Below are 57671 nucleotides of genomic sequence, written 5' to 3' on the forward strand. Positions count from 1 at the left end.
CTATAGATGTAAAGGCAGTAATGTCAAAGTCGAGTAGTACTAATAGCCCGTAAGCTTATGTGAATCTCCCTCTCTTAATAGAGAGGGAGGGCAACTTTCTAAATTAAAAGTAAGTATTTGTTGCGTTATAATATACAATATTAGTTATAGGATCCTTATGGAATTTATAACAACCGCTTTAGGGTGGTTATTGCGGCGGGGCTCACCTCTTCCCATTTCGAACAGAGAAGTTAAGCCCGCTAGCGCAGATGGTACTGCCGTAAGGTGGGAGAGTATGTCGTCGCCCTTCTTTTGAAAAGCCTGATTACGCAAGTAGTCAGGCTTTTTTGTTTTATGTTATTTTGGTTTTTTGTTCGTTGTTCGTTGAGAGGCTTTTCGATTAAAGATAGTTTTCCTTTTTTAAGGATATTTACTTTTTGCTCGTTGCTCGTTGTTGGTTTGTTGAGAGGATTGTCGATTAAAGAAGGTCTGCCTTTTCTAAGAATATTCAAACACCTTACGACAAACAACAAACAACAAACAACATACAACAAACAACAAACAACAAACAACAAACAACAAACAACAAACAACAAACAACATACAACATACAACTCACCCTCTCACCATCAATCACGGATAATTAATCATCAAAATAATGTAACGTTTTTGTAATTTGCATACTAACTATAGCAATATGCATTAACACATTACTTATGAAACGTTTATTACTGATTATCTTTTTTTTAATCTTCTTTTTTAGTCCGGTTTGGGCGCAAGAAAATCTTGAAAAATCCCTCCTTTGGGAAATTAAAGGGAAGGGTTTAAAGACACCTTCTTATTTATTGGGAACTTTTCACATGGTTTGTGTTGAGGATTTGAGGTTAACAGATAAGGTTGTGAATGCCATAGAAGTAGTTGATCAAATAGCTTTGGAAGTAAATCTTACAGATCCCCAAGAGATGAGTGATTTACAGCAATTGATGTTTGCAACTACTTCATTATCTTCTCAATTAAATAAAGAGGAACAAAAGGAACTTCGTGAATTATTGAAAAAACAGTATAACCTGGATTTAGCTACAGTGGATTACTTAGCTCCTATTGGTTTATTAGGATTGATGGCGATGAAGGCCATTCCATGTGAGGTTAAAGGGTATGACATGGAGGTTATGGAAGAAGGATTGCGCAAAAATAGATCGATTATAGGATTAGAACAGTTTAAAGATCAGATTGAAATTACTTCAGCTTTTTATACTGCAAAAGAGATTTTAGCTCAGTTGAAGGTAGAAGATGATTTTGAGGCGAACTATAAATTAATGGCTCGTGCTTTTCAGGAGGAAGATCTAGTTTCGTTGTATGAATCGGCAACGGATCCGCAATTTTTATCTGCTGAGGGCAAATTGAAATTACTAGACGAACGCAATATACAATGGGTCGCAAAAATGGAAGTGTTGATGTCTAAACAACCCACATTATTTGCAGTAGGAGCAGGACATTTAGCAGGTAATCAAGGAGTTATTCAATTGTTGAGAAACCTTGGATTTACGGTAACAGCAGTTTTAAACTAAGTAGTGTGCGAGTCAATTTAGAAAGAGAGTTTTTAGAACGGATTAACGACCATAAAGGTATCTTGTTTAAGGTAGCTAAATTGTATATGGATACTAAGGATGACCAGGAAGACTTGTATCAAGAAATGGTTTGTCAATTGTGGAAGTCCTATGCAAGTTTTAAAGGCAATAGTCAATTTTCTACCTGGATGTACCGCGTTTCTTTAAATACGGCAATTACCTATTTTAAAAAAGATAGTAAAATATCCAAAGTAACCAATTCTCTTGGTGTTGTAGCGTATCAATTACACAGTGAAGAATGCGATTGGGAAATAGAACGTCAAGTAGATTATCTCTATAAAGCTATTCACGAATTAAATGATGTAGAAAAAGCTTTAATTTTTCTTTATTTAGAAGGATTTTCTCATAGTGAAATTGGGGATAATCTCGGTATTTCAGAAGGTAATGCACGAGTAAAATTAAATCGAACAAAAAGTAAATTACAAGAAATTATAAAAGTAAACGGCTATGAATTTTGATGATATAAAAAAATCTTGGGACACTCAAGAAGTGAGTACGCCTAAATTAACAGAAGCATCATTGGTTTCATCTATTGATCGCTTACCATTAGATCGCATCAGAAAAAATGCATTGAAAGATATTCTTCTACAAACAGTTAGTATTATTGGAATTGCTTTTTTTCCTCAGTTATATGCTATGCCAGAAGAAAATAAGCTCATCTTTTATGTAGTTTACTTGTTGTTTGCCTTTGTCTCATTTTACTACATTATTAAAATGGCTTTATTCTACCGTACGTCTAGTACATTTGATATGAATTCCAGAGATAGTTTGTATGAGGTTTATTTTCACGCGCGTATGTATGTGCAATTGTATGAAAATTTCTGTTGTTCTATTGCCCCTTTTGTTATCTTTTTCATTCCGTTTTTTATGGGATTTACTTTAGATAAAATAGGACGTCTTTTTACAAATGGAATTTTTGTAGCATATTTTATTAGTTTATGTGTATTTACTTTTTGGGTTGCTAGATTTTGGATTAAACGTTTATATGGACGTTATCTCAAGCAATTAAAAGAAACCTTAGATCAATTTAAAGCAGTGACAGAAGAATAAACAAGTAGTTAAAACAGCTAAAATTGGAGCCTGTTTATGAAAATACAACAAGAGATGATGAATAAAAAAGATCGTATTCGTTTTGCATATAAACTATTTATTGCAGGACTGCTTATAGGAGCTTACATGGCTTATAAACAATAGTAATAAAAAAAAACGTCCTAATATTTAGGACGTTTTATGTTTATATAAATTTCATTTTCTGTATTCTTACTGCATTTAATATGGCAAGTAGGGCAACCCCTACATCTGCAAAAACAGCTTCCCACATAGTGGCAATACCTCCGGCGCCTAAGATGAGTACAATTATTTTTACCACTAAAGCTAAGGTAATGTTTTGAATAACAATCTTGCGCGTTTCTTTACCAATATGAATGGCCGTTGCAATTTTTGAAGGTTGATCAGTTTGAATTACAACATCCGCAGTTTCAATGGCAGCATCACTCCCTAAGCCACCCATCGCAATTCCTACATCACTTAACGCCAATACAGGAGCATCGTTAATTCCATCTCCTACAAAGGCAATGGAACTCGTTGGATTGTCTTTTTTTAATTGCTCTACTTGTTCTACTTTCCCTTCAGGTAATAAACCTCCCATAGCAAAATCAATACCCGTTTCTTTAGCTACCTTTTGGGTGATGGTATCTTTATCCCCACTCAACATAATTGTTTTTTTAACCCCTATGGATTTCATCAATTGAATAGCATCTTTAGCATCGATTTTAATCTGATCAGCAATGGTAATATAGCCCGCATATTGACCATCAATGGCAACCACAACGATACTCTCTACAATTTCATTGACTTCTGTTGGATAGTTGATCGTATGTTGTGTTAATAGAGCGGTATTACCCACAAGTATTTCTTGGTTGTTAATGGTTCCTACCAATCCTTTTCCAGATATTTCTCTTACATTTTCTGCAACAATAGTAGTGGGATAAGCTTCAACAATAGCTTTGGCAATAGGGTGGGTGGATTGTTTTTCGATTGCAGCTACTACTTGTACGAATTGCTCTTGAGGCCAAGTCGTTTCTACTTTTTGAACTTTAAACACTCCTTCAGTTAGTGTTCCTGTTTTATCCATGACAACTATATCAAGTGTAGCCATTAACTCCAAAAAGTTTGATCCTTTAAATAAAATTCCGTTGCGTGAGGCTGCACCGATTCCTCCAAAATAACCCAAAGGAACGGAAATTACTAAGGCACAAGGACACGAGATTACTAAGAATACTAACGCTCTTTCTAACCATTGGGTGAAGACATAACCATCTCCTAAAAATAAGTAAGGAACAAAGGTCAATAATACGGCTAACAAGAAAACAATTGGCGTATAGACTTTAGCAAATTTGCGAATGTACAATTCAGTTGGTGCTTTTCTTGTACTAGCTTCTTGAACCATTTCTAAGATTTTAGCTAGGGAACTGTCTTGATACAATTTTGTCGTGCGAATTTCAATAACTTGATCTAAATTTATCATCCCCGTTAATACGGTTTCGTCTTTTTTATAGGTAGAAGGTTTACTTTCTCCTGTTAGTGCAGAAGTGTTGAAACTTCCTTTATCTGAAAGTAATATTCCATCCAAAGGAATTTTCTCCCCAACTTTCACCTGAATGCGTTCACCTATTTGAACCTCTTCGGGATTGATTACACTAAAGGCATTATTTCGGAATACATTTGCTTCATTTGGACGAATGTCTAATAAAGCTTTGATATTGCCTTTAGCCTTATTTACTGCTGATTCTTGAAACATTTCTCCAATGGTATAGAATAACATTACTGCTACAGCTTCGGGATATTCACCAATAGCAAAAGCACCTAATGTGGCAATTCCCATTAAGGAGAACTCATTGAAAAAATCTTTTTTCAGTGAAAGCGAAAAGGCTTCTTTAAGTACAGGAAATCCCACTGGAACATAAGCAGCCAAATACCATAAAACACGTAGTGTAGGATTTCCTAAGAACCATTCAGCTTTAAGTATATTGGCAAAGAGTACGCCCAAAAAGAACATCACAATACTAAAACCAATCGCGTATTTACTATTCATCTCCCCGTGGTTGTGATCGTGGTCGTCGTGACTGTGATCATGGCCTTCGTGATTGTGATTGGAGGTTGGTTTTTTGTTGAATTCAAGTTTTGAATTGCAGCAACTGTCTTTATCTTGATGTATCATATCTATTTATATTTATTCTACATACAAAGTTAAGTACTTCGTTACAATATAAATAGAGGGGCATCAAGTTTGCAACACTGCTACATTATTGGAAAGAGGAGAGGAGAAAGAAGAAAGAGGAAGTAGGAGCAAATGGCAATTTGCCTATTATCTTGAATAAGGTTTACAGTGTGTCCTTTATCTTTCTCTGTAAACTGTCAGCTGTAAACCGTTAACTTTTTTCTACGTATTTCTTCTTAAAAATATACATCAAAGGGAAACTTCTACAGCACATCCATACCGCAAAGGCGATCCACACACTATATAATTGAAAATTAAAATAATCGAGGAGGAGGAGTGTCGGTAAGAAGCCACAAAAGGTAGCGAATATCAAATTGTTTCTCAGGAATTTAGCATCCCCCATTCCCTTAAAAATTCCGTCGTAAATATAAGCGAGGGAATTGATGGGTTGTACCAATAGAATAATCCAAAACACAGAAGTGAATACGCGAATTACATCTGGATCTTGATTAAATAATAAACCAATTTGTTCGTAGAAAGTAAAGCAAATAGCAATTAAAATAAGAGAGATCATGATGGCATATCGACTAATAGCTTTACTCATTTGCCACATAACAGTATAGTTCTTTTCACCTAATAGTTTTCCAGCCATGGCATTGCCTGCTGTAGCATATCCATCAATAAAAAAGGAGAAGAACAACCAAATGTTCATTAAAATACTTTGAGCAGCGATAAAGCTTTTCCCATAACCAGTTGCATAAGCATTAGCTAAATAGATTGCGACGTTTAAAGTTGCCGTACGAATAATAAAATTAAAGCTCATGATGATAAAGGGCTTTAATGTAGGATTAATATTTTTGCTAAAGCGCATCGTAAAAGGTGTATACTTAAAGTAGTAGTAAAAAGCCATTCCAAGCATAACTATTTGAGCCACTACACTAGCATAGGCAGCACCTTTGATATGATAAGCAGGAATGAATCCCTCTATTCCATAAACGAGAATATAAGTGAGAACAACATTGAGTGCAGCTCCAGTTAGGCTACATTTCATGGCCCAAATCGTATTTTGTAAGCCTCTAAAAACTCCATATAAGGCAAAGGTGATTAAGGTCAGTGGAAAACCCCAAGCGCGAATTAAATAGTATTCTTTAGCGTAGGTAAGTAGTAATCCCTCAGCATTATAGGCGGTAAAAATTTCGTGTACAAAAAAGGTGGTTGTCAGGAATAAAAAAAGACTCAATGCAAAGTTGAAAAGGATAGCCTGTGGGATTAAGGTTTTGATTACCGTTAATCGATTCGATCCATAATGTTGTGATACTGTAGCAGATATAGATGTTTTGGTTTGAGCTACAACCCAGATAATAGCAGATAAGAATGAACCGACTAATCCTACAGCTCCTAAGGCCTCCACACTATTTTCTTTGATATTTCCTACAATGGCAATATCGGTTAAAGTAATAATTGATTCGGATATTCCTGAAAATATGGCTGGTATAGCGAGTTTATTTATTCCTTTAAAGGTAATGGATGGGTTCATGTAATTGTCTTCCTTAAACTAATCCCAACAAAGGTCGACAAAAACAAAGAGCAAAAAAAATGTTCCTAATCACTACTGACTAGGAACATTTTATTAAAAAAAATTAATTGAATGATTAAAAACGCATCCCTACACCAAAACCAATCAACATAGGGTCAATTTTTACTTTTGCAGGAATATCTAATTGTGTTCCAGCAGGATTTAGATTTGTAGCATCTACTGTAACGTCTGTTTTCAAGAATAATTTTTTGAAGTCAACGTTGATAAAGAATTTATCTGTGATGTCAATATCAAATCCGAATTGGTATCCCCAACCAAATTTATTATCATAGGAGATACTTTTAGCAGCACCTGATTTTTCGTTGTAGAAGATGGTGTAGTTTACCCCAACCCCAACATACGGTTTGAAGTTATTGGTTACTGGGTAGTGGTATTGTACCATTAACGTAGGAGGTAATAACCAAACACTACCTAAATCCACATTAGCACTTGAAGGACCATCAACAGCAGTTAAGTCAGAACCTAAAGTTCCCACTGTATGTCTTGAAGTACCTAAGATTAACTCAGCAGCAATGTTTTCTGTAAAGAAATACGTAAAGTCAAGCTCTGGAATAAAGTTGTTATTCACATCTATTTGTCCTCCAATAGTGCTAATATCAGCTCTGTTGTGAGGAATTACTCCTACACCTCTTAAGCGTACTTGCCATTTGTACGATTCTTTCTCGTTTGTCGGTGTTTCTTGAGCAGTTGCTGTATTACCCATTAATAAAACAGCTCCTAATAAGGATAGAAATAGCTTTTTCATAGTTTTCTGTATTACAATTATACTTTAACAAAAGTACCGGTTGTTTTAGTAGAAAAACATGATTTTTATCATAGCGTTGTATTTTTGTTTAGACAAACTTCTAACTTATTGGGAATTTTTTTTATTTAAGATAATTTATTAATTTTAAATATAATACTATATAAAATGAAAAAAACAATTGTATTAGGTGCTTCTTTAAAAGAAGAGCGTTATTCAAATCAAGCGATTCGAATGTTGCGCGAATATGGTCATCCTGTCGTAGCTCATGGTTTGAGAGCAGGACAAGTAGGGGATGTGGAGATTCAAACGGATTTGAAGATGTATTCCGATATAGACACGGTTTCTTTGTATCTCAATCCGCAAAGACAAGAAGAGTTTTACGAGTATATTATTCAATTGAAACCCAATCGTGTAATTTTTAATCCAGGAACAGAAAATCCTGATTTATACAAGCGATTAATTCGTCATAATATTGGATACGAAGAAGCGTGTACACTAGTTCTCTTGCGTACGAATCAGTTTTGATTTAGAGCTAATACCCACTAATAATATAAAGGTAATGAGTGCGTTGATTACAATTAATTCATTGTCAAAAACATAACCATTCAGTAAATCAGTTGCATTGTTGCTAAACCACCAGGTGGCAAAAGGGGAAATCAAACAGATATAGGGTACAAGTTTATCTTTGACTTGTCTATTTTTAAGAAAAATAGCAAAGCTGAATAAGCCCAATAGTGGACCGTATGTATAAGAAGCAATCTTAAAGATCATACTGACTACAGAAGCATCATTGATAGCATTGAATAAGATAATGACCAAAAACATCAGAATAGAGAATCCAAAGTGAACTAATTTTCTTCTCCAGACGTTAGAGGGATTGTCTTTGTTTTTGTCCATGTGTAAGAAATCAATGCAAAAGGAGGTTGTTAAGGCCGTTAAGGCTGAATCTGTTGTAGCAAAAGTAGCAGCCGTTAATCCTAATAAAAATACCAAAGCCGGGATAAGAGCTAAATGGTTGAATGCTATTTCAGGGAATAGTAAATCCGTACGAGGTTTTTGGGTGATCGTATCCAAAGGAACCTCAATGCCTTGATTGTTGGCATAAATGTAGAGTAAAGCCCCAATGCCCAAGAATAAAAGGTTAACAATGACGAAAATACCCGTAAAAGAATACATATTCTTTTGTGCTTCTTTGATGTTTTTACAACTTAGATTCTTTTGCATTAAATCCTGATCTAAACCAACCATGGCAATTGTAACGAATACACCACCCAAGAATTGTTTGAAAAAGTGATAACGACTACCCATGAAATCTTCAAAGAAGAAAATTTTGGAATAGTTGCTGTTTTTAACTGCTTCAAAGGCTTGAATCGCTGATAAATCCAATTGATGACAAATAAAAATAATCGTCAAGATAACAGAAGAAACCAAGAAAAATGTCTGAAGAGAGTCCGTGATAATAATCGTTTTTAAGCCACCTTTATAGGTATAAGCGTAGATTAACAAAAGTGCAATTAATACCGTTGCAAAGAAGGGAACACCGAAGTAATCAAACACATAACGCTGTAAAACAATAACTACGAGATAGAGACGAAAGGCAGAGCCTATGGTTCTGCTGAGTAAGAAAATAGAAGCTGCACTTTTATAGCTATAAAATCCCAATTTCTTTTCGATATAGGTATAAATAGATACTAAATTATACTTGTAATACAAGGGGAGTAGAACAGAGGCTGTGATGATAAAACCAACAGCATTTCCCAGAATGAATTGAAAATACTTAAACTGTTCCCCATTGGGCGACCCTACTTCACCTGGAACTGAGATAAAAGTAACTCCAGATAAGGCGGTTCCAATCATTCCAAAAGCTACCAAATACCATTTTGCATTTTTATTGGCACTAAAAAAAGCCTCATTGCTACTGTCTTTTTTACTTGTTAATTGGGAAATTCCAATGAGCAATCCAAAGTAAATAGCGATAATGATGATGATAGTAATTGGCGTCATGGTTAATGTATTATTTGTATTTCATGAAAATCAAAAGTAAGTAAATTTTGTGTATTCACTCTTACTTGTTTAACATTAAATAAGAGACTGAAAAAAGCTTGTAAAATCAAAAGACGAGCAAGCGTATAAGTAGATTGGTCAGTATAAAAACGTTGAAAATACTTGTATATTTTATATCTTTGCCTTCATGGATTTCCCTTCAAAATTATTAGAGAAAGCAGTAGAAGAAATTTCTCAACTGCCTGGAATTGGCAAGCGTACCGCTTTGCGATTGGCTTTACATCTATTAAAACAACCCGAAGAACAAACCTCGCGTTTGGTTCAAGCATTGGATAAGATGCGTCGTGAAATTAGTTATTGCGCGAGTTGTCACAATATATCAGATGCAGAAATCTGTGAAATCTGTTCTAATCCTTCCCGAGACCATCAAGTCATCTGTGTAGTGGAAGATGTACGCGATGTGATGGCTTTGGAAAACACCCAGTTGTTTAAGGGGATTTACCATGTATTGGGAGGAAAAATATCTCCTATTGATGGGGTTGGACCGAGTCAACTGAATATCCAATCTTTGGTAGAAAAAGTAAAGAGTGGAGCGGTAAAAGAATTAATTTTTGCTTTGAGTTCAACCATGGACGGGGATACCACTAACTTTTATATCTATAAACAAATCAAAGACTATGATGTGATTACCTCTACCATTGCGAGAGGAATTGCCGTTGGAGATGAGTTGGAATATGCAGATGAAGTTACTTTAGGACGCAGTTTAGTTCATCGTGTTCCCTTTGAAAACGCTTTTAAGGCCATTTAAATACCCTTTTTTACTTTTTTGATTGTTCTATATGACGAATAAAATGAGGATGATAGACTCCGTGTGTGCTTTCGTTCAGGGATTTTATGTTTTTTTATTTTTATAAATTATAAATTACGCTAAAATTATTGTTAGGCTTGTCTAATTTTGTAATTTTGTATATCTAAACAAAAAGAGAAGAATGAATTTATCGGATTTAAAAGTAGGAAGTAAAGGCACGATTAAGGGAATTGCAAAAGATTGCCCTAAAGAAGTACACCAGCGATTTCTCGATTTAGGATTTGTCGCTGGAGCAACTATTGCTGTGCATAGTATTAGTCCACTAAAAGATCCGATAGCCTATTCTATTTATAATACGATTATTTCTTTGCGCAAAGAGGATGCACAAATGGTAGTGTTGGATGCAGAGGATTAATTTAGAAGAAAGGAAAGCATATGATGACACATTCAGCCTGTGACTTATGTGATTTAAATAAAGCTGCTGATTTAAAAAAATTGGGAAACCTATCAGGTAAATACGATTATGCGATTGCTTTGGCAGGAAATCCCAATACGGGAAAAAGCACTTTATTTAATGCACTTACAGGACTTAAACAACATACAGGGAACTGGCCTGGAAAAACAGTAACTCGAGCAGAAGGAAGTTTTTCTTATGGAGATCAAACGTATCGATTAGTTGATTTACCTGGAACTTATTCTTTGATGTCCACATCTGAGGATGAGGAAGTAGCTCGTGATTATATTCTATTTGGTGAACCCGATGTGACAGTGGTGGTGGTAGATGCTGGAAGATTGGAACGTCATTTGAGTTTGGTAGTTCAAATTCAGGAGATTACATCTAAAGTAGTCGTCTGTTTGAACTTAATGGATGAAGCGAAACGCCATGGAGTTGATATTGATGTCCGTGGATTATCCCGTGATTTAGGTGTACCTGTAATTCCAACCTCAGCGAGAAATAAAGAGGGAATCACCGATCTTTTACATGCTATTGACCAAGTCGCTACAGGAAAATTTGTTGCTGAGCAAAAGAATATAACAGGGATTACGGGTGAATCGAGAAAAGCAGTTCAGGATATTGGAGCGGATTTAAAAACCTTAGATCCTAATTTACCTAGTATATCGTGGATTGCTATGCGTTTGATTCAACAAGATACTAGTATTCAAACAGCCTTAGCTAGTGGAACCTTATCTCCGAATATAACGGAAAAACAAGTAGAACCTCTTGTTGCAAAGGCAAAAAAATACAATGAAACGCTGGGATTAGATTATTCTGACAACGTAGCTAGTGCTATTTTTTCGCAAGTGTCTAAGATCGTGAAAGGTCGTGTTCAGGTAGATGAAAATCAACGCGCATTTCGAATAGATCGTATGATTGATCGCGTAGTAACAAGTAAGAGCTTAGGTTTTCCACTGATGCTTCTATTGCTTGGCGGAGTACTTTGGCTGACGATTGTCGGGTCGAATTACCCTTCGGAAGCCTTGTCTTATTTGCTGCTGGATCAGTTGTATCCTTTCTTGAAAGAGGGGGCGATAAGTTTGAGTTTTCCTTGGTGGTTAACAGGTTTCTTGATTGATGGGGTATATTTAGCAACAGCTTGGGTGATTGCCGTGATGTTACCCCCAATGGCTATCTTTTTTCCCCTTTTTACTTTATTGGAGGATTTTGGATATCTGCCTCGTGTAGCTTTTAATCTCGATCGAATTTTTAAGGGAGCAGGAGCTCATGGTAAACAAGCACTGACAATGAGTATGGGATTTGGTTGTAATGCTGCTGGTGTTGTAGCCACGCGAATTATCAATAGTCCACGTGAAAAATTAATAGCAATTATTACCAATAATTTCTCCTTGTGTAATGGACGTTGGCCTACGCAAATTTTGATGGCAACCATTTTCATTGGAGCATTAGTACCCAAATACATGGCTCCAACTATTTCTACTTTGGCTGTAGTTGGGATTGTGGTTTTGGGAATAGCCTTTACATTTTTCACGTCTTGGATGTTGTCCAAAACCATGCTCAAAGGAGAATCTTCTTTTTTTACATTAGAATTACCGCCGTATCGCCCTCCAAGAGTATGGCAAACGGTTTATACTTCTTTGATTGATCGTACGTTAATCGTTCTTTGGAGAGCTGTTGTGTTCGCTGCTCCTGCAGGAGCCATCATTTGGTTGGTTTGCAATATCGATATTGCAGATAAAAGCGTAGCGCTTTGGATGATTGAAGGAATGAATCCTTTTGCGGTACTCATCGGATTGAATGGCGTAATCTTATTGGCTTATATTGTTGCAATTCCAGCCAATGAAATTGTAATTCCTACAATCTTAATGCTTACTGCCATGGTGTTAGGTGATGCAACACTAGGAGAGGGAGCAGGAGTTATGTTTGAGGTGTCAGATGGAGAAATTGCGACAATGCTACAAATGGCTGGTTGGACAACTTTAACGGGAGTGAACCTTATGCTGTTTAGCTTATTGCACAATCCATGTAGTACAACTATTTATACCATTTACAAAGAAACGCATAGCGTAAAATGGACAACTGTAGCTTCAATTTTACCGATTGTATTTGGCTTGATTGTCTGTTTTACAGTAACCCAAATTTGGCAGTTATTCACCTAAAAAATAAATAGAAAAGTCGAGTAATTTACTCGACTTTTTCTTGTTTTAGTCCTTCTCCTATAAGAATTTGTGGACCTAAATATTTTGGTTTTTTATCAATCAATTGATCGAGTAATACTTTTACTCTCGCAAATTTTTCGCGTAACAGGGTTTTAAAACCATACTTACGCGTAACGTCTTGGGCATTAAATCCTACAGTTTTTAAGCCTAAATGATTGGCAATGTAAACTGCTCTTTCATTGTGAAATGGCTGTGAAATAATAGTAAAAGTGTCTTCATTAAAAATTGCCTGCATGCGATAGACCGAATCCAACGTTCTAAAACCAGCATAATCCAAATAAATTCGATCTTTGGGAACCCCGCGCTCAATCAGAGCTTCTTCCATATCTTTAGGTTCGTTATAACCTGAGCGACTATTATCTCCACTAACGACAATAAAATCAATTTTTCCCGCGTGATACAATTGAGCTGCCGCCTCCATGCGATAGGTAAAATAGTAATTGAGTTGCCCACCAGAAAGATGTTTTGAAGTTCCTAAAACCATTCCCACTTTATGATGTGGGATGCTGTTTATTTTGTCAAAAATCTGATCTTTTGTACTGGATGTTACCTGTGTATTCGCCCACCAAATGAAGGCAAATAGGAAAATTCCCAATAAGAATATGCCCAGAATTAGTCTTTTCATGGTTTAAGATTACTACAAGATTAATACCAACGTTTTTTATTTTTCTTTGAATTCTCTGATTTACGAGAATTGGCGTTTTTATTTTTATTGCGATAGTCTTTTTTAGGGGCAGCTTCTCCTTTTTTGGGATCTTCTTTCCAAGGGAAAGGATGATCCGTAACCGTTTTAGGTTGAGTACGCGTAAATTTTACGATATCTTCCCAATATTTTTTTTCTGATTTATCACAAAAAGAAATGGCTAATCCTTCATTACCCGCTCGTCCTGTTCGCCCAATACGGTGCACAAAAGTTTCTGGAATATTCGGTAAATCGTAATTGATAACAATAGGCAAGGAATCAATGTCAATTCCCCTTGCTGCGATATCTGTAGCCACTAATACTTTTGTTTCTTTTTTCTTAAAACTATCTAGGGCTTCTTGTCTTAAATTTTGCGATTTATCTCCGTGAAATGCAGCTGCGTTTACGCCGTTTTTTTCCAAGGCTTCTACTACAGCATCAGCTCCGTGTTTGGTACGAGTAAAAACCAAAACATCACTTAATTTTTGATTGCGAATAAGGTGATATAATAATTTTTTCTTTTCTCCTTTTTCTACAAAGTACACTTGTTGTTTGACTGTTTTGGCACTAGATGAAATAGCATCAACAGCTACGTATTCTGGTTTTTTCAAGAAGTTGTGTGCTAATTCTCGTATAGGTAGGGGCATAGTAGCCGAAAACAAGAGTGTTTGTCTGGTGTCTGGTGTTACTTGGATGAGTTTTTTTACATCGTCAATGAACCCCATATCCAGCATTAAATCTGCTTCGTCTAAGACCAAACAGTGCACATGATCTAAATTGAGGTGTTTTTGTTTGTATAAATCCAACAAACGCCCTGGAGTACCAATGATAATATCGGCTCCTTTGTTTAATTGTTCAATTTGAGGTTTACTCGATACACCTCCATAAATGGTCATGAGCGTTGCATTGGTGTATTTGGCGTAAAGTGTAAAGTTATCTGCAATTTGCTGTGCTAATTCTCGGGTAGGAGTAACTACTAATACACGAGCATTTTTTGTGCGTTTGGTATTGCCTAAGCGATGAAGATAATGTAAAATAGGCATGGCAAAAGCGGCGGTTTTTCCCGTTCCTGTTTGGGCACAACCAATAACGTCCTTTTCTTGTAGGACTAAGGGAATTACCTTTTCTTGAATAGGAGTAGGGGATTGATAGTCCAGTTCCTCAATGGCGCGTAGAATATTTTTATTTAACTGTAAATCTTCAAATGTCATAATCGCTATTTATTATATCCTGCAAAGGTACGCGATTTGAAGAGAACTAGCGAAATACCGTCTTAAAAAGGTAGAACTAATAGGATTAAATTATTGTTTGTTAGTTTATTAACTAGGATTGGAGAGTAAGGCGAGTTGAATTTCTTCCACGGTTGCTCTTTCCTTCACGGCTTCAATCGTTAAAGTTAATAAATTACTGCTCGGATTTGCAACTGCTTCCGTCAAACGAGTTAAAGTTTCCTCTACTTTTTGCGTATTGCGTTGTGCTTTTGTAATTGCTAAGCGTTTTATTTGTTCTTCATCAACAGCAAGTGCTGTTGTCTGGGTATTTTGTTTTTGAATGTCCTGCTCTTCTTGAGGTGTAATATCTTCCATAGAGGTAATATCTTCTAGTATATTCCAAGCTTTCTCGGCAAGTGCTAGTGTTGTGTGTTCTACATAGTAACTTCCTGCCCAAGGGTCTACAGTCTTGGTTGCTTTCATTTCGCTTTGGATAAATTGATGTAATTGTAAAGCAGTATGTTCACCATAAGCTGGGTGATCAAAAGCGATAGCAAGTGCTTGTGTTCCTCCAAAAATGGCTGCAGTTGAGGCTGTCGTAACCCGTGTTAAATCGTTGTTTATCTCCTTTCCCCAAAGTTCCGTTTGGGTCTGAATTTTCAAGGCTAGGGATTGTTCATTCTTTGGATGAAAAGATTGAATCAACCTAGACCAAACCAAACGAGTCGCTCTCATCTTGGCTATTTCCATGAAGTAATTGACACCTGCATACCAAGAAAATGTAAATTGTGAAGCAATATAGTCTATGGGAATTTGGTTATTTATTCCCGTTTGAATATAAGTTAGCCCTTGAGCTAGACTATACGCAATTTCTTGATCTGCCGTAAAATTCCCCTTTTTTAAGTGTTGATTCGAAAGAGATAATACTTTAAAATGAGGCATATATCGATAGGTGTAATTTAAACTATCAAGAATAGCTTTTTGTAAAGAAGGTGTTGACTCAACGGTAAAATCGAGTGCATCGTACTGTAAGTTTCCGCGTAAAAGCTTTGTTTCTATGCCTTGTTCTTGTGCAGCAACAATATACATAGCCAATAGTGGTAACAAGGCTTCATTGGTGCGAATCGTTGCGCATATCTCCGGTAAAGGAAGTTGATCGAAGAGTATTTTTACATCTTCAACAGTGTAAATAGTAAGTCCACCTGCAGAAGTAGAAGACGATAAATCAAAAAGAAGATTTTTTTGACCGAGTGCTATCTGTTTGCGATAAGAACTATTGGCAGTTTCTACTTGGTTTGTAGCAGGAATCAGTTGAATTTGCCATGGTTGTAGTACATACATCAAAGGAGATATTCCTCTGACATAAGGAGCAAAACCAGCAGCAAAATCCATAGCTTCTAAAGCTTCAACATCTACTTCTGTGTATTTTTTTTGGATGACCATGCCATCTATGGTCGTGGTCGAAGAGGAAGTTGATGCTGTACTCAGTGAAACAGAATCCAAGTTTAAATGTTGTAAATCCTTTCTTTTCATACGTGTGACACTTATTTAGTTTCCTCTGTTAATCTTTTCTGTTCTATGTTTTCAGCTAAGCGTTTTTCAATTAGTGGTACAATCAGCGTTTTACGAGGGTTTTGCTTGACAAAAGGATATAATTCTATTTGAGTATGAAGCTGTTCTTTAGCACTTGCTAAGACATTAATTCCAACTAATACCTCTTGATTAATTTGAAAGAGTTCTTGTTCCTTTGTTGCTGATTCATTGATTTTACGCTGAATCGTTCCTTGGTGCAAAGAGGTGATAAAACCTTCCGCTTTTTCAATTTGTTTGAAAATGTCCAATGCTTTTTCTGCCATTTGCTTTGTGAGATAATCCAGGTAATATGATCCTTCAGTAGGATTATCCACTGCATGAGAATAGCTTTCTTCTTTGAATATTAACAATTGATTTCTAGCCATTTGTTGACTGGAAAAATTGTCTTTTCGATACAAAGTATCATAAGGTAAATTAGCAATATAATCAGCCCCACCTAAAATAGCACTCATACACTCTGATGCTGTGCGCATGTGATTCATCTTTGAAGCGTAAATGGTTTTGTTTCGCTTGGTTGGTGTTGCAATGATTTTAATATCGAGCTGATGTTCCTCGTACTCCTGGCCAATTAAATCAAAAAGTAAACGCATGGCTTTGAGTTTGGCTATTTCGAAAAAATAATTTGATCCCAAGGCTACCTCAACAAAAATTGGCTGTTTGATGACAGGTAGTCGATTGAGATACTCATTCAAATGACTACAAGCATAGGCTATTTGTTGTATGTGATTCGCTCCTGCATTTTGATAGACCTGAGTATCAATAACGAGTTGTACCGATTGATGTGTGCGAATAAGTGATTCAACACTATTGAAATCTTGAGTGATATTGTGAAACCAATTACCATCTGTAACTAATTGATGAATAGGGTCAACAAGGAAATGAATATGATATTGTTTTTGCTCAGCCCATTGGGCAATGCGTTTGAGGTAGGCTTCATCTAAAAAGGCACATCTAAAAAAATAAACCCCTTGTTGAGGTAGAGCAAGAAGTAGTTGAATCAAATCAATCTCGGCATGAGGAACTGTAAAATAAAGACTTTCCGTTCCTTTTTGTAAAGAGGTTAGCGCATTTTGGATTGATTTTTCTACTTCGTGTATGTAAATCGGTTGTAGAATGCTCCACTGTGTTGTTTGTGTAGGAATAGTCAGCATTTCACGATCCTCTGCATGATAAAAAGGACGCACTTTAATGCCTTCCAAACTTTCCCAAACTAGGGTTGTAGTATAATCGGCTCCCTGAAGTTCATATTGTATTCTATTTTTCCATTGTTTGGATGGAATGGAATAAAATGGCTCGAAAAGTTGATGATTCATAGTACTAAGACGTCAGGTTTATTGAGAAGATAAGGTATCAAATTCAATGATAAAAATATCTTCATTATCTCGCTTCATATAATATTTTTCTCTCGCGTATTTTTCTGTTGCATCTCCATCTTTTAGATTTTTGATGGCTTGCTTATCCTTGTCTATTTCACTTTGGAAATAGTCCCTTCTCTCTTCCAATTTGTCTATCTCTTGATCAATGGTGTGATGTTCAATAAGAGAGTAACTATCAAAGAAAATAATCCAAACAATAAAGCCAACAGTGATTAAAAAAAACGGGTTTTTCACTATTCGGATAAATCTCAGTTTGCGAAGCATGCTTTTTGAATCCATTGGCTTGATTGTTGTTTAATGGTATAAAGTTAACCTATTTTCTCATTAATTACAGTACGAACAATGTCAATTGCTACAGTATTGTACGTATCATTGGGAATAATGATATCAGCATAAGCTTTTGAAGGCTCAATAAACTGATCGTGCATGGGTTTTAATGTATTTTGATAGCGGTTTAAAACCTCAATCATATCGCGTCCACGTTCCGCAATATCGCGTTTTAATCGTCGAATTAAACGCTCGTCAGAATCGGCATGAACAAAAATCTTAATATCACATAATTCACGTAATTCGGGATTACACAAAATTAAAATCCCCTCTACAATCATTACTTTTCGAGGATGAGTCAATACATAATCGTCTGTTCTGTTGTGTTTGACAAAAGAATACACGGGTTGGTTTACGCTTTTTCCTTCTTTTAAGTCTTTCAAATGTTGAACCAATAAATCAAAGTCAATAGATCTCGGATGGTCAAAATTGATTAAAGTTCGCTCCTCTAAACTAAGATTGTCTGTCGCTTTGTAATACGAGTCTTGTGATATAATACCTACTTCTGTTTCAGGTAGTTCGTTCATGATTTGGTGAACTACGGTAGTTTTTCCACTTCCTGTACCGCCTGCAATTCCAATAATTAACATGTTTGCTTCTATATTTTCAGCAAAAATAAACATTAATCAAAGAGGGGAAAAACATTTTTTGAGATTCGTATTTAGTTCTTCTTTTTTATAGCAAAAAACAGAGGAACTTAAGACCTTAGGGGATAAAAGAAGGATTGTATTGGATGAATGACAGTATATAATGTTATTTATACTTAATCTAATTTAAAAAAGCTATATTTGTTCTTCAACAAAAGACAAAAGCAATAGTTTATTATAAATAAATAGAGATATATGGCGAAGAAAACGGTAGATCGAGGAATATTTACGCTGAAAGAAAGAACGTATATTACTCCACATTATATACGCATTACCTTAGAAGGAAAAGATACTCAAAAGTTTGACCGCACAACCATAGGGGTAAATAATAAAATATTTTTAGCTCCAGAGGGATGCGATCGCGTTTATTTACCTGAATTTGATTTTGAGAAAGGACAATGGGTTCCGATGGATGAGGCTATTCGTCCGAGTGTTAGAACCTATACTCATCGAGGAATAGATTTAGAAAAAAATGAGTTGTATGTTGATTTTGTTGCACATGGAGATGAAGGACCTGCATCGAGATGGGCTATTCAGGCACCCATTGGTGCAGAATTAGGAGTGGCAATGGGAACAGAACCTTCTGAATTATATCCTGTAGCTGCTCGTTATATTTTAGTAGGAGATGCCACTGCAATTCCTGTTTTGGGTTCGATTTTAGAAGATTTGCCAGCCAATGTGCAGGTAAAAGCTTTTATTGAAGTAGAGACACAAGAAGATATTCAGTCTTTAGAAACAAAAGCTCAATCTGATATTGAATGGATTATTAATCCAACACCAGGTCAAAATACAAGATTAGCAGAAAAAGCATTGGCTTATATTGAAGAACAAGGCGAAATGGAATCCAAATTCGCCTATGTAGCGGCAGAATTTTCCAATGTAAAATTGTTGCGTAACTATTTGCGCAAAGAGAAAAATTGGACGAAAGACGAGTTGTACGCGTATTCTTACTGGAAGTTTGGAAAAGCAGAAAATGTGTCCGAAGCTGATCGTCGTGCTGAAAAAGCAAGTTTAGACTAACAATAAAATGCAATACTCCATACATGTTGTTATTGTCATTACAAAAGGTAAATTCACTATTCAATACCTTTAATTAAATCGGAAAAGCGAGGGTAATATCCCTCGTTTTTTTTGTTTATCGCATTTTGAAGGAATGGATTTTTAAAATCAAGTTAAATCTACAAGATGAATTAAATTATTTAGTTTGATAAGAAATATTATTTCTTACCTTTGTCGGCTGAAATAAAAATTCAAATCATTTTAAGTTCTTTAGTAGCATGTTAAATCGAAGACACATTCGTATCAAGGTTATGCAGACGCTTTATGCACTGCACCAAAGTAATTCTGACCAAATTCAAACGGGTGAGAAATTTTTAAACCACAGCATGGATAGTATACAAGAGTTGTATTTATTGATGCTAACCCTCCTGATAGAAATTCGAAAAAAAGAAGAAGAATATATCGAAATTTCTCAGAAAAAACATTTAGCTACTTACGAAGAACGCAATCCAAACAAGAAATTTATCGAAAACCAAGTACTCGAATTGTTGAGTAATTCTACTTCTATTAGCAATAAAGTGGAAGAACGCAATATGACGTATTGGCAACGTAAAGATCACTATGTTCAATTGGTATTGGATGAAATCAAAGCGAGTCAATTGTACAACGATTACATGAAATCAACAACGCGTTCTTTTCAAGCAGATCAAGATTTTATCGTAGATGTTTACACGGAAATCATTGCGCCAAATGAGAAATTGTATGACTTTTTAGAAGATACAAAATTAACTTGGGTAGACGATTTACCAGTGGTAAATACATTGATTCAGAAGCAATTGAGACAGTTGAAGAATGTAGAACAAGCTTTTTTTGTTCCTAAAGTTTTCAAAGATGCAGAAGATAAAGATTTTGCTCAAGATTTGTTCCGTAGAACGTTTTTAAATGGTAGTGAACTAGCGAAAGAATACGATGGTAAAACGCCAAATTGGGATACAGAGCGTATTGCTGCTATCGATATTGTCGTTTTAAAAATGGCGATTTGTGAGATGTTGCGATTCTCATCTATTCCGGTAAAAGTGACAATAAATGAATATTTAGAGGTGGTGAAAGAGTATTCTACACCAAAAAGTAGTATATTTATCAACGGTATCCTTGATAATATTTCGAAAGAACTTGAAGCTCAAGGGCGATTGAATAAAATTGGGAAAGGACTTTTATAAGACGAATTAACCATAATAACTATAATTGAATGAAAAAAGTATTTATGTTGTCTTGCGTTGCTTTATTAACGATGACAGCTTGTAAAAAGAATGATGCGTCAAGTCGTATTAGTGAAGATAATATAGCTAAAGTAGAACAAGAGGCTATGGATAAAAAAACGCAAGGTAGTTCAAAAATGGAATTTACGTCACTTGTGCATGATTTTGGAACAATAGGCAATAATGAGGCTGTAGAGACAGAATTTGAATTTACAAATACAGGAAATGCAGATTTAGTTATTATTGATGCTCGTGCAACTTGTGGATGTACTGTGCCAGAATACCAAAAAACACCAATTAAACCAGGAGAAAAATCAAAATTAAAAGTTAGATTTCAAACTGGAGCAGTTGGACAACAACAAAAAACAGTTACTTTAACAACGAATACAGAAAAAGGAGAAGAGTTATTGACAATCAAAGCGAACGTTTCTCCAGCAAACTAATTTTTTAATACTTATATTTATGGAAGGTATACAACAATTTTTACCTATGATTTTCATCTTTGTTGCGATCTATTTCTTTATGATTCGCCCGCAACAAAAGAAAATGAAACAAGAAAAAGCATACGAGGCTAGTCTTAAAGTAGGAGATCGTATCGTAACTAAATCAGGTTTACACGGAAGAATTGGGGAGTTAAATGAATTAACAGTTGTTGTAGAAACAATGGCAGGAAAACTTTTAATGGAGCGTTCTGCTATTTCTATGGAAATGAGTCAAAAACTTCAAGAGAAAAAATAATTATACGACGTATAATACATAATAAAATAGGCATTGCGAAAGCAATGCCTTATTTTTTGTATTTATCGTGGAGACCTGCACCTATTCGTATTAGTGGAATGGCCTTTTCAATGCGACTGATTTGAGTAGCTTCTCTTTTGGCTTCTTTAAAATATTGAAGGTATTCTTTCTGTTTATAAGGAGTTAGCGCATTGAATTTTGTATTTAAATCGGCATCTTCTTCTAATTTTCGATTGAATAACTCAATAAAGATAGTCTGCGGTTCCTCTTTGGGTAAACTGCGTTTTTGCTTGGCAATGGCGATGGCTTCCTCTACATATTGCTGGATTAAGGCTACATCAATTTCAGCTGCTGAGGTAAATCTCCATTGGCGTAATCCTTTGGTTTTTCCTTCTTGCGCATTGATGAGTTTCTCATGAGAATCTTGCATAAAGACCCCTTTGTAAAACCAAATGCTGAAATAATTTTTAAAACCACCCGCTGCAACGACCATTTCATTGTTGTGGTAATAAATATTCGTTCCCCATTTAAACCGCATTTCTAAATCCATACTTTGAAAGAGGGCTTCAATCGTTTTAAGTTCAGCTTCCCATTGCATCATTAGTTCTTTTTAATTGAGTCAAAATACAAAATTAAATCAATTAATCGAGAGGAATATCCAATCTCATTGTCATACCATCCCACGACTTTAACCATGCGATCAATCACAGAAGTTAGCTGGGCATCAAAGAGACAAGAGTGAGTATTGCCAATGATATCTACCGACACAATAGGATCCTCTGTGTACGCTAAAATACCTTTTAGTTCATTTTCTGCTGCGTCTTTGAAGGCTTGGTTGATTTCTTCAATGGTGATTTCTCTTTTGACATAACAAGTAATATCTGTTAAGGATCCATCGGGAACGGGAACGCGAATTCCTCCACCCCCAATTTTTCCTTCGTATTCCGGGAAAATCTTCGTTAAGGCTTTGGCAGCACCTGTGGTTGTTGGAACAATGGATTGTGCTGCTCCGCGTGCTCTTCTCAAGTCTTTATGTGGTTGGTCGTGTAAACTTTGATCTGTCGTATACGAGTGCACTGTGGTGATATAGGCTTGTTCCATCCCACATAGTTTCTGGATGATTTTCACCATAGGAGCAGCATTGTTTGTCGTACAACTTGCGTTGGAAATAATCAATTCCTCTCCAGTTAAAATCTGCTCATTAACCCCTAAAACGATGGTTTTGATTTCATTGTCTTCAGGTGGTACAGATAGAATGACGCGTTTTGCTCCTTGTTTAAGGTGCTCTTCTAAGAGTGCCGTAGTTTTTCGCTTACCTGTTGCTTCTATAACGTAATCGATGTCTAAGTGAGCCCAAGGCAAATCTGCGATAGCCTTTGAACGGAAATAAGGTATTTTCTGTTGATTGATAATTAGGTGATTGTCATCACACGAAACATCCGCTTGTAAGATACCGTGAATACTGTCGTATTTGACTAAATGCGCCATGGTTTGCACATCCGCTAAATCGTTTATAGCAACAACTTCAATGACGGGATGATTGAGCAATAATTTAAAGAGATTTCGACCAATACGTCCAAATCCATTAATTGCAACTTTAATTTTTTTCATTGGTTGTAAAAGAAGATGGTCGCCAAACAGCGACCATCAATATTATAATTATAAAATATGTTTTTGAGCTTTGTATGATGAACGTACAAGTGCACCACTTTCAACGTGTCTGAATCCTAATTCTAATCCGATTTCTTCGTATTTTTTGAACTGTTCAGGTGTGATGAATTCTTTTACGGGTAAGTGTTTTTTGCTCGGTTGCAAATATTGACCAATCGTTAAAACATCTAATCCAACTCCTTTTAAGTCGTGCATGGTTTGAATAACTTCTTCTTCTGTTTCACCTAATCCAAGCATAATTCCCGATTTAGTACGCTTAGCACCATTGTCTTTTAAATATTTTAGCACGGCTAAACTGCGGTCGTATTTAGCTTGAATTCGAACTTCTCTCGTTAAGCGACGAACGGTTTCCATATTGTGTGAAATCACTTCTGGTGCCACTTCTAAGATACGATCTAATAAACGCTCTTCTCCTTGGAAGTCAGGAATTAGTGTTTCCATTGTTGTTCCTGGACTAATACGACGAACGGCTTTCACTGTTTCAGACCAAATGATAGATCCTCCATCTTTTAAATCGTCTCGGTCAACACTTGTGATTACAGCGTGTTTGATATTCATTAACTTAATAGATCGTGCTACTTTGTCTGGTTCATCCCAATCCACTGTTTCTGGACGCCCTGTTTTTACTCCACAGAAACCACATGAACGCGTACAGATATTACCTAAAATCATAAATGTAGCTGTACCTTCTCCCCAACATTCTCCCATATTCGGACAACTACCCGAGGTACAGATGGTATGTAATTTATACTTATCCACCAATCCTCTTAATTCAGTATATTTTTTACCTGTAGGCAATTTTACACGTAACCATTTCGGTTTGGCCTGTGGTTGTATATTTTTGTCTAAGATTGTATCCATACTTTCATTTTATCAAAGTACAAATATACTGAAATCTTCTCTTTTATCTTTGGTTTTTTCGGAATTATAAAATGGATTGGATTCCTAGTATACACTTGGGTTTCTTGTTGTTTTTTGAGGATATTCTTGATGAAATATTCCAATTAAATGCAAAGTAGAGTAGAATAAAATCAAATTTTTATGGCGATGTACGCTCGAATGTGTACTTTTGAGTGTATAAAAGAATGCTATGGGATTATTTAATTGGCTGAAAAAAGACAAGCCTCAACCAGAAAAAGAAACACCAACTTCAACAGAAAAAGAGGATAGCCTTTTATTGGCGATGCCTATGTTTGAAAGGGGGGCGAAGTACAGTATTGAGGCTGTATTGAATAACTTACACCAGGAGTGGGGATATGAAGTCGAAGGAACAGATTATGATGATACAACAGCTGTATTGACGGTAGATGGAACCATGTTTGCTATTGCTTTTATGCCAGCGGCCATTCCAGCAGAAGATATTCAAAATACAGCCCAGTATGCGTATAACTGGAAGACGGTTTTAGATGATATTCAAGATGTCGATAGTCATGCCATTGTTTCTGTATTGAGCGGACCGATGGATAATGTAGCGCGACATTTGCTGCTTTCTCGTATTTTATATGCCATTATAGCTACAACGCCTAACTGTGTTGGAGTATATCAAGGCAGTCAAACCTTGCTTATTCCACGTGAGCAGTATTTAGACTATTATGACGAATTGAAAGAAGGAAAAGTAGTTGTTCCTTTATGGGTATATATTGGAGTACGCAGTACAGAAGAGGGGAATAGTGTTTATACTTATGGTTTGTCTGATTTTGGTAAACAAGAATTAGAAGTGGTTAACTCTACACTAGAATTAGAGGAATTGTATTCTTTCTTAGTGAATATTTGTTCTTATGTCATAGGGAGTGATGTCGTATTTAAACATGGTGAAACGTTGGGATATACGGCAGAACAAAAGATTAATATTACTTCTTCTAAAGGCGTATTCTTAGCAGGAGAAACGTTGAAATTAGAGATGTAACATACAAAACGCCATTCTTGGATGAGAATGGCGTTTTTCTTTTCCTATTAGTTCAAATAAAAAAATAGCAAAAGTGTTTTTATTGAAATAGGAGAGAAATGCAAGTCTCTTTTATTGGTTGATAATAAAAGAGAAATAATGTTGTGCAATATGGGGTAAAAGTGAAAAATACCTAGGGATACGATGTTTTTATAACTAAAAAAATCAAAGCGCAAAAATAGAAAATATTAAAAAATAAAAGGCTTGCTTGGTTAAAAGATAGAGGAAACCTATATTTGGTATTAAATATTTATACAAACGTAAAAGAAATGGAAGATAATCTGAAGTTAACACCAGCAGATAAATTAATTGCTCCTGTTAGTAAATTCATGCAAAAATCTACATCAGGTGGGATTATATTGTTTATCGCTGCTTTGATTGCCATCTTTATGGCTAATTCTGCTTGGGCAGATCAATACAATGCTTTTTGGGAAGAAAATCACATCGCTTTTTCATTTAATGATTTTTCATTGAATCACTCGTTAAAACATTGGGTGAACGATGGATTGATGGCTATTTTCTTCTTTGTTGTTGGTTTGGAATTGAAAAGAGAGTTAACAACAGGGGAATTATCCTCTCCTAAAAAAGCAATGTTGCCTATTATTGCTGCTATTGGAGGAATGGTTGTTCCGGCTTCTATTTACGCTATTTTTAATGCAGGAACAGATGCTGCTCATGGATGGGGAATTCCCATGGCAACGGATATCGCTTTTGCTTTGGGTGTGCTTTATTTACTAGGAGATAAGGTACCCACTTCATTAAAAGTTTTCTTGACAGCTCTAGCGATTGCAGACGATTTAGGAGCTGTATTAGTGATTGCTATTTTTTATACAGAGCAATTATCCTTAATTAACTTAGGTATTGGATTGGGCTTTTTTGGACTATTGATTATCAGTAATTTACTGGGAATTCGCAATACGATTTACTATGCGATTATCGGTATTGGTGGAATTTGGTTAGCCTTTATGTTGTCTGGGGTTCACGCTACGATTGCTGCTGTTTTAGCTGCTTTTGCGATTCCGTCTACAGCTAAAATTCACGAGCCTTTTTTCCGCAAAAAATTAGAACAACTAAAAAATAAATTCAACAGCATCGATCCAGATGATAAGATTCCAACCTTGACAGGAGATCAGATGGATTGTGTAGGTGAGATACAAGATTTAGCTAAAAATAGTTTACCGCCAGCGATTCGCTTAGAACACAGCATGCACAATTTTGTAGCATTCTTTGTTATGCCTGTATTTGCTTTAGCCAATGCTGCTATTCCTATTAGTATGGGTGGAGGTGAAGGAGTAAGTGCCGTAACTTTAGGGGTTGCTTTAGGCTTGTTGGTAGGAAAAGTCTTGGGTGTTTTTGGCCTAACAGCTTTAATTATCAAATTTGGTGTGGCAAAAATGCCAACAGGAATGACCTATAAAAACTTATTCGGTTTAGGACTGTTAGCCTCCATTGGTTTTACGATGTCTCTATTCGTAACAGAATTAGCCTTTGATATCAATCTACATCCAGAGTTTCCTGGTCAAGCAAAATTGGGAATTTTAATCGCTTCTGGTCTAGGGGGATTATTGGGATTCATCGTGCTGAGTTTGGCAGGTAAATCAAAGAAATAAAATAAAATACAATAAAAAAGCCGAAGAGGATGTCTTCGGCTTTTTCTATTTAGTTATCTTTCTTTTTCTTAGCTGCGCGTTTAGCGTCAACAGCGCGATTTCTTGGTTTTGTTTTTCTCGGTTTTCTCTTTCCTGGTCCACCAAGATTAACTTTGGTATTCTTTTCTTTTTTCGCGTGAAAAGCAGCTCCTTTTTCAAGTGGTTTTTTCGATTTAACTAATTGCTTTGCTTTTAGTTTCGATTGCTCAAATTCCATTAGTTTATCTGAAATCTCAACTTCTGCAGGAATTTCAATTTCTCTTAGTTCTTTTTCCATTAGCGTTTCTGCTTCTAAAAGCATTTCTTCTTCTTTTGGATCAACAAGAGAGATGGCAATACCCTTTTTGTCTGCACGTCCTGTACGCCCAATACGGTGAATGTATTGTTCAGGTATGTCAGTAAACTGTAAGTTGACAACGTGACTAATATCTGATATATCAAGACCACGAGACATAATGTCGGTGGTTAACAATCCTCTTAATTCACTGGCTTGAAATTCCGCCATGGAACGCATACGGAAATTTTGCGATTTGTTGGAGTGAATCACCGTAAATTCATCAGGGAATGCTTCTTCTAATTGAGTCATAACAACATCAGCTAAACGCTTGCTATTGATGAAAATTAATACGCGATTGAATGTTTCCTTATCTTTCAACAAGTGAATTAAAACGTTCATCTTAGTGTAGAAATTGGGAACGCGATAAACTTGTTGATCAATTTTTTCTAAAGGAGTTCCTGAAGCAGCTAAAGATACCTCTTCAGGGAAGTCGAAAAAGTCTTCCAATACCTCATCTACCTCTTCAGTCATGGTTGCAGAAAACAAAATATTTTGTCTTTTGCTGCGCATCATCGCAAGGATGGAAGTCAGTTGAGTTCTGAATCCTAAGTTTAATATTTCGTCAAATTCGTCAATGACTAGCTTTTGTAAATTGTCAAAACGCAGTACACCATCAAGGGCTAAGTCCATCATACGACCTGGTGTTCCTACGAGGATATCCACCCCGTCATAAACGGCTTTGCGTTGGGTGTTAATATTAGTTCCTCCATAAACGCCTAAAGAGCGAATCGACATATACTGCGTTAGTTTATTCACTTCCTCCACAACTTGAACCACTAATTCACGAGTTGGTACAATAATAACAACGCGTGGAGTGTCCACGTGGGCAAATTTCCATTGTTTTAAAATGGGAAGTAAATAAGCATAAGTTTTACCTGTACCTGTTTGTGCAATCCCCATTACATCTCTTCCTGATAAAATAACAGGAAATGATTTGGATTGAATAGGCGTAGGCGTAGTAATTTGAAGCTCATCTAGGGCTTTTTGTAAAGCTTTCGGTAGATTAAATTGCTCGAAAGTATGCATAAAATATCTTATTTGGACAAAGATACGTTTTTTTATGCTTGTAGTAAGTATTGGAATACAATTGGATAAAGGACAACCTTAAAAAATTACAGAATTTTTTTGATGACACGTAATTTATGGGTGTGTTTTCCTGAATCTACATTGTAAATTCCCAAATGGTCTAAGCGGTCGATGCGCACTTTACCATGGGCGTGAATGATGTAGTTGTTTTCCATAATAATTCCAACATGGATGATATTTCCCTCCGCATTGTCAAAAAAGGCTAAATCTCCAGCTTCACTTTCTTCAATAAAACTCAAGGCTTCTCCTATGGTTGCTTGTTGAGAGGCGTCTCGTGGAATTATATGACCATTGATTTTATATACCATCTGCGTGAAACCAGAACAATCAATGCCAAAAGGTGTTTTTCCTCCCCATAAGTATGGCGCATTCAAATACATAAAGGCCGTTTTTACAAATTGACTTTTGGTGAAAGTTCCTGTAATGGAGCGTCCTTCAAAGGCGAATTTTAGAGGGTTTGTGGAAGCGTGTTTTAAGACGTTGAGGTTGCTCCCAAGTGGAATAGACATCAGTTGATTGTCTGAAGAATGTAAAAATTCTACAAAATCACCTGCGTAAATTGGAGCGGTTTGGTTTAATGTATCGTATTCACTTTTGGAAATGATTTGCAATTGTTTGTTGTCAATCCATCCTTGGTATTGATCAAAAGCCAGCTCAATCTTAGACCATTTCTCGGTTTGCTCGAGTATTGTAAACAATTCTCCAAACAGCAGTTGAGATACCAATTCACTTTTATCACTAGGTTCTGCGCGTAGGGGAACAATCGAAAGGTTACAATAAGCAAACATCATATAGGGTATTTGTATTAAAGTGCAAAAATAAAGATGAGTTTGAAGAAATCAAACCCATCTTTTATTAATCTTATTAAAAATCTTGATCTTGAATTAAGCTCTTTCAATCACAATAGCAGAAGCACCACCACCACCATTACAGATAGCTGCAGCACCAATCTTCGCATTGTTTTGTTCTAAAACGCTTAATAAAGTAACAACGATACGCGCTCCTGAACATCCTAGAGGGTGTCCTAAAGACACAGCACCACCGTTTACGTTGATTTTGTCTGTGCTTAAATTTAAAAGCTTAGCATTTGCTAATCCTACTACAGAGAAAGCCTCGTTGAATTCGAAGAAATCAACGTCAGAAATAGCTAAGTTTGCTTTTTTCAATGCAATAGGCAATGCTTTTGCAGGTGCAGTTGTAAACCAAATAGGCTCTTGTGCAGCATCTGCATAACTTCTGATGTAAGCTAGTGGCTTTAATCCTAAGTCTTTTGCTTTTTCTTCACTCATTAATACTACAGCAGCAGCACCATCATTGATGGTAGAAGCATTAGCAGCAGTAACCGTTCCTTCTTTGGTGAAAGCTGGACGTAATCCTGTGATTTTGTCCAATTTTACGTTTGAATATTCTTCGTCTTTCGAAACGATGATTGGTTCTCCTCTTCTTTGAGGAACTTCTACAGGAACAATTTCCATGTCGAATTTTCCTTCTTCCCAAGCTTTAGCAGAACGCTCATACGATTGAATAGCGAAAGCATCTTGCTCTTCTCTTGTGATATTGTGTACGCTTGCTGTGTTATCTGCAGCTACACCCATTGCTTGGTTGTCATACGCATCAACAAGACCGTCATTTTGCAATCCGTCAACTAATGTTGTAGGACCAAATTTTTGCCCGTTTCTCATGTGTACGTAGTGTGGAATTAAACTCATGTTTTCCATACCACCCGCAACAACTACCTCAGCATCTCCAGACATAATCGCTTGTGCACCTTGCATGATGGCTTTCATTCCTGAAGCACAAACTTTATTAACTGTAGTACAAGGAACATTATTGCTTAATCCAGCGTAAATAGCTGCTTGACGAGCTGGAGCTTGTCCAACACCTGCCTGAACAACGTTACCCATGATTACTTCGTCAACTAAATTTACGTCTAAATTAACTTTATCAATAGCGCCTTTAATTGCAGCAGCTCCCAATCGCGTTGCAGGAACTGTAGATAATGAACCTAAGAAGCTCCCAATTGGTGTTCTAGCAGCAGATACAATTACTACTCTTTTACTCATAATAAATAGTGTTTATCAATCCTCTACTAACGATAGATTAGATGACAACTTAGAAATACAGACAATTTGATATTGTGGTAATGTTGTCACACAAGCTATTCGCGTTTGCGGATAATTAGTTAGATATTTTTTGATTCTATGTGAAGGACAAATATACATTATAAATTTATTTGGTCGAATTGTCTGGAGGAAATAATCGGGTATATTAACATTAATCGAGAGAAAAGGTCTTTTTTGAATTTGAATGAAGGGGGTAGAGAAGCAGAAGTTGGAGGATAAATGAGGTCTTTCGAAAAGTTTTTTCATTTTATATTGAAAAAAATAAAAAAAATATGAGGTTGTATCTCCTTGATAGATAATTGATTTGTTGTGGGGGTCTGTTTTTTTTAAATTTTTCTCGCATAAATATTTGGAAACAACGAAAACTCGTGCTACTTTTGCATCCGCAATACAGAAGATAACTCTTCTTTAAAGCAACGGAGAGGTGCCGGAGTGGTAACGGAGCAGATTGCTAATCTGTCGACTGGTAACGGTCGCCAGGGTTCGAGTCCCTGTCTCTCCGCTTCTTCGGGGTGTAGCGTAGCCCGGTCATCGCGCCTGGTTTGGGACCAGGAGGTCGCAGGTTCGAATCCTGCCACCCCGACCACTACAAGTAGTGTAGGGTCCAATAGCTCAGCTGGATAGAGCAACTGCCTTCTAAGCAGTAGGTCTCAGGTTCGAATCCTGATTGGATCACATAAAAAGCCTTAGCATATGCTGAGGCTTTTTTTGTTGTTTTGCTTTTTTGAGTAAATCTTTTTTTTGGATCAGTTCAAAAGTTGAGGACTATGCAAAAGTTTAGATAGTCTACATAGGAAAAAGGCCAAACCGTTAATCATTTCCCAGTCAAGTTCCAAAGTAAGGGGAATGACTAAAGAAATAATAGTACCTTTATCCTGCTCTAATTGAGAAGTCTTCATGAGATAGCATACCTTCAAGCAATAAGATTTGTCTTAAACGAATAAGTCCAGATGAATATAATAACACTTCCTACTGACCTGAATCTCGATCAATCTAAACCCATTCAAATTTTTGATTATCGCAGTTCCATGGAAATCGATCGTCAACAAATCGTATTGAATCAGCATACCTTCAGTTTCTTGCTTGAAGGAATCAAAGAAGTAGTATTTGATGATGGAGTACAAGCTATTGATTCCGCTTATTTTCTCTTGATGAAATCTGGACATTGTTTAATGACGGAGAAGTTATCTGAAGGCAAAAATTATAGCAGTGTATTGTTGTTTTTTTCTAATGAGGCCATTCAAAAGTTTGTTCAAAAAGTGGAGTTAGATTCCAATCCGTCTTTTGAGTATCCGTCGATTCATTCCTTTCAATATGATGATTTTATTCGTCGATTTGTAAAAAGCTTACTCGATGTAAATAAATTATCAAAAGAAATTCAACTGCGATTGTTAGAAGTGAAATTCGAAGAAATTATGTGGTATCTCCTTGAAAAGTATGGAAGGGGATTGCTTTACTCTTTGCTCTCTACAAATGATAATAGTACACTAAAGTTTATTCGTACCATAGAAAGTAATATACATTGTAAACTGACTATCAAAGAACTCGCTTTTTTGTGCAATATGAGTATCTCGACTTTCAAAAGAACCTTTGAAAAGCAATATGGAGAATCTCCAATGAAATGGTTTCAGAACAAGCGATTGGAATATGCACATTATTTGTTGCATTTTGAAAAGAAAACGGCTACAGAGATTTATTTAGATATGGGATATGAAAACCTGTCTAGTTTTATTCAAGCCTATAAAAATAAGTATGGAATTACCCCAAAACAACATCAGAAGAATTGAGCTTTTAGCAATAGTTTTTGAATGAATGTCAAAACTCTTCCTTTAGGTTCCAGATTACCTTTGTTTTAAATTTTTAAGTAAGCTAAAATGAAAAAAACACAGTTAATTGTATGGGTAATCTCACTAGTATCAACCTTGGGATTTGCACAAAATACCTTTACCTTATCGAGTAAAGATTTGGGAGGTTCAGGAACTAAAACAATGGAATTTAATGGATTCGGTTGTTCAGGGGATAATCAATCGCCTCAATTAAGTTGGGAAAATGCTCCAGAAGGAACGAAAAGCTTTGCGGTTACGATGTATGATCCCGATGCTCCAACAGGAAGTGGATTTTGGCATTGGGTGGTATTTGATATTCCTTCAAATGTGAATGAATTAGTTGGCAATGCAGGAAATGTCAGTTTGAATTTGGCACCTAAAGGAGCTATTCAAAGTACGACCGATTATGGAATCAAAGGGTTTGGTGGACCTTGCCCACCAGAAGGACACGGGTTTCATCAATATATCATTACCGTTTATGCATTAAAAACAGCTACATTGGGACTTGATTCGAATGCAAACCCAGCTTATGTTGGTTTTAATTTGTGGAATCAAACCTTAGCAAAAGCAAGTATTATAGCCTATTATAAGCGATGACATAGAAACGTATTACGCACAAAAAGAGTCTTCAAAAATCGAAGACTCTTTTTGTATTTTTAGTATTATTCCAAAATGGAACAGATTGTTTCTTCTGGTGTATACGTAATTTCTTTCTTTGTCGTACCTGTTGTTTTCCCCCATTTTGCAATTGCCTCAAGTAAAGGGATAAGTGTTTGTCCAAAAGCAGTTAATTCATATTCTACTTTTAAAGGCGGTTTATTGGTATAAACGGTACGATTGATTAAGCCATGTTCTTCCATTTCTTTTAATTGTAAGCTCAAGGTGCGTTCCGTAATCATGGGAATGGCCTTTCTCAATTCATTATAACGTTTTTTTTCTATTAAATGAATGAGTATGACCGCTTTCCATTTACCGCCTATGTATCTCATTGTTAAGCTTGTACTGCAAGGGAATTCTTGATTGTCTATCGTATACATCTGTTACTATCCTTTTTGACCGTTCTTGCAAAGATAATTTACTATACATAAGTTTGCAACTATAAAAAGTATAGTATTAATTCTAAATCCATTTTATATGAATTTTTTAGATCTTGCCCAACGCAGATATGCTACGAAAAAGTATGATGTGACAAAAAAGATTGCACCAGAGCAAATAGAAGAATTGAAAAATATCCTTCGATTAAGTCCGTCTTCCATTAATAGTCAACCATGGAAATTTACGTTTGTTACGGATGAAAAAGTAAAAGCTGAATTAGCTGCACAGTCGTATACCAATGAAAATTCCATTAATACGGTTGGATTAGTTGTTGTGTTTAGTGTGATGGACGATTTGGAGCACTTTGAACAGCACAATATTTCTGTTTTACCCGAAGGTTGGGTGAAGGGATTCTATGAACCTTTGGTTCGATCTCGTGGAGATCAAGCCACAAAATCCTGGATGGAAAATCAAGTGTATCTTTCCTTAGGGTATTTTCTGTCTGCTTGTATGAGTTTAGGACTAGATGCAACGCCGATGGAAGGAATCAATCGTCAAGAGTATAAAACGATATTGAAACAAGAGGGATATGCTCCTTTATTTGCGGTTACGGTTGGTTATGCTGATCTAACGGACCCTATGCATCCAAGCGTTTTACCTAAGTCTCGTTTTGCTTTGGAGGAAGTGATTGAATCGATTTAAAAACAAAAAAGGGTGACCTTTTTAGGACACCCTTGTATTTAGAAAATAAAACTTCTTATTTTTCGTTACTCATGTTTCTTTTCTTTCTTAAAAAAAGAGAAGCGGCATACACTATGGTGAGACCGCTAAAAATTGTACCAGCTATAATTGAACCGTAATGAACTAGAAAAGCAGAAAAAGCCATTCCACTCATGATTATAATAAAAGCAAATATAGTTCCCATAGTATTGATTCTAATACTACCTTTTACATCACTTTCTAAAATAGTAGTCCTATGATTGAAAGCAGCATGTCTAAAATCTTGTTCTTTTTCAGCTCTTGCTTTTAACCAGGTCATAATTTCAGGATCCATTTCTTTTAGTTTTTGAATTTCAGTAGCATCAGGTAGTAAATTATCATCAAAAACCTCAGTGTGTTCTTGCTGGTATCCGTTTCCATTCTTATGATCAACAGTTGTTTGCTTTTGTGTTCTCTGTTGTTTAGCCATAAGATTAACGTTCCTTCGGGTAGTATGCTAACGCCTTTTTATAATCTTTAGCTATGTTGTGGGCATCATTGCTAAGGTTATGTCTGTCGTCTTTAGTTGTGGGTATTTGATTTTCTTCCCTCAACCTTTTTCTCAATTGAATAACTTCTTTATTATCCGATTGATATGCTCCATTGAAATTATCTCCAATATTTTGGAAGAGTGAGTCAAAAAGAGATTCTATTTTTAAAATTAAACTACTCATTCGTTTTTTTTGATTAATTAACTATTTTGCAAATCATGATGTTTTTTATATAAAAACGAATATAAAGATACATAGATGCATTTATAAAAACAATAGGGTTGTTTAATAATTGTCTGATTTTTAGCTTGTTGTGTTTTATTTTTATACTTTTTTAAAGTATTGATTTGATTAGTTAATTATCAACATGCTATTATATCCTATGATAAAAAGCTAAATTATAGCGTAAGGGTAAGTTGAAGTAGGATGATTGTTTTAAAAAGGAAGGAAGGGTAAATCTACCAAGCTCTTTTTTCGGTTGTAATCGGTTTTGTGAGATCAAACACCACATTAAAACTCGTTTTAGAACCAGCGCGTTGTAAGTTATAGCTGTATGCTTTTTCGTCAATGGTTACCCACCAAAGGTTAGAAGCTGCCGCAGGAATGCTTAGTGCTGTTTCTTGATCTGCAGGAAAGTATTGAATATGTTCGGTTCCCGTATTAGTTGTTGTCCCTCCATACATGGTAATTTCATCGGGTTGACCATTGGGTTGACGGTGATCGTGTTTGAGTTCAACTCGATCCCCTTTTAAGGTAAAGACCCAAGTACGAGAAAGATCGTCTCCAACAAAAAAAGCGATTTTCACTTCTCGTTTGTCACAAGCAGCTACATACATGATTAATTCCTTATTGTCAAAATCGGCGGGAATAGGAGAGGAAACAATACTTCCTTTATATGCCTTACCACAGTGTTGTGCGAGGTTTTGGATAAACTGTTGCGAAGAATTAGGTGTTTGAGCCTTTGTGCAAAATACACTGCTGATACAAAACAGCAAAACAAGTAGATTTCTCATCGTGAATGTAATATATAAAAGACTAAAGATAAGGGGATAAAGGGTGTTTACCTAATGTTTGACAAAAAGAAGGGCAATTATCAACATAAAACGCACGGTAATCCCCAACAAAAATCTTATTTTTGAGAAAAGCTAAAAACAATGATTAGATTGACTGAACAAATCGTTCAAGTGGATGACCAAGCTATATTTGTGCATTTGTATGCCTGTGAGAACTCCAAAACGGACACAACTTTAGTTTTATTGCACGATTCACTGGGCAGCGTAGAATTGTGGCGTGATTGGCCGAAGTTGTTAGCTGAGCAATTGCAATGTGATGTTATGGTTTATGATCGCGTGGGCTATGGAAAATCACAACCCCTGTACACTTCGTATAGAGCTCAGGATTATTTAGAACAAGAAGGTGAATTTTTAGAGCGTTTGCGTCAGGTTTTGAACTTGGGAAAGATTGCTGTATTTGGACATAGTGATGGAGCATCTATCGCTTTGTGGTATGGTGTTTTATATCCTGAAAACACAAGAGCTATGGTCATTGAAGCAGGGCATGTTTTTGTAGAAGAGGTTACACTGCAAGGAGTAGCTGATGCAAAAAAGGCGTATGAAGAAACAGACTTAAAGCATCGCTTGGCAAAATATCACGGCGAACGCGTTGAAAAGCTGTGTTATGCCTGGTTTGATATTTGGTTGGATCCCGCTTATCGCAATTGGACCATGGTGCCTGAATTGCATCGTATCACCTCTCCTTTATTATTCTTACAAGGAGATTTGGATGAATACGGAACCTTAAAACAAGTAGAAGAAACGATTCGTCACGTAAGCGGAGTGGCAGAAAAATACATCTTTGAACAAGTCGGACATATCCCGCATAAAGAACAAAAGGAGAAAACCTTAGCATTGATTATCTCCTTTTTAAATCGGTACTTATAAGTTGATTAAATGTTCAATTTTATCTAAAAACAATTGTTCAATTCGAGGATCTTTGGCTTGTAAATACGAAGACTTCAAACTATTTAAGTATTGATCTAAATTGGTAATTACACTGCCTTGCGCCAATTCAAAGGGCACTTGAAGATTCTTCGCTTTAATGGTTTCTAGGGCGGTTTTGATATAAGTTTCTTTATCCATTGTGTTTGTTGTATCGGGAGCAAAGATATAAAATCATTTGGAGGATAAAAGAGAGACAAAAAGAATAGCCTCATTTTGTAAGGGATGAGGCTATTTTTACTTATCGTGGTAACTCGATGGTATAGGTTTTTCCTTTTGTTTTTACGCTGGTATTCACCAACCAAGGGTTGTATAACTTCAATAGTTTATAGTTAGCTCCTTGTTCAATAGCAAACATTGGTAAATCATCAACATCTTTATCCAAGGTAATAGTACGCATTGGAATTGGAGGATATTTCTCTGATTTCGGAATGTCGTATCCATATTTTTGTGGATTAGACATAATTTCTTTCATCGCTAGAATTCGAAATACATAACGAGACGTTTCTTGATTTAAAAATAAATCATAGTAATTGTCCACGTATTGGGAGTTCATCGCTTTTGTCATACCTGCCATGCCGCGGTTGTACGCTGCTGCTACCATGGTCCAAGAACCAAAACGAGCCTTAGCATCTTTAAAGTATTTACAAGCGGCTTCTGTTGCTTTTTCTAAGTGATAACGCTCATCGATATAGTCATCTACTACTAAGTTGTATTCTCCCGCTGTTCCCTTCATAAATTGCCAAAATCCAGAAGCTCCCGCAGAAGAAACGACATTAGATAACGTACTTTCAATAACACAGAGGTATTTAAAGTCGTCGGGAATATTGTTTTTCTTTAAGATGGGTTCAATAATGGGGAAATAACGTTCTGCTCTTTTGATGACCAAGGTAGTCGATGAATGAAGATTCGCATTGATAATCATCTCTCGATCAAAACGCTCTTTGACATCCAGGATGTCTAGGGGTGTTTTTTCTCCAGCAAAATTTGCGGTTAATGGAAGTGGTACATGATGATCCGTTGGGTTTTTGGTATCTTCTGGATTAGCAGTTTCATGTGCTGTTGCAAAAATAAACGTAGAGGCTATGCCGACAACTGCCGTTGTGTAAAGCACGTTTTTGAGATTCTTTTTCATCGTTATTTCAATATAATTTTTTCTAAATGTTGGTTAAACCACTTGTATTTGACAATAATCATAGCGTGTGTTCCTCCTGGAACTTCAATTGCATTTCGTATGTTTTTAAAAGGAAATACCTCATCTTTTGTACCGTGAATATGAACGACGTGGTTTAATTCTTCTTTTTGATCCCAAGTCAGAACGGCTTGTATACACCAATTCAAATAATGGGGATCTCGAATAGACAAGTAGCGGTTGTACATGGCTACGCGTTTCTTCTGTTTGTCATTGCCATAGCGTTCAATCATACGCAATAAAAATTCAACTCCATGCGTCGGAATAAGCTTGTACACTTTGGTGTATTTAGCCCATTTAAAACGCTTGGGAAATTCTTTGTTTGAGCGTACACTGGAAATAATGATTACTTTTTGAACGTTGATTCGCTTGGCGATTTCCTGTGCGATTATCCCTCCAAATGAAACGCCTACCAAGATAGGATTATTCTGTTGAATAAGGGGAATGTATTTTTGTACATAATCGGCTAAGCTTTCTTTTTTTTCACAAGGCAACCATTCCAAAAAATGTAATTCAAAACGGGAAGTATCCCATTCCAATCTTTCAAAAATGAGGGAGGTTGACGACATTCCAGGAAAGAAAAAAATAGGTATTTTGTTCATTTTAAATAAATTAACATAGTTAATGGGGGTGGTGTGGAAAAAAATGACGAACTTTGATAAATATAGGGATAAAACTTTTTGTATCCACTGTATAAATCCGCTAAAAATTTCTTAGGATATCATTTTGTTATGGAAGGACGCTTTTGTGTCTATATTCTTTTTTTGCTATGAAAAAGACATATGCCTAACCTGAAAATATAAAATTTTAGTATAATGGAAATTAAAGACAATGAACTACTTCGTCAGTTTGAGCTCGAAACCGATCAAGGTTTGCTTAGCGTGGAGTATTCACTTCAAGAGAGAAAAATCTTTCTTACCAAATTAAAAGGATTCGAAGAAGGAGTGCAAGCACAATCCATCGATTTCTTAAAAGGAGTACTGGACATCGTTAGAGAAAAACGATTGAGAGTTGTTCCTACACACCCAAAAATTGTTTCTTTCTTTAGGAAAAACCCTATTTACAAAGAAATGCTTCCTCCAGGGATAAGAATTTAATCCTGTGAGAATTTAAAACCCACTTATAACATACACAACATACCCCCTTAAAAGGGTGAAAAAAACAAAAACCTGTTTGAATGTCAATCCAAACAGGTTTTTTAATTTAATCTAGAAAATCGAATCGAACGATACCGTCTTCATCAATCTTTGTTAATTTAATTGGACGTAAAGTATTCACTAATGCTGGATCCCAAGGGGTTTTTACTTTGACGTAGTTTTCTGTGAAGCCGTGGATGTATCCCTCTTTGTTTTCACTTTCAAATAAAACGGTCTTTTCCTTTCCTAGTTGAGATTCGTAAAACGCTCGGCGTTTTTTTACCGATAGACCACGCAACATTTTACTTCTCTTGTTTCTCACTTCCATTGGAACAACACCTGCCATGTCAATAGCCGCTGTATTGTCGCGTTCGGAATAGGTGAATACATGTAAATACGAAATGTCTAAATCACTCAAAAAGGTATAGGTTTCTAAGAATTTTTCGTCTGTTTCTCCAGGAAAACCAACAATAACATCTACACCAATGCAACAGTCAGGCATAACAGAACGGATTTTTTCCACACGCTCTACGTATAATTCACGCATATAACGGCGTTTCATTTTCTTTAGAATGTCATTGCTTCCTGATTGAAGCGGAATGTGAAAATGCGGAACAAAGGTTCTACTTTGAGAAACGAATTCAATCGTTTCGTTTTTCAATAAGTTGGGTTCAATAGAAGAAATGCGCAAACGCTCAATTCCCTCCACTTGATCCAAGGCTTGAACCAATTCTAAAAAAGTGTGTTCGTGTTTTTTATTTCCAAATTCACCTTTTCCATAGTCGCCAATATTTACCCCAGTCAAGACAATTTCCTTGATATCTTGAGCGGAAATTTCTGCTGCATTTTTCAATACATTTTCCATGGTATCACTTCGAGAAATTCCTCGAGCTAATGGAATTGTACAGTAGGTACATTTGTAATCGCAACCGTCTTGCACTTTCAAGAAAGCTCTTGTACGATCTCCGATTGAATAGGAACCTACGTAAAAATCGGCTTCTGAAATTTCACAAGAATGCACCTGACCCATTTCATTTTTAGAAAGGTCATTGATGTAATCGGTTAGTTTGAATTTTTCCGTTGCACCTAATACTAAATCAACTCCATCTACATTCGCTAATTCAGCGGGCTTTAATTGGGCGTAACAACCGACAGCAGCGATAAAAGCTTTGTCGTTTTTCTTTTGCGCCTTTTTTACTATTTGTTTGAATTGTTTATCTGCATTTTCGGTTACAGAACACGTATTAATTACATAAATGTCTGCCACATCCTCAAATTCAACACGATCAAAACCTTCATCTACGAAACTTCTTGCTATTGTTGAGGTTTCAGAAAAGTTTAGCTTACATCCCAAGGTGTAAAAAGCTACTTTTTTTCTATTTTCCATAATCATTCTTTACTATGAGTAGTAACTTTGAAGTATATTTACTCTTTGTTGTCACAAAGCGTGCAAATTTACGTACAAAATTCGGTTTGATGAAATCAATAATTTATTATATATCAATTCTTTGTGTTGTCTTCACAGTTTATTCTTGTCAAAAGAAAAGCGATGAAAATGAGAGAGGTGCGGTATTTCGATACAATGAAAGTTCAAATATTCAAACACTTGATCCTGCTTTTGCGCGAAGTATGGCGATTATTTGGCCGTGTAATCAGCTGTTTAATGGATTGGTTCAGCTCGATGATCAATTGAATATAGTTGGAGATATTGCTCAATCATGGCAGGCTTCTGCAGATGGATTGACGTATGATTTCACTTTGCGTCAAGGGGTGTATTTTCATCCTCACCCTGCTTTCGGATCAGCGCAAACTCGAACAGTTGTAGCTAGTGATTTTGTTTATAGTTTAGATCGATTAACAGATCCTAAAGTAGCCTCTCCAGGAGCTTGGATTATGCAGAAGGTGAAGCGCTATGAAGCAGTAAATGATACGGTGTTTCGCTTGGAACTCAAAGAGTCTTTTCCCGCTATTTTAGGGTTGTTATCCATGCGCTATGCTTCTGTGGTACCTCGTGAAGTGGTGGAAGATTCTCAGCATGATTTTAGAACTCACCCTATCGGAACGGGACCTTTTTATTTTAAATTTTGGGAAGAGAGTGTCAAATTGGTTTTGAGACGCAATCCCAACTATTTTGAAAAAGATGATAAAGGTGTGCAATTGCCTTATCTAGAGTCGGTCGCCATTACTTTTCTTCCAGATAAACAAAGTGCGTTTTTACAGTTTATCCAAGGGAAACTCGATTTTATTTCGGGACTAGATCCTTCCTATAAAGATGATTTAATCACTTTAGAGGGGCAGTTGCAAGAAAAGTATCAATCGCTGGTACAAATGGAAACTGGACCTTATCTCAATACAGAGTATTTGGGATTCAATATGGGAGATAAACAAAGTGCGATAAGCGATAAGCGAATTCGACAAGCATTGAATGTTGGATTTGATCGCGAAAAAATGCTCAAACACTTAAGAAGTGGAATGGGGACAACAAAAGTAGGAGGGATTATACCTCAGGGACTTAAGGGAAATATTCAACTGGCAACACTTTATGACATACCCCTAGCAAAAGCCTTAGTGGAAGCATATAAAAAGGAATATAAATTGTCACAAGTGGTGATTCCACTAGCAACCAATGCTGGCTATTTGGATATTGCTGAATATTTGCAAAGAGAGTGGCAAAAAATCGGCTTGACTGTCGAAATTGACGTTATGCCACCTGCGACCTTGAGGCAAGGAATGGCTTCTGGAAAAATTGCTTTTTTTAGAGGAAGTTGGATTGCGGATTATCCCGATGCGGAAAATTATCTCTCTCTTTTTTATAGTAAAAACAAAGCGCCTAACGGACCTAATTACACCTTCTTTGCTAATAAAACCTATGACCAATGGTATGAGAAAGCTTTGCAGGTTACAAATGATCGCGATAGAGAACAGTTGTACGAACAAATGGATCAGCTCATAGCTGAAGAGGTACCAGTACTCATTCTTTTTTATGATCAAGCCGTTCGATTTAGCCGAAAAGATATTCATCAACTGGGAATAAACCCCATGAATAATTTATTTCTAAAAAAAGTAAAAAAAGAGTAAAGTAAATTTTTTTTTCTTTTCTTAGAGAATTCTTTTAGATATAGTATCTTTGAATTTACAGCGTATCAATAAGATACTCTATTTAGTTGAATACAACCTTACACACGAGTTATTATTATGAATGAGTTAGTCGTTCTAATTGTGGATGACGAGATGAAAGTTGCCGAAGTATTAAAACATCGATTGCTCAACAGCATTCGAACCCAACACAAAATGGTGTTTTATACCGCAAAATCAGTCGCCGAAGCAGTAAAAATGATTGATCAATACATGCCAGATTTAGTTTTCTTGGATATTCAGATGCCTAAAGAAAATGGATTGGCTTTGTTTGACTACTTTAAACAACCACTTTCATTCGAAGTGGTAATCACTAATGCCTATAGTCAATACGCCTTAGAAGTATTGAATGAACATGCTTGTCTATACTATTTGTTGAAACCAATAGCGGTTGATAATTTACAGCAAGCGTATGACAAATTTGTAGAGAAAGAAGGACAGCAGTCTTTCATTAAGTTAATTAAAAACAACCAAAAACGAGAGGTTGTAGCTGTGGAGGATATCCTCTATTGTAAAGCAGACGATAATTACTGTGAAATCTATCTACAAGATCAGAAATATTTGATATCCAAAACATTAGGAGCAGTGTCTTCGAAGTTGCAACACCCTCAATTTCATCGCGTTGGGCGTTCTTATGTGGTTAATATGAAGCATATTAAACATATTGAAATGGGAACAAACCGCATTGTTTTTAAGGATAAAGTTATTATTAATGAGCAAGAGATCCATCATGATATTGTAGTTTCAGCTACTAAAATGAAAGAACTTAGATGGCTTGAAATATGAGGAATTGGTTTGGGTTTCTGCTATTTGTTTTGGCGTTTCCCTTGCTTTATGGACAAACAACGGTGACCAAACGTTATACAACGGAAGATGGGCTGATTGCCAATGATGTTCGAGCACTTTTGTTGGATTCTAGAGGGGTACTTTGGATTGGTTCTAGAGCCGGATTAAGCGTTCGACAACAGGGTAAAATTGCCATTGACAATGAATCCCTACAGTATCGCTATACGAATGTTACCAGTATTGTAGAAGATCAGCATCAGGGAATTTGGATCGGTAGCTATGGGCAGGGAATCTTGTACAAAGGCAGAAAAAAAACGCTTTTGTTTAACGAGAAATCAGGATTATTTTCCACTCGAATTAATGCGCTTTTTGTTTCAGGGCGTACCTTGTATATTGGTACCTCTGAGGGAATTTGTAAGATTGATATTCCAACGTTGGAAATGGAGAAATACCAACCGAACAATATCCTTACCACTCCAAGTCCAGTTTCTAGTTTTTATCAAATTGACCAAACGGTTTTTGCTACGACGATTAATCACGGGGTTTTTCAAGTAGAAAGAGGAGCATTAATCCCAATCAGTGAAAATAAAGAAGTAGTTGCTTCTATTTTTGATGTAAAACACCAAACATTGGTATTGGGATTGAAGTTTGATTTAGAAATTCACCAGCTTCAGTCTGATCAAGCCATGGTGAAACACAGTATTAAAGGAACTCGCTTCTTTCAACAAGTAGAGGATAAAGTCTATTGGGTAGGAGCAGATATCTTAAATGAAGGAGGTGGAATTTATGCGTGGGATGGAAAACAAGTTGAAAAACTCAACCAGAAGTACGGCATCTTTAATGCAGAACTTTATAGCTTAGCTTATGATGCAAAACGGAATTTTTTGTATGTAGGCAGTAAGAAACAAGGTTTGTTTCAAGTCGATCTTACTTCTCCTTTGCGTTTTGATCCCCGTTTTGGCCCCATAGAAGCCATTACTTTATATCGAAATACTGTCTATGTGTTTGGTCAACAGGGACTTTGTTTGGTACGGGACAATCAGATAACACATACCCTTGATAAAGCGGTGTTTAAAGCCTATCAATTGGCACATAATAAAAAGTTTATCGGATTGACCACTCGAGCGAATCATTTCTTTGAACTAGAACATCAGATTCCAGCAGAACAAATTCAATTTTACAAAGCTATTCAAGGGGCAAATTCTATCTGGGTTAGTACGAATATTGGCTTGTTTCAGTTAAGCATTCAAGGACGTATTGAAAATTACTTTGGCATTCACACCTATCAATACGATTTTATTCAAGACAAGCTCTTGGAAACTGATCCTTATGGAGGAGTAAGACTCTATCAAAGTATTGTTGATTTTCAATATAAATTCCTCGATCGTCAGGAGGGAAGTTTTGTCCCACGTGATATTGTTGCCATGCAAGCTATTGAAGATAAAATGTATTTGGCAGGTGCTTTGGATGGATTGTATATCTATGAAAATAATCAATTCCGTTCCTTGTTAAGTGAAGGAGTATTTGCTGAAAATCGATTGAAGTTTCTTGCAAAAGGAGAAGGAAAAACGCTATATGTAGCTACAGATTTTGGCGATATCTACTACTTAGATGTTAGTGGTCAAAATCCAAAAGTTATTCAAAAAATTCCACAACAAGCTATCTTAGGGCATGGAATAACCTTTTTACATTATTGTAAAAATCAATTATTAATTGGAACAAATAGAGGAATTACAGTATTAGATCCAAAGGGAACCTTCTTGTTTGATACGGAACAAGGGCTGGATAACTACAACGTAAAAAGCAGTGCAATTTTAGGAAATCAATTAATTTTAGGAACAGATGCCGGGTTATATACCTTAGATTTAGATTATTTTAAACCTCAATTAAAGGAGTATGATTTAGTTGTATCGTCGATTAAGGTGAATGAAACAAAACTGGATTTGCAATCCCTAGGGTATGAGGGAAATAGAAAGTTAGTATTACCTTATGATCAAAATTCCATTTTTGTCAACTTTGTCCTCTTAGGAGCGAAGTATCCTGAAAAATTAAGGTTTCAATATCGCGTAAAACCAACAGAAGAATGGTTGGAATTAGAACAAAGTACGTTGTCATTGAATTATTTAAATAGTGGAGAATATCCCATTGAAATTAAGATTTACGATTATGATAAGGGAACTGTACAAATAAAAGCCTTATTGGATCTGACCATTATGCCTCCTTTTTATTATAGTTGGTGGTTTTTTAGTATGCTTGTTTTGGTGGGTATTGGTATCGTTGTCTTAGTTATACAGCGAATGAAACGCAGACAAGAAATTAAGGATAAACAGTTGCGTTATGAGAAGAAAGTGGCTGAATTAAAGGTGCTTTCGGTTCGAAGTCAGCTGAATACTCATTTTATTTTTAATGTATTAAGTTCTTTTCAATATTTTATTATCGCCCACAAAGAAGAGGAAGCTTTATATTATTTAGAACGATTTGCCTCTTTAATTCGAAAAACACTAAATCTATCCATGGTGGAACAAGTGAGTTTAAAGGACGAACTCGATTATATTTTGGGGTACTTTGAATTGGAAAATATGCGTTTGGATGAACGCGTTCAGTTGGAAATCGACTTAGATCCACAAGTGAATAAGTACCATATCATGATTCCTCCTTTATTACTTCAACCATTTGTTGAAAATAGTTTAGTACATGCCTTTCCTGAGAGCATTGAGCATCCTAAAATAAAGGTAAACGTATATCTAGAGGGACAGGATGTTATTCTCGAAGTCATAGACAATGGAATAGGGAAGCAAACAATGCCACAGTCACTGTCTAAACACGATTCTAAAGGATTGTTTTTAGTTAAAGAACGCATGAAAATGATTCAAGAATATTTAGAAGAACACATTAGTATCGAATCAACGACGGAAGGTACCCGTGTTCGACTGGTTTTGAAACAGGCTTTGAATTAAAGAAATCAAATAAAATCACGTCAATTATTTGTTAATAAAACGGAGGAATGACAGAAAGCATTGTATTATTGTGATTAAGCAATTGTATTTCCTCAAGAAAGAGGATTTTGCTGATTTAATTCGAGTTTTATGAAAGGACGATTGTTGTTTGTAGGGATTTTTATCGCTTATTTTTTAGCTAATATTTATTTGGGAATCCGCGTATATCCGTTGTTTGCCACACCCATTTGGAGTATTCAATTGCTCTATATTGTGTTGGTCGGTTTTTTAGTTGTATCACCTATTTTGTTTTTTGCTTTTCGAAAACGCGTTAGCGTACCTAAGGCAGCGCTGTTGTATAAGGTAGGAACGGGGTGGTTGATGTTGATTACCTATTCTTTTCTCTTGGCGTTGTTGTCTGATTTACTTCTTCTATTTACTGGAGATTTCATAGAAAGAGCAACAAATTTAGTTGTAAGTGCCCCTCAATTTCAAGCCGGATTTATTCTCGTAGGAACGATAGGTATTGCCATAATAGGAAATATCAATTACTATCGAAAGAAGGTGGTAAGACTTCAGTTAGAAACAGAAAAACCACTAGATCAACCTTTGAAGATGGTTGTATTAAGTGATTTGCATCTGGGGCATGCGATAAGTAGAAAAGAACTAAAACGATGGGTAGAATTCATTAATGAGCAAGAAGCGGACGTCGTTTTATTTGCAGGGGATGTTATTGATAATAGTTTATTGCCTTTGACTTATTATAAATTAGACGAGCTTTTACGTGAAATTAAAAGTAAGTATGGCGTATATGCTTGTTTGGGAAATCATGAGTATCTAGCAAATGTAGAAATGAGTTTAGCGTTTTTGCACAAAGCAAATATTACTGTTTTAAGAGATGAGGTTATTGAAATCTTAGGAGGACAAATTCAATTGATTGGCAGAGATGATAAAACCAATCCCCATCGAAAGGCATTGCAAGATTTGGTTCAACCGAATCCCCATGTAGTGCAAATCGTATTGGATCATCAACCCTATAGCTTGGAAGTCGCTGCAGAGCAACAAGTCGATTTTCAGTTTTCAGGACATACACATCGCGGACAAGTTTGGCCATTTTCATGGATCACGGATTATCTGTTTGAACAATCTCACGGCTATCTCAAAAAAGAGCGTACACAGTACTATGTCAGTTCAGGATTGGGAATATGGGGAGGTAGGTACCGTATCGGGACACAGTCTGAATACGTGATTGCCACCCTATATTCGAAGAGAAAAAACGAGAAAGTAATGGGTTAAAACCCTAGACTTTTTTTAATGGAGAATAAAAGGTTATTTTTGTCAAAATTTTGTTGAAGTGAATTATTTATCAGTAGAAAATATATCGAAATCTTTTGGGGCACATAACTTGTTTGAAAATGTGTCTTTTGGTATTAATAAAGATCAAAAGATTGCTTTTGTTGCAAAAAATGGATCGGGAAAGACGACGATTTTGCGAATTTTAACGGGATCTGACCATCCAGATAGTGGACAGGTGGTGATGCGTAAAGGCATTCGCATGGAGTTTCTATCTCAAGAACCCAATCTTCAAGATGAATTGACTATCGAAGAAAGTATATTCGCTTCGGATAATGAAATTCTAAAGGTAATAGAAGCTTATGAAAAAGCATTGGAGAATCCTGAGGATCAAGAGGCTTATCAAAAAGCTTTTGAGCAAATGGATATTCACAATGCTTGGGATTTTGAAACCCAATACAAGCAGATTTTGTTCAAGTTAAAATTGGACGATTTAAAACTAAAAGTAAAAACATTATCTGGTGGACAGAAAAAGCGTCTGGCTTTGGCAATCATCTTAATTAACAAACCTGATTTATTAATCTTAGATGAACCAACCAACCACTTAGATTTGGAAATGATTGAATGGTTGGAGAATTACTTCGCCAAAGAAAATATTACGTTATTCATGGTGACACACGACCGTTTTTTCTTAGAAAATGTGTGTAATGAGATTATTGAATTAGATAATGGATTAATCTATCAGTATAAAGGAAATTATTCGTACTATCTAGAGAAAAAAGAAGAGCGAATTGCCGCTGAAAACGCGAGTATTGATAAAGCTCAGAATCTATTTGTCAAAGAATTGTCGTGGATGCGCAGACAACCGAAAGCGCGTACAACGAAGTCGAAATCGCGTATTGACGATTTCTATGTGATTAAAGAAAAAGCCCATAGCAGAAGAAAAGAGCACCAAGTGGAGCTGGAAATCAATATGGAACGCATGGGAAGTAAAGTTGTGGAATTGCATAAGTTGAATAAGTCATTCAATGGAAAGGTGATTTTAAACGACTTTAGTTATATGTTTAATCGAGGAGAGCGCATTGGAATCATCGGAAAAAACGGATCAGGTAAATCGACGTTCCTAAATATTCTAACGCAAGCGATGAAACCCGATACAGGAAAAGTTGTGATTGGAGATACAATTAAGATTGGGTATTATACGCAAGGAGGAATTACAATCAAACCCGAACAAAAGGTTATTGATGTAATCAAAGAATTTGGAGAGTATATTCCTTTAGCGAAAGGACGTTCTATTTCAGCAGGACAATTGTTAGAACGCTTTTTATTTGATCGTAAAAAGCAACATGATTTTGTAGAAAAACTAAGTGGAGGAGAGTTAAAGCGCTTGTATTTGTGTACAGTGTTGATTCAAAACCCCAATTTCTTGATTCTCGATGAGCCAACGAATGATTTGGATATCGTTACTTTAAACGTATTAGAGAGCTTCCTATTGGATTATCCGGGCTGTTTGGTTGTGGTTTCTCACGACCGTTATTTCATGGATAAGATTGTCGATCATTTATTTGTGTTTAGAGGAGAGGGAGAAATTGAAGATTTTCCAGGAAACTATTCAGATTTTAGAGCTTATGAAGACAGTATTGAACCTGTAAAAGAAGAAGCTCCGAAAGAAAAAGTAAATTGGAAAGAAAGTCAAGTAAAAAACGGATTGACTTTTCAGGAGCAAAAAGAATTGCAAAAGACAGAACGTGAAATGGCCAAATTAGAAGAACAAAAGCAAGTGATTGAGAAAGAATTTGCCGATGGAAAAGTAGGCGATGATCAAATTGAAACGAAAGCAAATCAGCTTCAAAAAATATTAAAAGAACTCGAAGAAAAAGAGGAAAAATGGTTCGAATTATCAGCCAAAATGGAAGGGTAATTAAAGATGTAAAAACTGAAGAAAAGAGGGTGTAAAAATGGATTCACTCTCTTTTTTTTTGTTTTTAAAACCAAATAAAGCTATAAAATATAGTGAAATTTTAAGATTTTAGCAAGAGTTAAAATGTTAAAGTTTTTCATTGTATCTCTTTGTTAATCAGGGTTTGTGTGTGAATGGAAGGTTAAGGGAATGTAATTTAACGATTAAAAAATAGGCAAATTTAAAAAAGAGGGTAACTTTGCGGAGTGAAATTTCAAGTGGTGACAGGGCTTGAGAAATTAATTTTAATGAGGAAAAAATGTTCTTTTTTTATTGGCTTATTACTGCTTTTAGGTGGGGTTTTTTCGGGGTTCAAAAAGTATGAAGTCATACTGCTAGAACAGTATAAAATTGTACCAACAGAAGAGCTTTCTTACCATCTTCCGGAAGAAAAAATTACGGAAGTAGAGAAGGCTGAAGAAACTGCAGTAATACCATTTACAGGGAAAACCTATATTGGTTTTAAACAAGCTTTAGGTGCACGTGAATCTAATGGTTTGTACCGAATTGTCAACTCTTTTGGTTACATAGGAAAATACCAATTTGGAAGGTTAGCTCTAAGATCAATAGGAATTTTTGATTCTGAAGAGTTTTTGAATGATCCGCAATTACAAGAAAAAGCATTTGATGCTTTGATTGCAAAAAACAAATGGATTCTTAGAAACGAGATTAAAGCGTTCGAAGGACGAAGAATCGATGGGATCAGAATCACAGAGTCGGGGATATTAGCCGCTGCTCACTTAGGTGGAGCGGGATCTGTGAGAAAATATTTAAGAAGTAATGGAGCTAATTCATTTAGCGATGGATACGGAACTTCAATCAAGACCTACTTGAAGAAATTTAGTGGGTATGATGTTTCAGAAATTGATCCAGAAAAAAATGCATTAGTAATGCTGTAAAAGTATAAAAAGGCGGTCTAGTTTTAGACCGCCTTTTTTTATGTCACTTTGCCCAAGCCATATAAAGTAACAATGAAACGAAGCGTTACACAAGATTGAAATTTTAAGGATTTCTCATTTTATTTGGTAGATAAAAAATAATTTCTACCTTTACACCTTCAAAACAAAGAAAAATGAATTTTGTACATGCAAATAATTGGTGGTGGAGCAACTTACGTCAAGACGTCGTGAGCTGTCCTACTATTGGTATGTATGAAGAAAAAATATAACGGAAAGAGTATATTATTCCTACACCTCTAAGGGCTTGTCATCACGACAAGCCCTTTTTTTGTGCTCAAAATTTTTTAACTCAATCGCAAATTTAAAACAAACACATATGAAGTATCAAGTAGATCAAGCCGGATTTTATGGCGATTTTGGAGGCGCCTTTATACCTTCAAACTTACAACCTATCGTAGCGGAATTGCAAGCGATGTATGTAGAAATAATGGAAGAACCAACCTTTCAAGAAGAATATCAAAAGCTATTGGCAGATTATGTAGGTCGACCTACACCGCTGTATTTTGCAGAGCGACTATCAGCTTTGTACAACACGAGAATATATCTAAAGCGAGAGGATTTATGCCATACAGGTGCACATAAAATCAACAATACCATTGGGCAAGTATTAGTCGCGAAGCGCTTGGGAAAAAAGAAGATTATTGCAGAGACAGGTGCAGGACAACATGGAGTAGCTACAGCCACCGTTTGTGCTTTAGCAGGATTGGAATGTGTTGTTTTTATGGGGGCAACAGATATTGAACGTCAGGCACCAAATGTAGCGCGTATGAAAATGTTAGGTGCTGAGGTTCGCGCAGCTAAAACAGGATCACAAACCCTAAAAGAAGCCGTAGATGAGGCTTTGCTTTACTGGATTGAAAACCCAGAGGATACTTACTACTTAATCGGATCTGTTGTTGGACCTCATCCGTATCCCGATATGGTGGGGCGTTTTCAATCGGTTATTTCAAAGGAGATTAAAAAACAATTGCTGGAGAAAGAAGGAGTCGATAAACCCAATTATGTGATTGCTAGTGTTGGGGGTGGAAGTAATGCAACTGGTGCTTTTTACGAATTTTTAGAGGAAGAAAGTGTGAAGCTTATTGTGGCTGAAGGAGGAGGATTTGGGGTAGAAACGAATCAAACGGCGGCTACTTCTTTTATCGGAAAACCCGGTGTACTACACGGAAGTAAAACGCTATTCATGCAAGATGAAACAGGTGAACCTTTAGAAGCCTATTCGATTTCTGCGGGATTGGATTATCCTGGTTTTGGTCCATTATTCGCACTAATGAAACAAGAAAATCGAGCAGAATTCTTCGCGATTAAAGACTCCGAAGCGATGGAAGCAGGTTTGAACCTGTGTAAATTAGAAGGTATCATTCCCGCGATTGAAAGCGCACATGCGCTCGCAGCTTTACAACATAAAACGTTTTTGCCAACTGATATTGTAGTCGTAAACCTTTCCGGTAGGGGGGATAAGGATTTACAAAATTATACCCACTACTTTCAGTTGTAGTTTTTTCAGGAAAAAGCCCACGTTGACGTGGGCTTTTTTTATGGGTAAAGATCTACTATAAAGGGGTAAAATTGATTAATAGTTGTTTAAAATGGTTCAGCCATTTGGAAAATATTTTTGTATTGTGTAAATTTACACTTTACAATTTTAGCTTGCGAATTTTTAATGCACATATAGCTGTTATATGATAAAAACGTTTAAAAATAAGAGTTTGAAAAACTTTTGGGAGACTGGAAATGAAAAAGGATTACCTCCAAATTGTGTTCGTAGAATTGCTAAAATTCTCAATTTGATTGATCAAGTGGATGACATTGCTGATTTAGGTGCTTTTGGAGCAGCGTATCGAATCCATAAATTAAAATCACCTCCTTATATAGGCTATTATTCAATGGATGTGACGGGGAATTTTAGAATTATTTTTGAAATTGAAAAAGGAAATGTTTATAATGTACATTTTCTAGATACACATTAGAAGAAACTATTTTATAATTGTTGTTACCAATGCATCATTGTAATTATCTAAAAAAGATACAACACAAAATAAAGAGTTAGGAATTAACTTTTTATGATTAATACACAAGAATGAAAGAATTGTCAAAATAAAAAGCCCAAGTATGAAATCTAATCTTATTATACATCCTGGTTTATATTTAAAAGAGGATGTAATAGAAGCAAATCAACTATCTGTAACAAAAGCAGCAGAACTTTTAGGTGTAACTCGAGTGAATTTATCTAATATTCTCAATGAAAAAACGAGTATAAGTGCTAGTATGGCCATTCGCATTAGCCAAGTTTTTGGTGGAACTGCAGATATTTGGCTTAAACTACAAATGCAGTATGACCTATTAGTTGCGCAAAATAAATTTGAAGAAAATAAGATTCATTTAGCTAAGTATGAGCCAGCGTTATAGTAGGAGCTCTATGTTTTTAAATAAAAGAAGTGAAATATTTTTAAAAAAGCCCACGTCTAACGTGGGCTTTTTTTATATCATTACTCATTCTTATACCATTCTTCTAAGTCTACTAAAATCGGTAGCAGTTTGATTCCCTTATCCGTGAGTTTGTATTCCACGCGGGGTGGGACTTCAGCAAAAACTTCTCTTTCTACTAAACCGTCATGTTCTAATTCGCGTAAAACCGTTGTTAGTGTGCCTTGTGCAATATGGTCTAAATCTTTTTTTAGCATACCAAAGCGCTTCGGACAATTAGAGGCAATAATTTTGATGATTGAAATCTTCCATTTTCCCGTAATTGTCTTTAATGCGTGTTGAGCAACACAAGTATCTTCAAAATAAATCAATTTATTTTCTACTGTAGTACACTCATTTCCACCATTAGTACTGTTTTTCATACTTAGTCTAGATTTTTTACCTACTTGATTGCAAGCAAGCTATTATTCACTTTTGTAAAGATAATTATAAAATATAGGAAGTAAAAAATGCCAAATGCAACAATAAATCAAAAGAGAATCATGTTGTTTCTCATCTCGATGTCCATTTTCTTATCTGTGTTAGACTTGTTTATTGTCAACGTCGCAATCCCTAAAATTAGAGCGGATATGCAAGCAAGTGTAGCGGATATTCAACTTGTTATTATTTATTATGTGATTGGTTATGGAGCCTTTCTCATTACTTCAGCCAAGATGGGAATGAAATACGGACATAAAAAAGTATTTGTGTTCTCGATGTTTAGCTTCGGACTATTTTCTCTGTTATGTGGGCTTGCTTCCGATGTACATACTTTGAATATTTATCGTTTATTTCAAGGGACTAGTGGCGCTTTTATGATTCCGCAAGGGGTTACGCTTTTATCTTACATTTACACCGAGGAAAGGGAGAGACGTCAAGCGTATGCAATTTATGGTGCGATTGCTGGTGTATCCTCTGTGTTAGGGCAGATATTAGGCGGAGTTCTCCCTGATTTAGATTTTGCTTTTGGTGCATGGAGACTCATCTTTTTAATTAATGTTCCCATTGTTTTAGTGGTCGGTATAGTATCTTGGAAAGTATTAGTAGAGGTAGAACGCAAGAGCGGAATGAAAATTCAATTCTTCTCTCAGTTGATCCTCATTCTCTTGTTGGTTGTGCTAATGTACAGTCTAGTAACTGGTGCGGATCACGGATGGACACCCACTTTGTTTTTCTCCTTGCTATGCGCAATGATTGGAATCGTTTTGTTTTTAATTTTTCAGTTTAGAAAATACAAGCAAGCAAAAGAAACGCTACTCGATTTTAAGCCGTTTACGCATAAGATTTTTGCTGTTGCGCTAGTAGCTCTTGTATTTTATTCCCTCGTACAAGATTCTTATTTCTTTGTCTATGCGAATCACTTTCAAATGAAATTACATTATTCGGCTACACAAACTGGAATTTTATTTGCTTTTCAAGGAGTAGGCTATGTGATAGCTTCTTTTTTGTCCTTGAAATTCTTATCTCGTTTTCAAGAGCGTTTTATGATTTTTGGACTCTTGCTTATGGTGATTGGATTAATCCTGCACTATGTATTGTTACATCAAGGACACATTAAATTTGAAGGGGTGGCTATACTATTATTTGAATATGGATTAGGATGTGGTATTGTTTTACCTGCCATGTTTACCTATGCGTTGAGTGGGTTACCAACTACTTTGACTAGCGCAGGGTCTAGTTTGTATCTCACCTTGCAACAGTTGAGTATTGCCTTAGGGGTAAGTCTTGTCGGTCAAGCGTATTTTAATAGTGAACAAGGGCATTTAAACGCTACGATAATTATGGTTTTTCTCTTGCTGATAACGGGAATTGTATTTTTTGTTGCCTATAAAAAACGAGAAAGGAGATAGTTGGAGAAAGAAGGATTTCTCCTATATATAATAAGGTATAAAATGAAAAACGCAAATGTTTTATTTTTTTGATCTTTAGCTAGCATAAAATATCCCCATCTAAAATAAACAAATACTATATTTGCACCGGTTTAATAAAAATACAATATGATAACAGTTAATGATGTTGCTGTCCAATTTGGTAGTACAACGCTTTTTAGTGGCGTAAGTTTCTCGATTAATGAAAATGACAAAATTGCCTTAATGGGGAAAAACGGTGCGGGTAAATCTACTTTGCTTAAAATTGTTGCAGGAGTAAACAAACCTTCTTTGGGGTCTGTTGCTGCACCAAAAGAAGCGGTGATTGCTTATTTACCTCAGCATTTATTAACTGCGGATGATTGTACCGTTTTTGAAGAAACATCGAAAGCCTTTGCTCAAATCTTCTCGATGAAGAATGAAATTGAGCAAATTAATGAAGAATTAACGGTGCGTACGGATTACGAAAGTGATGCGTATATGAAATTAATCGAACGCGTATCAGAACTAAGTGAAAAGTTTTACTCGATTGAAGAGGTAAACTACGAAGCGGAAGTAGAAAAAGTATTGAAAGGGTTGGGATTCTTGCGTGAGGATTTCACACGTCCGACATCTGAGTTCAGTGGAGGATGGAGAATGCGTATCGAATTAGCAAAAATCCTTTTGCAAAAACCCGATTTAATTTTATTGGATGAGCCAACCAACCACATGGATATTGAAAGTATCCAATGGTTAGAGGATTTCTTATTGACACAAGCCAAAGCGGTAATGGTGATTTCCCATGACCGTGCGTTTGTTGATAATATTACCAACAGAACGATTGAAGTGACGATGGGTAAAATTTACGATTACAAAGCAAAATACTCTGATTATTTAGTATTGCGTCAAGATCGTCGTGCACATCAATTGAAAGCGTATGAAGAGCAACAAAAAATGATTGCTGAAACCACAGAGTTTATTGAGCGTTTCAAAGGAACCTATTCGAAGACCTTACAAGTGCAGTCTCGTGTGAAAATGTTGGAAAAGTTAGATATCATTCAAGTGGATGAGGTGGATAATTCAGCACTTCGCTTAAAGTTTCCACCAGCACCACGTTCAGGGCAGTATCCTGTAACCGTTGCTGAAATGGGCAAAACATATGGTGATCACGTGGTATTCAAAGATGCCAATATGGTTGTGGAGCGTGGACAAAAAGTAGCTTTTGTTGGAAAGAATGGGGAAGGTAAGTCTACCATGATTAAAGCGATTATGAAAGAGATTGACTATACAGGATCGATTGAGTTAGGACACAATATACAAGTAGGTTATTTTGCACAGAATCAAGCCTCTTTGTTGGATGGAGATTTAACGATTTTTGAAACCGTAGATCGCATTGCAGAAGGAGATATTCGTACGCAAATCAAAAATATTCTAGGTGCTTTTATGTTCTCTGGTGATGATATTCAAAAGAAAGTGAAAGTGCTTTCTGGTGGAGAAAAGACCCGATTGGCGATGGTGAAGTTGTTGTTAGAACCTTACAACTTATTAATTCTCGATGAGCCAACCAACCACTTGGATATGAAAACCAAAGACATCATCAAAGCAGCATTGAAAGATTTTGAAGGAACGGTAATCCTCGTTTCTCACGATCGTGATTTCTTAGATGGATTAGCAGAAAAAGTATTCGAATTTGGAAATAAACGCGTGAAAGAACACTTCGAAGATATCAAAGGATTCTTGGCGCATAAAAAGATGGAAAGCTTACGCGAGATCGAAAAATAAACCTCTCGTTTCGCTGGATTTTTAAAACTCCTTCTCTTAAAAGACTAATTGGCATGTGTTTTGTTAAGTTTTTTAAGGGAGGGAGTTTGTTTTTTAATACTAGGGCTCCATTTTAGAAGTTGTAAGAATCAAAGAAGTTGCCTTTTTCTTTCTCTCTTAACGGATAATATTATATTTGTAAAACGATTGAAAATAGTGCTTCATAAAATGAAAAAGGTTGTATATTTATTGAAGCATTTGTGTGTAATTAACAACATTAAGTGAATGAAAAGAATAAACTTGAAACGTTTTTTTCTGCTTATCGGAGGGACAGTCCTTTATTTTTCTATGTCGGGGATTAGTTATGGACAAAGTTTGTCTTTTACTGATGCGATGCAGGTGATGAATGAAGAAAATAGTTTAATTAAAGCGATGGAAAAACAAGAGGAAGTGCACCAATATGAATGGAAGGCTATGAAAGGCTTGCGTTCTCCATCGGTTAAGGCTTTCGGAATGGGCATTTACATGGATCGTTCATTGGGGTTAGATTTCAATGGACTTCGAAACCAGGTAGGTGATTTTGTACATTTACCCAACTCCGAAGTATTGGGGAATTGGTCGGTAGATTTCAATAAACGAGACATGGCTTTTGGTGGATTCATGGCTACTTGGCCTTTATTTACAGGAGGAAAGATTAATGCAGCGGTAAAAGCGGGAAAGCTAAAAAGTGAAATTGGAGAAAAAGATTTGGAACAAGCCAAGCACAAATTAATATCAGAACTCGCTGTTCGCTATTATACAGTAAAATTAGCAGAACGTGCCTTAGTGGTACGTCAAGAAGTTTTAACTGGAATGCAAAAGCATCAGTATGATGCTTTGAAATTAGAAGAAAACGGCATGATTGCTCCTGTGCAACGCATGGCGGCAGATGTTGCTGTATCTGATGCAAATCGCGAATTTGAGGCCGCTAAGAAAGATGCAACACTTGCGCGTTTGGCCCTAGCTAATACGATGGAAGTGGAAGAAGTTACAGCAGATCTAAGCAGTGACTTTTTTGTGTTGTCTCAATTGGAAAGTTTAGATTACTACCAAATGTCTGCAGCGGATCATTACCCAGCGTTGCAAAAAGTAGCCTTACAAAAAGAATTGGCTGATCAAGGAGTGAAAGCAAAACAAGCAGCCAATTATCCAACTGTAGTAGCATTCGGACAAACAATTTTAGCACATAATAATCCAATTAGTGGTTTAGATGTATTGTATGACAATAATAAACCTTGGACCGTTGGGGTAGGTGTGACTTATACGTTGTTTGAAGGATTTAAAAATAAAAATGAAATACGAGCAGCCAAAGCGACGAGAGAAAGCGTAGCCCTTTTTGAAGAAAAGGCAAAGTCCGATATCAAAATGTTAGTGGCAAAGTTGTACCAAGATATCCAAAAACAGCAAGAGCAAATCGAGAGTTTAACGACACAAGAAGCTATGGCAACGGAGTATCTCAGAGTGCGTAACAAAGCTTTTGTCGAAGGATTCGCAACGTCAACAGAAGTTGTAGACGCTGAATTAAATTTGTCTGTGGTGAAATTAAAGAAATTACAAGCACATTTTAATTATGTAGCCAATGTAGCTTCTCTATTTGAATACACAGGATTGAGTAATGAATTTGTCCAATTTGCAAAATAAATTGAAGGTAAGATGAAAAATAAAGTAATAAGTGCTATTGTTGGAATTGTAGTTGTAGCGATTGTATTCGCTGTTTCTATTTGGTATATGAGTGCTCCACAAGAGAGTTATA

Annotated in this window: 56 protein-coding genes, 3 tRNA genes and 1 rRNA gene (1 of these 60 running past the window's edge); 35 read left to right on the forward strand and 25 right to left on the reverse strand. The window is 36.0% G+C overall.

Going from position 1 to position 57671, the window contains the following annotated elements; all coding sequences use genetic code 11:
* Nucleotides 1–179 precede the first annotated feature (179 nt).
* The 4 genes from rrf (at nucleotide 180) to HX004_RS09770 (ending at nucleotide 2657) form a co-directional block, all read left to right on the forward strand.
* Nucleotides 180–289: ribosomal RNA gene (rrf, locus tag HX004_RS09755) — 5S ribosomal RNA — on the forward strand.
* A 406-nt stretch (nucleotides 290–695) separates the two neighbouring features.
* Nucleotides 696–1547, forward strand: a complete 852-nt coding sequence (locus HX004_RS09760) for a TraB/GumN family protein (RefSeq protein WP_286442307.1) — start codon at nucleotides 696–698, stop codon at nucleotides 1545–1547.
* 80 nt (nucleotides 1548–1627) lie between these two features.
* Complete coding sequence (locus HX004_RS09765) at nucleotides 1628–2065, forward strand: RNA polymerase sigma factor (protein ID WP_502888479.1); 438 nt, start codon at nucleotides 1628–1630, stop codon at nucleotides 2063–2065.
* Nucleotides 2055–2657 carry a hypothetical protein gene (locus HX004_RS09770; protein ID WP_286442309.1) on the forward strand — a complete coding sequence of 201 codons (603 nt, stop codon included), beginning with the start codon at nucleotides 2055–2057 and terminating at the stop codon, nucleotides 2655–2657. The genes HX004_RS09765 and HX004_RS09770 overlap by 11 nt, the downstream gene beginning before the upstream one ends.
* A gap of 184 nt (nucleotides 2658–2841) precedes the next feature.
* Here the strand turns inward: HX004_RS09770 and HX004_RS09775 are convergent, their stop codons facing one another.
* From HX004_RS09775 to HX004_RS09785, 3 genes are all read right to left on the reverse strand, one after another.
* A complete protein-coding gene (locus HX004_RS09775; RefSeq protein WP_286442310.1) occupies nucleotides 2842–4827 on the reverse strand; it encodes a heavy metal translocating P-type ATPase in 1986 nt (661 codons plus the stop codon).
* A 211-nt stretch (nucleotides 4828–5038) separates the two neighbouring features.
* A complete protein-coding gene (locus HX004_RS09780; RefSeq protein WP_286442311.1) occupies nucleotides 5039–6364 on the reverse strand; it encodes an MATE family efflux transporter in 1326 nt (441 codons plus the stop codon).
* 115 nt (nucleotides 6365–6479) lie between these two features.
* Nucleotides 6480–7169, reverse strand: a complete 690-nt coding sequence (locus tag HX004_RS09785) for an OmpW/AlkL family protein (protein ID WP_286442312.1) — start codon at nucleotides 7167–7169, stop codon at nucleotides 6480–6482.
* 165 nt (nucleotides 7170–7334) lie between these two features.
* Between HX004_RS09785 and HX004_RS09790 the strand changes: the two genes are divergently transcribed.
* Nucleotides 7335–7694, forward strand: coding sequence for a CoA-binding protein (locus tag HX004_RS09790; RefSeq protein ID WP_286442313.1), 360 nt, complete (start codon nucleotides 7335–7337; stop codon nucleotides 7692–7694).
* On the opposite strand, the gene HX004_RS09795 is transcribed toward HX004_RS09790, so the two are convergent.
* The gene (locus tag HX004_RS09795; protein WP_286442314.1) at nucleotides 7665–9173 is read right to left on the reverse strand and encodes a sodium:solute symporter; all 1509 of its coding nucleotides are present in this window, start codon (nucleotides 9171–9173) and stop codon (nucleotides 7665–7667) included. The two genes, HX004_RS09790 and HX004_RS09795, sit on opposite strands and share 30 nt — an antisense overlap.
* Before the next feature lie 187 nt (nucleotides 9174–9360).
* On the opposite strand from HX004_RS09795, the gene recR reads away from it, so the two are divergent.
* The 3 genes from recR (at nucleotide 9361) to feoB (ending at nucleotide 12597) form a co-directional block, all read left to right on the forward strand.
* On the forward strand, nucleotides 9361–9981 hold the full coding sequence (gene recR, locus HX004_RS09800) for a recombination mediator RecR (protein WP_286442315.1): 621 nt from the start codon (nucleotides 9361–9363) through the stop codon (nucleotides 9979–9981).
* Between the two features lie 181 nt (nucleotides 9982–10162).
* A complete protein-coding gene (locus tag HX004_RS09805; protein WP_286442316.1) occupies nucleotides 10163–10396 on the forward strand; it encodes a FeoA family protein in 234 nt (77 codons plus the stop codon).
* 23 nt (nucleotides 10397–10419) lie between these two features.
* Nucleotides 10420–12597 (forward strand): ferrous iron transport protein B, encoded by a 2178-nt coding sequence (gene feoB, locus HX004_RS09810; RefSeq protein WP_286442446.1) that lies wholly within the window; start codon nucleotides 10420–10422, stop codon nucleotides 12595–12597.
* 25 nt (nucleotides 12598–12622) lie between these two features.
* On the opposite strand, the gene HX004_RS09815 is transcribed toward feoB, so the two are convergent.
* The 6 genes from HX004_RS09815 to udk form a co-directional block, all read right to left on the reverse strand.
* Nucleotides 12623–13282, reverse strand: a complete 660-nt coding sequence (locus tag HX004_RS09815) for a SanA/YdcF family protein (RefSeq protein ID WP_286442317.1) — start codon at nucleotides 13280–13282, stop codon at nucleotides 12623–12625.
* Between the two features lie 20 nt (nucleotides 13283–13302).
* Nucleotides 13303–14550, reverse strand: coding sequence for a DEAD/DEAH box helicase (locus HX004_RS09820; protein ID WP_286442318.1), 1248 nt, complete (start codon nucleotides 14548–14550; stop codon nucleotides 13303–13305).
* A 108-nt stretch (nucleotides 14551–14658) separates the two neighbouring features.
* On the reverse strand, nucleotides 14659–16083 hold the full coding sequence (locus HX004_RS09825) for a methylmalonyl-CoA mutase family protein (protein WP_286442319.1): 1425 nt from the start codon (nucleotides 16081–16083) through the stop codon (nucleotides 14659–14661).
* An 11-nt stretch (nucleotides 16084–16094) separates the two neighbouring features.
* Nucleotides 16095–17456, reverse strand: a complete 1362-nt coding sequence (locus HX004_RS09830; protein WP_286442320.1) for a methylmalonyl-CoA mutase family protein — start codon at nucleotides 17454–17456, stop codon at nucleotides 16095–16097.
* Between the two features lie 18 nt (nucleotides 17457–17474).
* Nucleotides 17475–17798, reverse strand: coding sequence for an FtsB family cell division protein (locus tag HX004_RS09835; RefSeq protein ID WP_286442321.1), 324 nt, complete (start codon nucleotides 17796–17798; stop codon nucleotides 17475–17477).
* Nucleotides 17799–17827: 29 nt separating this feature from the next.
* Entirely contained in the window at nucleotides 17828–18436 is a 609-nt protein-coding gene (gene udk, locus HX004_RS09840; protein ID WP_286442323.1) for a uridine kinase, read from the reverse strand.
* Nucleotides 18437–18688: 252 nt separating this feature from the next.
* Here udk and HX004_RS09845 point away from each other — a divergent pair, with 252 nt between their 5' ends.
* The 4 genes from HX004_RS09845 (at nucleotide 18689) to yajC (ending at nucleotide 21489) form a co-directional block, all read left to right on the forward strand.
* Nucleotides 18689–19513, forward strand: coding sequence for a siderophore-interacting protein (locus tag HX004_RS09845; protein ID WP_286442324.1), 825 nt, complete (start codon nucleotides 18689–18691; stop codon nucleotides 19511–19513).
* Nucleotides 19514–19770: 257 nt separating this feature from the next.
* On the forward strand, nucleotides 19771–20712 hold the full coding sequence (nusB, locus tag HX004_RS09850) for a transcription antitermination factor NusB (RefSeq protein WP_286442325.1): 942 nt from the start codon (nucleotides 19771–19773) through the stop codon (nucleotides 20710–20712).
* A gap of 29 nt (nucleotides 20713–20741) precedes the next feature.
* A complete protein-coding gene (locus HX004_RS09855; RefSeq protein WP_286442326.1) occupies nucleotides 20742–21194 on the forward strand; it encodes a DUF1573 domain-containing protein in 453 nt (150 codons plus the stop codon).
* A gap of 19 nt (nucleotides 21195–21213) precedes the next feature.
* A complete protein-coding gene (gene yajC / locus HX004_RS09860; protein ID WP_286442327.1) occupies nucleotides 21214–21489 on the forward strand; it encodes a preprotein translocase subunit YajC in 276 nt (91 codons plus the stop codon).
* A gap of 49 nt (nucleotides 21490–21538) precedes the next feature.
* Here the strand turns inward: yajC and HX004_RS09865 are convergent, their stop codons facing one another.
* From HX004_RS09865 to lipA, 3 genes are read right to left on the reverse strand one after another with little or no spacing between them, the layout of a single operon-like run.
* Nucleotides 21539–22090 (reverse strand): YdeI/OmpD-associated family protein, encoded by a 552-nt coding sequence (locus tag HX004_RS09865; RefSeq protein WP_286442328.1) that lies wholly within the window; start codon nucleotides 22088–22090, stop codon nucleotides 21539–21541.
* The gene (gene gap, locus HX004_RS09870; protein WP_286442329.1) at nucleotides 22090–23100 is read right to left on the reverse strand and encodes a type I glyceraldehyde-3-phosphate dehydrogenase; all 1011 of its coding nucleotides are present in this window, start codon (nucleotides 23098–23100) and stop codon (nucleotides 22090–22092) included. The genes HX004_RS09865 and gap overlap by 1 nt, the downstream gene beginning before the upstream one ends.
* Before the next feature lie 48 nt (nucleotides 23101–23148).
* On the reverse strand, nucleotides 23149–24021 hold the full coding sequence (gene lipA / locus HX004_RS09875; protein ID WP_286442330.1) for a lipoyl synthase: 873 nt from the start codon (nucleotides 24019–24021) through the stop codon (nucleotides 23149–23151).
* Nucleotides 24022–24250: 229 nt separating this feature from the next.
* On the opposite strand from lipA, the gene HX004_RS09880 reads away from it, so the two are divergent.
* Nucleotides 24251–25066: a DUF4261 domain-containing protein gene (locus HX004_RS09880; protein ID WP_286442331.1), complete on the forward strand. Its 816-nt coding sequence runs from the start codon at nucleotides 24251–24253 to the stop codon at nucleotides 25064–25066.
* 308 nt (nucleotides 25067–25374) lie between these two features.
* Nucleotides 25375–26715 (forward strand): Na+/H+ antiporter NhaA, encoded by a 1341-nt coding sequence (gene nhaA, locus HX004_RS09885; protein WP_286442332.1) that lies wholly within the window; start codon nucleotides 25375–25377, stop codon nucleotides 26713–26715.
* Between the two features lie 49 nt (nucleotides 26716–26764).
* On the opposite strand, the gene HX004_RS09890 is transcribed toward nhaA, so the two are convergent.
* From HX004_RS09890 to HX004_RS09900, 3 genes are all read right to left on the reverse strand, one after another.
* Entirely contained in the window at nucleotides 26765–28117 is a 1353-nt protein-coding gene (locus tag HX004_RS09890) for a DEAD/DEAH box helicase (protein ID WP_286442333.1), read from the reverse strand.
* A gap of 86 nt (nucleotides 28118–28203) precedes the next feature.
* Complete coding sequence (locus tag HX004_RS09895) at nucleotides 28204–28965, reverse strand: C40 family peptidase (RefSeq protein WP_286442447.1); 762 nt, start codon at nucleotides 28963–28965, stop codon at nucleotides 28204–28206.
* Nucleotides 28966–29061: 96 nt separating this feature from the next.
* Nucleotides 29062–30240 (reverse strand): acetyl-CoA C-acyltransferase, encoded by a 1179-nt coding sequence (locus tag HX004_RS09900; RefSeq protein WP_286442334.1) that lies wholly within the window; start codon nucleotides 30238–30240, stop codon nucleotides 29062–29064.
* Nucleotides 30241–30718: 478 nt separating this feature from the next.
* On the opposite strand from HX004_RS09900, the gene HX004_RS09905 reads away from it, so the two are divergent.
* The 5 genes from HX004_RS09905 to HX004_RS09925 all read left to right on the forward strand — a co-directional run bounded on the left by HX004_RS09905 (nucleotide 30719) and on the right by HX004_RS09925 (nucleotide 32723).
* A tRNA-Ser gene (locus HX004_RS09905) sits at nucleotides 30719–30802 on the forward strand.
* Between the two features lie 6 nt (nucleotides 30803–30808).
* Nucleotides 30809–30886 (forward strand) — tRNA-Pro (locus HX004_RS09910).
* A gap of 15 nt (nucleotides 30887–30901) precedes the next feature.
* Nucleotides 30902–30975 (forward strand) — tRNA-Arg (locus tag HX004_RS09915).
* 275 nt (nucleotides 30976–31250) lie between these two features.
* On the forward strand, nucleotides 31251–32087 hold the full coding sequence (locus tag HX004_RS09920) for a helix-turn-helix domain-containing protein (protein WP_286442335.1): 837 nt from the start codon (nucleotides 31251–31253) through the stop codon (nucleotides 32085–32087).
* A gap of 87 nt (nucleotides 32088–32174) precedes the next feature.
* Nucleotides 32175–32723 (forward strand): YbhB/YbcL family Raf kinase inhibitor-like protein, encoded by a 549-nt coding sequence (locus tag HX004_RS09925; protein ID WP_286442336.1) that lies wholly within the window; start codon nucleotides 32175–32177, stop codon nucleotides 32721–32723.
* Between the two features lie 65 nt (nucleotides 32724–32788).
* On the opposite strand, the gene HX004_RS09930 is transcribed toward HX004_RS09925, so the two are convergent.
* Entirely contained in the window at nucleotides 32789–33163 is a 375-nt protein-coding gene (locus HX004_RS09930; RefSeq protein WP_286442337.1) for a winged helix-turn-helix transcriptional regulator, read from the reverse strand.
* A gap of 97 nt (nucleotides 33164–33260) precedes the next feature.
* On the opposite strand from HX004_RS09930, the gene HX004_RS09935 reads away from it, so the two are divergent.
* Nucleotides 33261–33863: a nitroreductase family protein gene (locus tag HX004_RS09935; protein WP_286442338.1), complete on the forward strand. Its 603-nt coding sequence runs from the start codon at nucleotides 33261–33263 to the stop codon at nucleotides 33861–33863.
* Nucleotides 33864–33918: 55 nt separating this feature from the next.
* Here HX004_RS09935 and HX004_RS09940 read toward each other — a convergent pair whose 3' ends face one another.
* From HX004_RS09940 to HX004_RS09950, 3 genes are all read right to left on the reverse strand, one after another.
* The gene (locus tag HX004_RS09940; protein ID WP_286442339.1) at nucleotides 33919–34350 is read right to left on the reverse strand and encodes a YrzE family protein; all 432 of its coding nucleotides are present in this window, start codon (nucleotides 34348–34350) and stop codon (nucleotides 33919–33921) included.
* 4 nt (nucleotides 34351–34354) lie between these two features.
* Entirely contained in the window at nucleotides 34355–34594 is a 240-nt protein-coding gene (locus HX004_RS09945) for a hypothetical protein (RefSeq protein ID WP_286442340.1), read from the reverse strand.
* A gap of 275 nt (nucleotides 34595–34869) precedes the next feature.
* A complete protein-coding gene (locus HX004_RS09950) occupies nucleotides 34870–35424 on the reverse strand; it encodes a hypothetical protein (protein ID WP_286442341.1) in 555 nt (184 codons plus the stop codon).
* Nucleotides 35425–35565: 141 nt separating this feature from the next.
* Between HX004_RS09950 and HX004_RS09955 the strand changes: the two genes are divergently transcribed.
* Nucleotides 35566–36351: an alpha/beta fold hydrolase gene (locus HX004_RS09955; RefSeq protein ID WP_286442342.1), complete on the forward strand. Its 786-nt coding sequence runs from the start codon at nucleotides 35566–35568 to the stop codon at nucleotides 36349–36351.
* On the opposite strand, the gene HX004_RS09960 is transcribed toward HX004_RS09955, so the two are convergent.
* From HX004_RS09960 to HX004_RS09970, 3 genes are all read right to left on the reverse strand, one after another.
* Entirely contained in the window at nucleotides 36346–36549 is a 204-nt protein-coding gene (locus tag HX004_RS09960) for a hypothetical protein (protein ID WP_286442343.1), read from the reverse strand. The genes HX004_RS09955 and HX004_RS09960 overlap by 6 nt on opposite strands.
* 100 nt (nucleotides 36550–36649) lie before the next feature.
* Nucleotides 36650–37543, reverse strand: coding sequence for a lytic transglycosylase domain-containing protein (locus HX004_RS09965; protein ID WP_286442344.1), 894 nt, complete (start codon nucleotides 37541–37543; stop codon nucleotides 36650–36652).
* Between the two features lie 2 nt (nucleotides 37544–37545).
* A complete protein-coding gene (locus HX004_RS09970) occupies nucleotides 37546–38202 on the reverse strand; it encodes an alpha/beta fold hydrolase (protein ID WP_286442345.1) in 657 nt (218 codons plus the stop codon).
* A gap of 213 nt (nucleotides 38203–38415) precedes the next feature.
* On the opposite strand from HX004_RS09970, the gene HX004_RS09975 reads away from it, so the two are divergent.
* Nucleotides 38416–38697 (forward strand): GNAT family N-acetyltransferase, encoded by a 282-nt coding sequence (locus HX004_RS09975; RefSeq protein WP_002990470.1) that lies wholly within the window; start codon nucleotides 38416–38418, stop codon nucleotides 38695–38697.
* A gap of 106 nt (nucleotides 38698–38803) precedes the next feature.
* Here the strand turns inward: HX004_RS09975 and mtaB are convergent, their stop codons facing one another.
* Entirely contained in the window at nucleotides 38804–40123 is a 1320-nt protein-coding gene (gene mtaB / locus HX004_RS09980) for a tRNA (N(6)-L-threonylcarbamoyladenosine(37)-C(2))-methylthiotransferase MtaB (protein ID WP_286442346.1), read from the reverse strand.
* A gap of 89 nt (nucleotides 40124–40212) precedes the next feature.
* On the opposite strand from mtaB, the gene HX004_RS09985 reads away from it, so the two are divergent.
* The 9 genes from HX004_RS09985 (at nucleotide 40213) to HX004_RS10025 (ending at nucleotide 52214) form a co-directional block, all read left to right on the forward strand.
* A complete protein-coding gene (locus tag HX004_RS09985) occupies nucleotides 40213–41814 on the forward strand; it encodes an ABC transporter substrate-binding protein (RefSeq protein ID WP_286442347.1) in 1602 nt (533 codons plus the stop codon).
* 117 nt (nucleotides 41815–41931) lie between these two features.
* Nucleotides 41932–42657: a LytR/AlgR family response regulator transcription factor gene (locus tag HX004_RS09990; protein WP_286442348.1), complete on the forward strand. Its 726-nt coding sequence runs from the start codon at nucleotides 41932–41934 to the stop codon at nucleotides 42655–42657.
* Nucleotides 42654–45614, forward strand: coding sequence for a sensor histidine kinase (locus HX004_RS09995; RefSeq protein WP_286442349.1), 2961 nt, complete (start codon nucleotides 42654–42656; stop codon nucleotides 45612–45614). Before HX004_RS09990 ends, HX004_RS09995 begins: the two co-directional genes overlap by 4 nt.
* A gap of 129 nt (nucleotides 45615–45743) precedes the next feature.
* Nucleotides 45744–46889, forward strand: coding sequence for a metallophosphoesterase (locus tag HX004_RS10000; RefSeq protein WP_286442350.1), 1146 nt, complete (start codon nucleotides 45744–45746; stop codon nucleotides 46887–46889).
* 58 nt (nucleotides 46890–46947) lie between these two features.
* Nucleotides 46948–48807, forward strand: coding sequence for an ABC-F family ATP-binding cassette domain-containing protein (locus HX004_RS10005; RefSeq protein ID WP_286442351.1), 1860 nt, complete (start codon nucleotides 46948–46950; stop codon nucleotides 48805–48807).
* Between the two features lie 287 nt (nucleotides 48808–49094).
* The gene (locus HX004_RS10010) at nucleotides 49095–49745 is read left to right on the forward strand and encodes a peptidoglycan-binding protein LysM (protein WP_286442352.1); all 651 of its coding nucleotides are present in this window, start codon (nucleotides 49095–49097) and stop codon (nucleotides 49743–49745) included.
* A gap of 376 nt (nucleotides 49746–50121) precedes the next feature.
* Nucleotides 50122–51303: a tryptophan synthase subunit beta gene (gene trpB / locus HX004_RS10015; protein ID WP_286442353.1), complete on the forward strand. Its 1182-nt coding sequence runs from the start codon at nucleotides 50122–50124 to the stop codon at nucleotides 51301–51303.
* Between the two features lie 184 nt (nucleotides 51304–51487).
* Entirely contained in the window at nucleotides 51488–51775 is a 288-nt protein-coding gene (locus HX004_RS10020) for a type II toxin-antitoxin system RelE/ParE family toxin (RefSeq protein ID WP_286442354.1), read from the forward strand.
* Nucleotides 51776–51917: 142 nt separating this feature from the next.
* Nucleotides 51918–52214: a HigA family addiction module antitoxin gene (locus tag HX004_RS10025; RefSeq protein ID WP_286442355.1), complete on the forward strand. Its 297-nt coding sequence runs from the start codon at nucleotides 51918–51920 to the stop codon at nucleotides 52212–52214.
* 80 nt (nucleotides 52215–52294) lie between these two features.
* On the opposite strand, the gene HX004_RS10030 is transcribed toward HX004_RS10025, so the two are convergent.
* A complete protein-coding gene (locus tag HX004_RS10030) occupies nucleotides 52295–52654 on the reverse strand; it encodes a winged helix-turn-helix transcriptional regulator (RefSeq protein WP_286442356.1) in 360 nt (119 codons plus the stop codon).
* Nucleotides 52655–52741: 87 nt separating this feature from the next.
* Between HX004_RS10030 and HX004_RS10035 the strand changes: the two genes are divergently transcribed.
* The 4 genes from HX004_RS10035 to HX004_RS10050 form a co-directional block, all read left to right on the forward strand.
* Complete coding sequence (locus HX004_RS10035) at nucleotides 52742–54121, forward strand: MFS transporter (protein WP_286442357.1); 1380 nt, start codon at nucleotides 52742–52744, stop codon at nucleotides 54119–54121.
* A gap of 147 nt (nucleotides 54122–54268) precedes the next feature.
* The gene (locus HX004_RS10040; protein ID WP_286442358.1) at nucleotides 54269–55900 is read left to right on the forward strand and encodes an ABC-F family ATP-binding cassette domain-containing protein; all 1632 of its coding nucleotides are present in this window, start codon (nucleotides 54269–54271) and stop codon (nucleotides 55898–55900) included.
* 264 nt (nucleotides 55901–56164) lie between these two features.
* Nucleotides 56165–57559, forward strand: a complete 1395-nt coding sequence (locus HX004_RS10045; RefSeq protein WP_286442359.1) for a TolC family protein — start codon at nucleotides 56165–56167, stop codon at nucleotides 57557–57559.
* Nucleotides 57560–57571: 12 nt separating this feature from the next.
* Nucleotides 57572–57671 carry the 5' end (the start) of an HlyD family secretion protein gene (locus tag HX004_RS10050; RefSeq protein ID WP_286442360.1) on the forward strand. It continues 887 nt past the right edge of the window, so 100 of the gene's 987 nt are visible here — the first part of the coding sequence; the start codon lies at nucleotides 57572–57574; its stop codon lies beyond the right edge, outside the window.

Source organism: Myroides sp. 1354 (assembly GCF_030324495.1).
In the GTDB taxonomy this organism is placed as follows: Bacteria; Bacteroidota; Bacteroidia; order Flavobacteriales; family Flavobacteriaceae; genus Flavobacterium.

Excerpts from the sequence above, each read along its gene's own strand:
- HX004_RS09760 (WP_286442307.1), top strand. The coding sequence starts at position 696 with ATGAAACGTTTATTACTGATTATCTTTTTTTTAATCTTCTTTTTTAGT.
- HX004_RS09770 (WP_286442309.1), top strand. The coding sequence starts at position 2,055 with ATGAATTTTGATGATATAAAAAAATCTTGGGACACTCAAGAAGTGAGT.
- HX004_RS09775 (WP_286442310.1), bottom strand. The coding sequence starts at position 4,827 with ATGATACATCAAGATAAAGACAGTTGCTGCAATTCAAAACTTGAATTC.
- HX004_RS09780 (WP_286442311.1), bottom strand. The coding sequence starts at position 6,364 with ATGAACCCATCCATTACCTTTAAAGGAATAAATAAACTCGCTATACCA.
- HX004_RS09785 (WP_286442312.1), bottom strand. The coding sequence starts at position 7,169 with ATGAAAAAGCTATTTCTATCCTTATTAGGAGCTGTTTTATTAATGGGT.
- HX004_RS09790 (WP_286442313.1), top strand. The coding sequence starts at position 7,335 with ATGAAAAAAACAATTGTATTAGGTGCTTCTTTAAAAGAAGAGCGTTAT.
- HX004_RS09795 (WP_286442314.1), bottom strand. The coding sequence starts at position 9,173 with ATGACGCCAATTACTATCATCATCATTATCGCTATTTACTTTGGATTG.
- recR (WP_286442315.1), top strand. The coding sequence starts at position 9,361 with ATGGATTTCCCTTCAAAATTATTAGAGAAAGCAGTAGAAGAAATTTCT.
- HX004_RS09805 (WP_286442316.1), top strand. The coding sequence starts at position 10,163 with ATGAATTTATCGGATTTAAAAGTAGGAAGTAAAGGCACGATTAAGGGA.
- feoB (WP_286442446.1), top strand. The coding sequence starts at position 10,420 with ATGACACATTCAGCCTGTGACTTATGTGATTTAAATAAAGCTGCTGAT.
- HX004_RS09815 (WP_286442317.1), bottom strand. The coding sequence starts at position 13,282 with ATGAAAAGACTAATTCTGGGCATATTCTTATTGGGAATTTTCCTATTT.
- HX004_RS09820 (WP_286442318.1), bottom strand. The coding sequence starts at position 14,550 with ATGACATTTGAAGATTTACAGTTAAATAAAAATATTCTACGCGCCATT.
- HX004_RS09825 (WP_286442319.1), bottom strand. The coding sequence starts at position 16,083 with ATGAAAAGAAAGGATTTACAACATTTAAACTTGGATTCTGTTTCACTG.
- HX004_RS09830 (WP_286442320.1), bottom strand. The coding sequence starts at position 17,456 with ATGAATCATCAACTTTTCGAGCCATTTTATTCCATTCCATCCAAACAA.
- HX004_RS09835 (WP_286442321.1), bottom strand. The coding sequence starts at position 17,798 with ATGGATTCAAAAAGCATGCTTCGCAAACTGAGATTTATCCGAATAGTG.
- udk (WP_286442323.1), bottom strand. The coding sequence starts at position 18,436 with ATGTTAATTATTGGAATTGCAGGCGGTACAGGAAGTGGAAAAACTACC.
- HX004_RS09845 (WP_286442324.1), top strand. The coding sequence starts at position 18,689 with ATGGCGAAGAAAACGGTAGATCGAGGAATATTTACGCTGAAAGAAAGA.
- nusB (WP_286442325.1), top strand. The coding sequence starts at position 19,771 with ATGTTAAATCGAAGACACATTCGTATCAAGGTTATGCAGACGCTTTAT.
- HX004_RS09855 (WP_286442326.1), top strand. The coding sequence starts at position 20,742 with ATGAAAAAAGTATTTATGTTGTCTTGCGTTGCTTTATTAACGATGACA.
- yajC (WP_286442327.1), top strand. The coding sequence starts at position 21,214 with ATGGAAGGTATACAACAATTTTTACCTATGATTTTCATCTTTGTTGCG.
- HX004_RS09865 (WP_286442328.1), bottom strand. The coding sequence starts at position 22,090 with ATGATGCAATGGGAAGCTGAACTTAAAACGATTGAAGCCCTCTTTCAA.
- gap (WP_286442329.1), bottom strand. The coding sequence starts at position 23,100 with ATGAAAAAAATTAAAGTTGCAATTAATGGATTTGGACGTATTGGTCGA.
- lipA (WP_286442330.1), bottom strand. The coding sequence starts at position 24,021 with ATGGATACAATCTTAGACAAAAATATACAACCACAGGCCAAACCGAAA.
- HX004_RS09880 (WP_286442331.1), top strand. The coding sequence starts at position 24,251 with ATGGGATTATTTAATTGGCTGAAAAAAGACAAGCCTCAACCAGAAAAA.
- nhaA (WP_286442332.1), top strand. The coding sequence starts at position 25,375 with ATGGAAGATAATCTGAAGTTAACACCAGCAGATAAATTAATTGCTCCT.
- HX004_RS09890 (WP_286442333.1), bottom strand. The coding sequence starts at position 28,117 with ATGCATACTTTCGAGCAATTTAATCTACCGAAAGCTTTACAAAAAGCC.
- HX004_RS09895 (WP_286442447.1), bottom strand. The coding sequence starts at position 28,965 with ATGTTTGCTTATTGTAACCTTTCGATTGTTCCCCTACGCGCAGAACCT.
- HX004_RS09900 (WP_286442334.1), bottom strand. The coding sequence starts at position 30,240 with ATGAGTAAAAGAGTAGTAATTGTATCTGCTGCTAGAACACCAATTGGG.
- HX004_RS09920 (WP_286442335.1), top strand. The coding sequence starts at position 31,251 with ATGAATATAATAACACTTCCTACTGACCTGAATCTCGATCAATCTAAA.
- HX004_RS09925 (WP_286442336.1), top strand. The coding sequence starts at position 32,175 with ATGAAAAAAACACAGTTAATTGTATGGGTAATCTCACTAGTATCAACC.
- HX004_RS09930 (WP_286442337.1), bottom strand. The coding sequence starts at position 33,163 with ATGTATACGATAGACAATCAAGAATTCCCTTGCAGTACAAGCTTAACA.
- HX004_RS09935 (WP_286442338.1), top strand. The coding sequence starts at position 33,261 with ATGAATTTTTTAGATCTTGCCCAACGCAGATATGCTACGAAAAAGTAT.
- HX004_RS09940 (WP_286442339.1), bottom strand. The coding sequence starts at position 34,350 with ATGGCTAAACAACAGAGAACACAAAAGCAAACAACTGTTGATCATAAG.
- HX004_RS09945 (WP_286442340.1), bottom strand. The coding sequence starts at position 34,594 with ATGAGTAGTTTAATTTTAAAAATAGAATCTCTTTTTGACTCACTCTTC.
- HX004_RS09950 (WP_286442341.1), bottom strand. The coding sequence starts at position 35,424 with ATGAGAAATCTACTTGTTTTGCTGTTTTGTATCAGCAGTGTATTTTGC.
- HX004_RS09955 (WP_286442342.1), top strand. The coding sequence starts at position 35,566 with ATGATTAGATTGACTGAACAAATCGTTCAAGTGGATGACCAAGCTATA.
- HX004_RS09960 (WP_286442343.1), bottom strand. The coding sequence starts at position 36,549 with ATGGATAAAGAAACTTATATCAAAACCGCCCTAGAAACCATTAAAGCG.
- HX004_RS09965 (WP_286442344.1), bottom strand. The coding sequence starts at position 37,543 with ATGAAAAAGAATCTCAAAAACGTGCTTTACACAACGGCAGTTGTCGGC.
- HX004_RS09970 (WP_286442345.1), bottom strand. The coding sequence starts at position 38,202 with ATGAACAAAATACCTATTTTTTTCTTTCCTGGAATGTCGTCAACCTCC.
- HX004_RS09975 (WP_002990470.1), top strand. The coding sequence starts at position 38,416 with ATGGAAATTAAAGACAATGAACTACTTCGTCAGTTTGAGCTCGAAACC.
- mtaB (WP_286442346.1), bottom strand. The coding sequence starts at position 40,123 with ATGGAAAATAGAAAAAAAGTAGCTTTTTACACCTTGGGATGTAAGCTA.
- HX004_RS09985 (WP_286442347.1), top strand. The coding sequence starts at position 40,213 with ATGAAATCAATAATTTATTATATATCAATTCTTTGTGTTGTCTTCACA.
- HX004_RS09990 (WP_286442348.1), top strand. The coding sequence starts at position 41,932 with ATGAATGAGTTAGTCGTTCTAATTGTGGATGACGAGATGAAAGTTGCC.
- HX004_RS09995 (WP_286442349.1), top strand. The coding sequence starts at position 42,654 with ATGAGGAATTGGTTTGGGTTTCTGCTATTTGTTTTGGCGTTTCCCTTG.
- HX004_RS10000 (WP_286442350.1), top strand. The coding sequence starts at position 45,744 with ATGAAAGGACGATTGTTGTTTGTAGGGATTTTTATCGCTTATTTTTTA.
- HX004_RS10010 (WP_286442352.1), top strand. The coding sequence starts at position 49,095 with ATGAGGAAAAAATGTTCTTTTTTTATTGGCTTATTACTGCTTTTAGGT.
- trpB (WP_286442353.1), top strand. The coding sequence starts at position 50,122 with ATGAAGTATCAAGTAGATCAAGCCGGATTTTATGGCGATTTTGGAGGC.
- HX004_RS10020 (WP_286442354.1), top strand. The coding sequence starts at position 51,488 with ATGATAAAAACGTTTAAAAATAAGAGTTTGAAAAACTTTTGGGAGACT.
- HX004_RS10025 (WP_286442355.1), top strand. The coding sequence starts at position 51,918 with ATGAAATCTAATCTTATTATACATCCTGGTTTATATTTAAAAGAGGAT.
- HX004_RS10030 (WP_286442356.1), bottom strand. The coding sequence starts at position 52,654 with ATGAAAAACAGTACTAATGGTGGAAATGAGTGTACTACAGTAGAAAAT.
- HX004_RS10035 (WP_286442357.1), top strand. The coding sequence starts at position 52,742 with ATGCCAAATGCAACAATAAATCAAAAGAGAATCATGTTGTTTCTCATC.
- HX004_RS10040 (WP_286442358.1), top strand. The coding sequence starts at position 54,269 with ATGATAACAGTTAATGATGTTGCTGTCCAATTTGGTAGTACAACGCTT.
- HX004_RS10045 (WP_286442359.1), top strand. The coding sequence starts at position 56,165 with ATGAAAAGAATAAACTTGAAACGTTTTTTTCTGCTTATCGGAGGGACA.